Raw genomic sequence first — 57,671 nt, forward strand, 5'->3', positions numbered from 1 at the left:
GGCTCCTACGGACCGGCTCCGGCCCAGCGCGCCGCGAGGCTTCTGGAATTCGACATCCGTCACCCCTACGAGCCGCGCACCCAGCTCTTGGAGTTCGGCGATCTGGTCGGCAAGTCAAGCTCCAACAAGGCCTACACCTACGCGCTCAATGGCACCCCCGACGCCGCAAAGGAAGGCACGAACCTCCTTCGTCGTCCGCGCCTCTTGGCTCAGATTCTGCGCAAGATGCATCTGAAGAAGTGAGCGGCTGCGAAGCCTTGTTTTCGTTGCTAATCAGAGCTTTTCGAGGGGATACCGGCCAAATTGTGTGTCTTCTGGTGGTTTTGGTTTTTAGTCGGCCTGGTTGGGGTATCGGGTCGGGGTGTGGAACTCGTCCCAGTCGATGCCGGTGCCCCAGGTGGGTTCTCCGGTGGTGGCGAGCCTGCCTTCCGGGGAGCGCTGCCATGCCTGTTGGCTGAGCTGTTCGACCTGTTGGTCGGTGAGGCAGTGGCGGGCGAGCCATGCCGGGCTTTCGGGGTGTTCGGTGTGCATGTGGCACCACCAGCAGATGGCCTTGATCTCGCGGATGAGGGGCAGGCCGTTGTGCTCGCGGAGCATGTCGCGCAGTTGCCGGTTCCATGACTCGCACAGGTTGTTGTCCGGCGGGACCGGCTCGGCGCACTCCTCCTGCATGGTGATGAACGTGTCCATGACGTGTTCGGAGATGCGCCGCCGGATCATGGTGCGGGCGCGCGCCAGCCTCTGGTGGGCGTCGTTGAGGCTGCCGTCGGCGTATCTGCTCTTCTCGTCGAGGAAATCCTTGTAGTCCTGTTCCCACTGGTTGTAGCCCACGAGCCAGTCGCGCATCATCGCCTCGCTTTTGACGCGGCTGAGCCGTTGGGCCAGCTTGAGCAGCTCCTTGCCGGCCTGGAGCTTGGGCCGCTTGCCGGTGAGCGTGGTGATGTTCATGCAGATGTGGAACAGGCAGCGCTGCATTTTGGTGCCGGGCCAGACGGCGCGCATGGCCTTGCCGATGCCGTTGCCGCCGTCGCAGACCAGCACTTTGGGAGCCCGGATCTGGCGCATGAGCGCCGCCCACGCCCGGCCGTTCTCGCTGCGGGCGACGTGCCAGCCGGCCACATGGCCGCCGGCGATGGCGATCAGGACGACGGCCCGCCGGTGCAGCCAGATCCCGTCGGCGTGCACCACGTCGTACCGCTGTGCGGGCAGGGGCGTGGGCGGGTTCAGCGACCACATCGTCAGGTTGCGCCGGCGCTGCGTGCGGTCCGGCACCGCCGACTCCGCCTGCGACCGTTTGGAGAACAGCCAGTCCAGGCCCGCCTTCAGGTCGATGGCCCCGCGGTCGTGCCCCTGCGTGCGCGACGCGCCGCATCCCACGCACCTCCAACGGGCCCTGCCCGCGCTGGTCGTCCCGTTCCTTTTCATCTTCCCGCCGCACGCGGCGCACAAGGGTTCTCTCATGCCCCTTATGCAACCACGGCATCTCAAACACCGGCGAGCCCTTGCGCCGCAACGTCTCCGGCCCGATATCGGACACACATTCTGGCCGACCCCGAGATCGCCGCCCCCGTATCACAAACACCAGTCAGGCCATGCGGGACAACACCTCACACCCCAAAACAGACACACATTCTGGCCAGTATCCCCGAATTATGGTAAATCCTACTTAATGATTATGGTATTTTCTACTTAGTGATTATGGTAAAATTAAAAACAGATAATTTGTTTTTCCTATTTTAATTTATTTGGCTTGGAGGTAGTTGTCATGACGCCACGCCTTTTGGATTCTTTACTCAAAAAAATGGCAACATGGTTTCCGGTGGTTTCTGTTACTGGTCCAAGGCAAAGCGGGAAATCGACGTTGGTCAGGTCGGCGTTTTCCGACTATGAGTATGTGAATTTGGAAAATCCGCAAATGAGACAGGAAGCGGCAAACGATTCCGTCGGTTTCATTCGCAATCGGCAAGGTCACCTCATCGTCGATGAGGCACAATACGTTCCTGACCTTTTTTCGATGATTCAAGTCGTTTCCGATGAACGGAATGAGCCGGGGCAGTATGTTATATCCGGTTCTCAGAATTTCTTGATGTTGAAAAACATCAAGCAATCCCTCGCTGGCCGTGTCGGCATCACAAAACTGTTGCCGTTTTCCTACTCGGAAGCGATGAAGACGCAGATTTCGCCGAGCGTTGATGAATTCATGTTAAGAGGTGGTTTTCCTCGTCCGTATGACAATGGAATGCCGTTGGATATGTTTTTCTCGAGCTATATCGATACATATATTGAACGCGATGTCGCGGATTACTTGGACGTTCGCAACGTCGCGGCATTTCGCAAGTTCTTGGGTCTCTGCGCGCTCAATGCTGGTAGTCTCATCAATTACACCCATTTCGCCAATGAGTTAGATGTGTCAGTGGCGACTGTGAAAGGATGGCTTTCGATACTTGAATCGAGCTACATTACGTTCCCGCTGATGCCATTTCATTACAATGCCAGAAAGCGATTGACCAAGACACCGAAGATGTATTTCTATGACACAGGACTGTTGTGTTATTTGCTCAAAATCAATTCTCTGCAGGAGCTTTTGCTGAGCCCTGTGCTGGGAAGCGTATTTGAAAACTTGATTGTGTCGGAGACGGCGAAACGATACTTCAACCAAGGCAAAAATCCGGAACTATATTTCTACCGTGACGACAGTGATATAGAAGTCGATCTGCTCGATTTCACCGATTCTTCTCAGCCGGATCTGGTCGAAATCAAATCCGGTCAGACCTATCATGACCGTTTCGCCAAGCATGTCCGCAAGATTGCTGGTGATTTGGGAGTTTCACAGGATCATCAATGGGTCGTATCCCGCGTGGAATCCAGCTATACGTCCAACGGAGTGAACGTATGCACCGCAAAAGACTGGTTACTCAGATAATTGTTGTTCGATATAACTCTGAACTGAGCTAAATTGAATTCATGTCTGAGTTTACCGCCCGGCGCTGGCCTTCATCAGGGCGTCGGTGAGGTATTTGCCGCCGGCCATAACGTACGGGGCGTAACGGCGGCCGGGAGAGGGACCCATGCGGCCGGAGGGGCCGGAGATGGAGATGGCAGCGATGACCTGGCCGGAGGAGTTGCGAATCGGCGCGGAGACCGAGCAGACGCCTTCCTCGCGTTCGTTGACGGAATCGGCCCAGCCGCGGCGGCGGACGGTCGCCAGCGTGGAAGTCGTGAATTTGGCGTGGCGCAGGCCCTGATGCAGTCGCTCGGAATCCTCCCAGGCGACGAGGATCTGCGCGGCGCTGCCGGCCTGCATCGAAAGCATGGCGCCCACGGGAATGGAATCGTGCAGCCCGCTCGCGCGTTCGACGGCGGCGATGCACACGCGCTGGTCGCCCTGACGGCGATAGATTTGCGCGGATTCGCCGGTGCGGTCGAGAAGTGTTTGCAGGATTGGCCCGGCCGCGGTGAGCAGGCGGTCTTCGCCGGCGGCTGTGGCCAGTTCGGCGAACCGCGAGCCCAGAATGAAGCGTCCGTGCTGGTCGCGAAGCACGAAACGGTGACGTTCCAGCGCGATAGCCAGGCGATGTGCGGTCGGATGTGGCTGCAACTAATTGTCCTAAGTCACAAGGCATGCCCTTGGTCCACGAGATTAAAGGTCATCTGCAGGTAGACGAACACTCCTAACTCTGCATAGCTTGCAAGACACCGCATTGTTGACAAACAGATGGAGAAACTCAGCGAACGAGTTTGGGAAATTCACCTGAAGGCACGATATCTTATCGGAGTAACCCAGATTTTGGGACACTGACGTTGATTGGAATGAGTTTGACACCGCCATCAGATACCTCAACGCTGACTAGAGACAAGTTTTGGGGTTATAGGCCATTTCGTGGTGTTTTAGGATTGGTTTTCTAGTCGGTGGCGTCGGGGTATCTGGTGGCGGTGTGAAATTCGTTCCATTCGATGCCGGTGCCGATGTCGGGCTCGTCGCCGGTCCTCGCCTCTTCCCTGGCTGTTTCCTTCCTTGTCCTTTCGGCCTTGCGCCTCCTGTTCTCGAGGTAGGCGTCGAGCGTCGCCTTGAGGTCGGGGCTTGGGCTTCTGGTGTAGCATTTCCATTCGCTGGCGCGCATCATGTGCCCGCGGGGCATGCCGCGGTGGTCGCCGAGCATGCGCTTGATCGGGCTGTTGATGCCGCCCTCGAGGCGGTCGGTGTCGCGGGGCACCTCGCCGCCGGCCAGGAGCGCGGGGTCGGTGTAGGCGAACAGCGAGCCGTCGCGGAACAGGCGTTCGAGCCTCTTGTAGCAGCGGCGGAGCCGCTCGTGCGTCCACCACCACTTCCGTCCCGCCGCGTGTGCCGGGTCGTCCCTCGCCGTGGTGCGTTTGTTGACCATGTCCTTCCAACGCACGTACCAGGCGTTCAGGCCCTCGCCCCACCGGGCCGCCTTCCCGGCCGTATGCACCTTGAACAGCTGGTAGGACAGTTTCTTCAGTTCCTTGGCGGCCTGCGTCTTGGGCTGGTGGGTGAGGTCGCGGCCGGTGTCGCGGTGCACGTGCACTAGGCAGCGCTGCAGCCCATTCCCCGCATCCCGTCGCTCACCAGCACGTCGGGGGTGGGCACCCCGTAGAACAGAGCCCGGTATTCCGCAATCGACTCGTGCGCGCACCAGCGGATCCGCACGACCAGGCCCGTGGCCCCGTCCATCAGCACCAGCAGGCACCGGCCGTTGACATAGGTGCCGTCCGTCTCCAGGACATGGCTTTTCGTCTCGGGCATGGGGATCACCGGGTCGACCTCCCAGCACCAGGCCGTCTCGCGCCGGAACGAGCGCCCCTCCTCGGCCAGCGTATGGCCGCCGAGCAGACGGGCGACGAACGAGTCCAGCTCCCGGCGCAGCGCCGCGCGGCCCTTCCCGTTGCGCGGCACCCGGTTGACCGAGCATTCCGGGCAGCGCCACCGCTGCCGGCCCTCAGGGGTCCGTCCGTCCTTCTTCATCGGCCCGCCGCACGACGGGCACCGTTTCGCCTTCTTCGATCTCGTCCTCACACCGTTCAGGACTACCGGGAAAGCCCCCTAAAAACCCATGGGAAAAAATAACAGTACGAAACGCCTACTCCCACAAGGCCCAACCCCGGTTATAAACCAAATATTCTGGCCTATAACTTGAAAATTATTTTAGAAGTTGGTTTAGGCGGTGCTCCGAAGGATGGCTCTTGATTGCCGTAAGGGCTTACTATCTGGTAGGGAAGCACAGACTTACTTTCTTTTGGCGTATCAACTTGTTTTACTAAGATACGTCGTTTACAACGTAATTTGAGCTTATCTATAAAATGTATTGTTTTTCCTTGTTTTCTAAGATAGTCATCATAACGTTTAATCAGCAAAGAAATGGCTGTTTTTAAAGATTTTACATTCGCTCCCTTAGTGTAAAGAAACATGAGAGTGGTATTCCCATGATATAGATTAATAGAATCGAGAATTTCAAAAAAGGCTTGGTCATCTATCTCACCTAAAGAATGCCCGAAAACTTTTACATATTTAAATGTATTGTGTGCAAGAATGTTTGTCAATGACTGGTCTCGTCCTTGTTCAGCCTCCCGGAATTCTTTGGCAAATATTCTACGATTATCTGTTATCTTACAAATTTTCCAAGAGTCCTTGTCTTTGATTCTTTCGAAAGAGCTAATACCAAATATTGGTTTTTGAGGAGTTCCATGGATGTTCTGAACGTATTGGAATCTTCGCTCTGATTGATAAAAGGGGACAGTAAAATTAAAAGATGCAACGAGGTTATCTATATTGTCTGGATTGACATTGCCAGCAGTCTTTATTTCTTTAAATAAGGAATCGCAGCGATGGAAATATCTCACCTCTGCATCGTTATAATCTTCTCCACCATGATACAATTCCCGTTGGTTTTTTAAAGGTGCACATTTTACGATATATTCGCCGAAATCTTGTTCGAAAGTTTCCAACTCTTTCTTTAGGAAAGAGAACACATCATATTCTGTTCGGCATGTATGTGCTGCTAACGGATGATTCTGTTGCACATACTCTTGAAATCCTTTAATGAATGCGAGTTTCTCATCTTTGTGGCAATCTGAAACAGGGAATGAGAGATTCCTCAATTGATTAGCTAATGAGTCAAGATCGGTGAATTTGTCCCCTATCTGTATTAACCAGTCTTTCCACCAATCTAGTTCTGTTTTGATAAAGGTTTCCACATCACACCATGTTTTTAAGTTATCAGCATTGGAGCAATTCGCGAGGAACGCGATATCCCAAACAGTGGAAGAACCTTCCAAGTGTGAAAAAAGTCCAGAACCCCCCATTGATATGCTTTCAAGAACTGTTTTGGCTAATGATTTATCATCATCTAGGCAGCATTTTGGCTGAGAATGATGTTTGCTATAACGGTCATGAAAGAATTCGCCGTATTTTGAATGTAAGCCACACGCAATGTCGAAACCATTCCCCAGTACAAGCAGCTGTGCTGTCATTAGAAAACCTCAATCCTCACAATTAAGCACGTCATAATTATTTTGCTCTCATATTTAAGTATATGAAACTTTTATATAAAAAAACAAGGTAAAACCTGGATATGCTTACGATTGCAGGTTGTGCAAAACAAATCATGAATGGTTGGACAATCCTTGCAGTTTCAATATAGATATTGAAGAAAGGTATTCCCCAAATTTATATTTCTAGGCGGGGTGACTGAATTTGATTATCAGACATTTCCATCTAGCTTTACCGCCCGGCGCTGGCCTTCATCAGGGCGTCGGTGAGGTACTTGCCGCCGGCCATGACGTAGGGGGCGTAGCGACGGCCGGGGGAGGGACCCATGCGGCCGGAGGGGCCGGAGATGGAGATGGCGGCGATGACTTGGCCGGAGGAGTTGCGGATCGGCGCGGAGACGGAGCAGACGCCTTCCTCGCGTTCGTTGACCGAATCGGCCCAGCCGCGGCGACGGACGGTCGCCAGCGTGGAAGTCGTGAATTTGGCGTGGCGCAGGCCCTGGTGCAAGCGCTCGGAATCCTCCCAAGCAACAAGTATTTGTGCGGCGCTGCCGGCCTGCATCGAAAGCATGGCACCTACGGGGATGGAATCATGCAGCCCGCTGGCCCGCTCGACGGCGGCGATGCAGACACGTTGGTCACCTTGACGGCGATAGATTTGTGCGGATTCACCGGTGCGATCCAAAAGTGTCTGGAGGATTGGTCCGGCGGCCGTCAACAAGCGGTCCTCACCGGCGGCGGTGGCCAGTTCGGCGAAACGCGAACCCAGAATGAAGCGCCCGTGCTGGTCGCGTAATACAAAACGATGACGTTCCAGCGCGATAGCCAGGCGATGTGCGGTGGGGCGCGCAAGCCCTGTCGCCGCAACGAGTTGACCTAATGTGGAAGGCCCGCTTTCGAGGGCCTCGAGAATCTTGACCGTCTTATCGAGGACCCCGACCCCAGAATGAATCTCGTCATGAATAGGAGCATGATTCGAATTTTGGGCAGCATTGCCGGTTGCTTGGGGCGCGCGTGAGGCCCGCGCCGCTTGGGGATCCTTTGATAATGAGTCCATACATGAATATTATACAGTGGGGTCTATCATCTCATTCATCTCAGAATATGAACCAAAGATGTCCATATTGTTGACAAACGCCGATACTCGGAATTACACACAACCACAAAATCCGCGTGGTGAAATATTGACGGGGTAGCGGCTCCAAAACCAACGATAGGAGGTCGTATGGCAAGCACATTGGCTGAAAAAGTCTGGGCCGATCACCTGGTGTACCAGGGCAAAGACGGTGCCCCGGACCTGATCTATATCGACCTCATGCTCATGCACGAGGTCACCAGTCCGCAGGCGTTCGAGGGCTTGCGACTGGCTGGGCGCAAGCCGCGCCACACCGACCTGCTCATCGCCACCGAAGACCACAACACGCCCACGGTCGACATCGACAAGCCCAATCCGGACAAAACCTCCGCCAAGCAGCTGAGCACGTTGGAAAAGAACTGCAAGGAATTCGGTGTGCTGCTGCATCCGCTGGGTGACGCCGATCAGGGCATCGTCCACGCTTTCGCGCCGAACCTCGGTCTGACCCAGCCCGGCATGACCATCGTCTGCGGCGATTCCCACACCTCCACGCACGGCGCGTTCGGCGCGCTCGCGTTCGGCATCGGTACCTCCGAGGTCGAACACGTCATGGCCACGCAGACCTTGTCGCTCAAGCCTTTTAAGACCATGGCCGTCAATGTCGAGGGCGAACTGCCCAAGGGCGTCACCGCCAAGGACATCATTCTGGCCATTATCGCCAAGATCGGCATCGGCGGCGGGCAGGGCCACGTCATCGAATACCGTGGTTCCGCGATTCGCTCGCTTTCCATGGACGCGCGCATGACCATCTGCAACATGTCCATCGAGGCCGGTGCCCGCGCGGGCATGATCGCCCCAGACGAGACTACCTTCGAGTACTTGAAAGGCCGCCCATACGCTCCGACCGGCGAGATGTGGGACAAGGCCGTGGCGTATTGGAAGACGCTCAAGACCGACGACGACGCGAAGTTTGATAAGGAAGTCACCATCAACGCGGCGGACCTTTCGCCTTACGTCACTTGGGGCACCAACCCCGGCCAAGGCGCGCCGATTGACGCTGACGTTCCTGATCCGGCCGATATCGCCGATGCCGAGCAGCGCCAGGCCACGCAGTCCGCGCTGGAGTACATGGGCCTGAAGCCCGGAACGCCGATCAAGTCGATTCCGGTGGACACCGTCTTCATCGGCTCCTGCACCAACGGCCGCATCGAGGACCTACGCGCCGCCGCGTCGGTGATGAAGGGCCATCACAAGGCCGATTCCATCCACCGTGTGCTGGTCGTGCCGGCCTCGTCCCGCGCCCGTCTGCAGGCCGAGGATGAAGGACTTGACAAGATCTTCAAGGACTTCGGCGCGGAATGGCGCAACGCCGGCTGCTCGATGTGTCTTGGGATGAATCCGGACAAGCTCGTGCCAGGCGAACGTTCGGTTTCGACCTCGAACCGCAACTTCGAAGGTCGCCAGGGCAAGGGCGGGCGCACGCACCTGGCCTCGCCGCTGGTCGCCGCCGCCACCGCCATCCGCGGCACGATTTCCAGCCCAGCTGACCTGTGAGGATCTCGACGATTTATTCGTCCTTTATATTAATTATCGGATTTTAGATTTTAGAAGGTTTATCGATTATGGAGAAACTTACGCAGGTCACTGGCGTCGGCGTTCCGCTTCGGCGTTCGAACGTCGACACCGACCAGATTATTCCGGCCGTCTTTTTGAAGCGCGTCACCAAGACCGGCTTCGAGGACGCGCTGTTTTACGCGTGGCGACGCGACCCGGACTTCATCCTGAACAAGCCCGAGTATCAGAACAAGGGCAAGATTCTGGTCGCCGGCCCCGATTTCGGCATCGGCTCGTCGCGTGAGCATGCGGTGTGGGCGCTGCGCGACTACGGATTCCGAGTCATCATCAGCCCGCGTTTCGCGGACATCTTCTACGGCAACACCGCCAAGAACGGCGTGCTGGCCGCCATCATGCCGCAGGAAAGCGTCGAGCTGCTGTGGAAGCTTCTGGAAGAGGAGCCCGGCCGCGATATGACCGTCGATTTGAAGGAGCGCACCGTAACCTGCGGCGACATCACGCTGCCCTTCGAGGTCAACGATTACACGCGTTGGCGCCTGATGAACGGCTACGACGACATCGACCTGACGCTGCAGCACGAGGACGCCATCGCCAACTACGAGAAGATGCGCGCCCAGCGCTTCCCCTTCAAGCCCAAGACCCTCCCCGCCAAGCACGGCCCCGAAGAGCCGGTCAAGTCCGCGCGCCCTGTGGACGACAGCTCGTGGAGTGGGCCGTTAAAGGCGTAGTCTGTGTACTAATGTCTAAGTTCTGCGTGGCTTTGCGATTCTCGAGTGAGATCGCAAAGCATTGGGTTTGCTTCGTGGAAGCAACCAAAAAATTGCAAGACCCGGGCCGATTAAAGTATAGTTTTCATTGCCTGTTCGTAATTCTTGCGCGGTTCCGTCATTCCGACGAGGCCGCGCAAGTTTTTTTATTCGTCAACGTACCTATCGCAAAAAAAGCGAGACGGTAATAATAATGTCTGAATATGGCTCTAAACGGCCATTTTGCAACGTTTCATGAGCTGAAACTGTGCAAAATGGACAAGTCCGTTCGGCCTGGGGCGCATTTTCGGCCGTGCTTCACCGAGCCACCACAACCGCTGTGGCACACTATGTAGTAGTAAGCTCGCTTATTAGAGGGCCACGAAAGAGGTTGATTTTGGCAGATACTACACAAGACGTCCTGCACGTCGAAGGCGGCAAACCGCTCAACGGCACCATCAAGGTGCGCGGCGCCAAGAATTTCGTAAGCAAGGCCATGGTCGCGGCCCTGCTCGCTCCGGGCGTTTCCGTCTTGAAGAACGTCCCCGAGATCCGCGACGTCCACGTCGTTTCCGACTTGCTGCGCCTGCACGGCGCGACCGTCGATTGGGATGACGACAAGGGCACGTTGAGGATTGACGCTACCAACGTCCAGCTCGCCGACGTGGCTGATGTGGACACGCTTTCCGGGTCGTCACGCATCCCGATTCTGTTCTCGGGACCATTGCTGCACCGTTTGGGCGAGGCGTTCATCCCGCAGCTCGGCGGATGCAACATCGGCGGGCGCCCGATTGACTTCCATTTGGAGACTTTGCGCAAGCTTGGCGCCAACGTCGACAAGGAGCACCGCGACGGCATCCACATCACCGCTCCCAACGGCCTGCACGGCGCGAAGATTCACCTTCCGTATCCGTCTGTGGGCGCGACCGAGCAGACGCTTCTCGCCGCGGTTCAGGCCGAGGGCAAGACCGAGCTTTCCGGTGCCGCCACCGAGCCCGAGATCATGGACCTCGTTGCCGTCCTGCAGAAGATGGGCGCGATCATTTCCGTTGACGTCGACCGCACCTTCCGCATCGAAGGCGTCAAGACACTCAAAGGCTTTACACATACCGCGCTAACCGACCGCATCGAGGCCGCTTCCTGGGCTTCGGCCGCGCTCGCTACCCACGGCGACATCTTCGTCAAAGGTGCCACGCAGCCCGAGATGATGACCTTCCTCAACGTCTACCGCAAGATTGGCGGCGAGTTCGACGTCACCGACGAGGGCATCCGCTTCTGGCACCCAGGTGGGGACCTCAAGCCCGTGGCCATCGAGACCGATGTGCACCCTGGCTTCATGACCGACTGGCAGCAGCCGCTCGTCGTCGCGTTGACGCAGGCCAACGGCCTGTCGATCGTGCACGAGACAGTATACGAGAACCGTTTCGGCTTCACTAAGCCGCTGATCAAGATGGGCGCGACCATCCAGCTCTACCGCGAATGCCTCGGCAGCCTGCCGTGCCGTTTCCAGCAGCGTAACTACAAGCATTCCGCCGTCATCTTCGGGCCCACACCGCTCGAGGGGCGCGACATCGACGTGCCGGATTTGCGCGGCGGCTTCAGCCACCTCATCGCGGCGCTCGCGGCCAACGGTCCCTCGAACGTGCAGGGCATCAGCCTCATCGACCGCGGCTACGCCGACTTCCGCGGCAAGCTCGCAGCCCTCGGTGCCGATTTCGACTGAGACCTTGCGCGTTTTCTGACTATTCGCAATCTCCTTGCTGGGTAATTCCGGCGGGGAGGTTTTTCTTATTTTTTAGAGACGAAATCAGCTCGTTCCGTCGATAAAAATGTTGTGGAATTGTGATGTTTGACGGTGGTTTCCGGCAAGCGAATGACCTATCACAGGATGGTGGAATAGGCAAATCGGAAAGAGGCCGCGATGTTCGTATCCCCACGTTGTGCACTGAGTTATCCCCATGGTGTGGATAACTTTGTGCATTGTCCCCAGTGACACGCCGTAAATGTGGATAACTTATTTTCTCATCCACATGCAAAAGCCCGTGCGTGTCGTGACGGAACTTTGAAAAGCAAATGAACATCGTCGGTGTTCGCTTGTAGAGCTTTCGGAGGAAGAACGGACGGAACGCTGTTTTTTACGGGCGTTTGGTTAAGCTTGGCGGCATGGCAAACGGAAATTCTTGGGACTCAACGCGCTCGGGCGGCGACTTCAACTTGGGCACGTTCAACGGTGACACTTCGGCGAACAACGCGACGCTCTTCGACCGCGTGCCGCCACACGACGACGACGCGGAAATGGCCGTTTTGGGCGGCATGCTGATGAGCAAGGACGCCATCGGCGAGGTCTCGCAGATGATCGACGTCTCCGATTTCTACCAGCCCAAGCACCAGACCATCTACGAGGCGATCATCACGCTGTTCTCGGCCTCCGAGCCGGTGGACGCGGTGCTCGTCGCCAACGCGCTCTTGAAAGACGGCAACCTTGAGAAGGTGGGCGGCGCCGACTACCTGCACAGCCTCGTGGCCGCGGTGCCGACCGCCGCCAACGCGACGTATTACGCCGAGATCGTCCACCAGCGCGCCGTGCTGCGCAACGTCATCGCCGCCGGCACGAAAATCGCCCAGCTCGGCTATTCCGCCGAAGGCTCGCAGGCCGAGGACGTCGTGAATCTGGCCCAGTCCGAGGTCTACGAGATGAGCGTGGGCAAGGTGCGCCAGGATTACGCGGCCATCGGCCCGGTGGTCCACGACGCGCTCGACCAGCTCGACGCCCTGCAGAACGGGACCATCGAGAAGGGCGTGCCTACAGGTTTCAAAGGCATCGACGACGAGACCCAGGGCCTGCAGCCCGGCCAGATGATCGTCGTCGCCGGCCGCCCGGCGATGGGCAAGTCGACTCTGGGCGTGGATTTCGCGCGCTCGGCCGCGTTGCACAACAACCTCACCACCGTCATCTTCTCGCTTGAGATGAGCAAGATGGAGCTCGCCCAGCGCATCATCTCCGCCGAAACCGGCATTCCGCTGGTGGCCCTGCGCCGCGCGGACAACGACAGCCTCACCCCGGAACGTTGGAACACCCTGAACGACTTCTGGACGGCCATGCAGAACGCGCCGCTCTTCCTTGACGACAGCCCGAACATGAGCCTGATGGAGATCCGAGCGAAATGCCGCCGCCTGAAGCAGACCAATGACTTGAAGCTCGTCATCATCGACTACCTGCAGCTTATGAGTTCGGGCAAGCAGGAGGAGAGCCGCCAGCAGGAGGTCTCCGGCTTCTCGCGTGCGCTGAAGCTGCTGGCCAAGGAGCTCGAGGTGCCGGTGGTCGCGCTTTCCCAGTTGAACCGTGGACCCGAGATGCGCAATGATAAGAAGCCGCAGCTCGCCGATCTGCGTGAATCCGGCTCCATCGAGCAGGACGCCGACGTGGTCTTCCTGGTCCACCGCCCCGATTTCTACAACGAAGAGGATCGACCCGGCGAGGCCGACATCATCCTCGCCAAGCACCGCAACGGCAAGACCGGCACGTTCCCGCTCGCCTTCCGCGGCGACGTCTCGCGTTTCCAGGACATGCCGCAGGATTACAACCAGGGGGTCTAGCGTGAGCGAAGTACAAAAGCCGTGGAACGCGTTCGCCACGCCGACCATCGGCAAGGCGGTCCGCGGGATTTCGCGCCTGCTGCATCACGGCGGCAGCGCGTTCCCTGGCAAGGTGGTCGAGAACATCGATCCCGGGTTTTTGGCGCGGACGCTTGGGCAGTTGCGTTACGGGGTCGTGCTGGTTTCGGGCACCAACGGCAAGACCACGACCACCCGCATGATCGCCTCGATCTTGAAAGACCTCAACCTCAAGGTGTTCACCAACCCGACCGGTTCCAACTTCACGCGCGGCGTGGTCTCGGCGCTGCTCACCGAGGTCTCGGCTTCCGGCAAGCTGGACGCCGACATCGCGGTCCTGGAGCTGGACGAGGCCTACGCGGTGCATTTCGTGCATCAGGTCAAGCCACGTTACGCCTTGCTGTTGAATGTCATGCGTGACCAGCTTGACCGTTTCGGCGAGATCGACAACACCGCGCGGCTTTTGAGTCATGTTGCCGAAGCGACGACCGGTACGGTGGTCTTGAACCGTGAGGACCGACGGATCTCGGTGCTCGCCGATGTGGTGCCAAAGGGCACGCAAGTCCGGTATTTCGGGCTTTCCGACGAGTTGCGTAAGCTGTTTCCTTCAGACGATGACATGCACGCCGGCGATTTATCGGCCGCCGAAAAGGCCGCGGCGAAGGTGGAAGGCGTCAACACGGCGTTAGCCAGCGCCATCGCGACTCCAGCAATCCATACCGGTGCCGCGACTCCGCAAGCTGATGCAACAGCCTCGCACGACGTGTTCGACGCTGATGGCAACCGGATCATCCCCAAACTCGATGCGCGCGAGACGGTCTCCGCTTCCTTGGCCATGGCGGATTCGCTGGCGTCAAAGCGTCATGCGGATGTGGTGCTCAATCGGGTGGGCGACCATGAGGCCGAGTTCGTGATGGATGATGCCGAATTCGATACCAAGGTCCAGCTCGAGGGCGTTTACAACCTTTTCAACGCGGCTGCGGCGCTCGCCGTGGTTCGTGCGGTCACCGAGCGGATCGACAACGCCGACACCACCTTGCCGAGGGCTCGCGACGAACGGCTCATGCGGGCGCTTTCGCACGTCACCCCGGCATTCGGCCGCGGCGAGGTCATCACCGTCGGCAAGGCTCCCGTCGAGCTGCTCTTGGTCAAGAACCCCATGGGATTCAGGATGTCGCTGGCGAGCTTCGCGCCCGCAGGTCACGACACGATGATTGTCATCAATGACGAATATGCCGATGGGCGAGACATGAGCTGGCTGTGGGATGTCGATTTCACCTCGCTGCGCGGCACCGGCGTCAAGATGGTCTCGGGCGTGCGCGCGTGGGATATGGCCTTGCGCTTGGAATACGAAGGTGTCAAGGTCTCGCAGACCGACACGAACCTCGAGGAGGCCGTGCGTTCGTTTGTCACTGCTGATCCGGATACGCCGAAACACATCTATTGCACGTATACCGCGATGCTCAAGGTGCGCTCGGAACTTGGCAAATACGCCAAAGTCTCCGACGCCGGGGTGGGGAAGTGAGTGCCATGACCGAAAACCAGAACGATATGAGGTCTGCGGAAACGGCTGGAGTTGGCCTCGCTCTGAGAGGGGTGCAGCATGAATAGCGATATGAACACGGCATCCGCTAAATCTGCCGCGACATCGGATATGCCAAGGTCAAATCAGGGCGGTGTGGCTGGCGGTGCCCGTTCAATCGACGTCATGTCCATCTATCCCAAGGACATGAATATCTACGGCGACTGGGGCAATGTGCTCACCATCAAGCGCCGGCTCGCGCTATACGGCTATGAGCCTGTCATCCACGCCTACAACCAAGGTGACCCGTGGCCTGAGCATGTCGACATGATCCTAGGCGGCGGCGGTCAGGACAACGGGCAGAAGAAGATTTCCGAGGATTTCTTCAAGCGCGCGGACATCCTGCGGAAACTGGCCGAAGAAGACGTGCCGATGCTGATGATTTGCGGCATGTACCAGCTGTTCGGCGAGTATTTCGAGACCATCGACGGCACTAAGCTTGACGGCATCGGCATTTTCGGCGTCTACACCGAAGGCCGTGAGACCCGCATGATTGGCAATTTGCTGGAACATTCCGACCAGTTCGGTGACGTCATCGGCTACGAGAACCATTCCGGCCAGACTTTCCTGCGCGAAGGCGTCAAGCCGTTCGGCCGCGTGGACCACGAAGGCTGGGGCAACAACGGTGAGGACATGACGGAAGGCGCCATCGTCCACAACGTCATCGGCACTTACATGCACGGCCCGTTGCTGCCCAAGAACCCTGAGGTCTCAGACTTCCTCATCCGTGCCGCTGCTACCCATCGCTACGGCGAATTCCAGCCGCAACAGACGGCCGCGCAAAAGGCCGAACTTGCCCATATCGACGAGCTTGCCACCAACGCCCGCCGCGTGGCTGTGTCTCGCCCGAGGTGATGATCCGGGTTTCGCTTTGTGCTTTGCGGGCTGTTAATAGCCGTACCTTAGGCTAAATTAAGTAGTACAGGTATCACTACTAGCAAAAGAGGAATCATGGCTGATTACAAACTGGGTGACGGGTTGCGTACAGTGTTCTTGGCCGGCATCGGAGCGTTGGCGACGACCGCCGAAAAGGGGCAGGAGATCGTCAATGAACTGGTCAAGAAGGGCGAGCTGACGGTGGAGCAGGGCAAGGCCCTCAATACCGAGCTCAAGCACAAGGCGCATGAGGTCAAGGATGACATGAAGGCGCAGAGCGCCAAGGCCGAGGCCGAGGATGCGAAGCCCGCCGAGGATGATGCCGCAGCTGATAAGACCGAGGAAAGCGGCGACAAAGCCGAGTGATTTTGATGGCTTCGCCATGTTTTCCGCGCGTCGTGGCTATTTTTGCAGGCGCGGGATGGGTGGCAATGTGTCATACGTCGATTGTTGATTTCAGGTGACAATGGCCGATAAGGTTTCCAATGCCGCGCTGAAAGGCGACTATGCCCAAAATGAGGTGGAAGAAGTCGATGGCGACGCGCCGGAATCAGAAAACAAATCCTTGAGACTAGACATTGACGAACCTGCGTTGGAGGCGGGGGCTGCCGATACCGCTCAGGCGGCGAATGATGGTTCCATGGCGAATGATGGTTCTGTTGCGGAAACGGCCAATAACATTTCCAAAGACGAAAATGTTGGAACCGTCGGTAATGCCGAAAATACTGACAACACCGAAGGCTCTGCGAACAGTGACGACGCTGCCGGGGAAACCGACGAAATCAGCCTGTTCGGGCGCCGTCACGAGACGTTTGCGCAACGCTACCATCTGACCCGGCGCGGCAAGGCCAAGCGGCTCGGCCAGATTGTCAAGATCATGGGCCAGTTCGACATCACCAAAGGGCTCACGCCGCGCAAGATGCGGCTGATGCTCGAGGCGCTCGGCCCCACGTTCGTCAAGGTCGGGCAGATGCTCTCGATGCGTTCGGAGATCCTGCCGCAGCAATATTGCGACGAGCTGGCGAAGCTGCGCGCCGATGCCGACCCGATGCCTTACCAGACCGTCGTCGAGACCTTGGCGCAGGAATACGGTCGGCCCGTGGACGAGATTTTCGCCGACATCGACCCCAAGCCGCTGGGCTCCGCCTCGTTGGCCCAGGTGCACCGCGCGACGCTGGTCACCGGCGAGGACGTGGCCGTGAAGGTGCAGCGGCCCGGCGTGCGTCAGACGATGGCGCAGGACGTCTCCATCATGCGTTCAATCGCCAAGGCGGCCACAAAATTCATGGGTTCCAGCATGCAGGTGGTCGACCTCGGCGGTGTGGTCGAGGAACTCTGGGACACCTTCGAGGACGAGACGGACTTCCTGAAGGAGGCCCAGCATCTCGCGGAATTCAAGCGTTTCTGTGAGCCGTACCGTTATATGGACTGCCCCAAACCATATATGGACCTGTGCACGCAGCACGTCGTGGTGATGGATTACATCGACGGCATCTCGCTCAACCACACGGGCAAACTCATCGCGGAAGGCTATGACCTCAAGGAGATCGGCACCAAACTGGTCGACAATTACGCCGCCCAGATTCTCGACGACGGCTTCTTCCACGCCGATCCGCACCCGGGCAACGTCATCATTTCCGGCGGCAAGATTGTGCTGATCGACCTGGGGATGATTGGTCGTCTCGATCGCAAGACGCGCCAGGTGCTGCGGCAGATGATCTTCGCGGTCGGGGCCCAGGATTCGCCGGCGCTCGCCGATGGTCTGCTGCGTTTCGCCGACATCCAGCCGGACGCCGAGGACTATCCGAGGCTGTTGAGCGATTTGGACGTCATCGTCGAGGAATACGGCAAGGTCGATCTAGCCGACCTCAACATCGCCGAGTTCGCGATGGCGCTGACCAATCTCGCGCAACGGCACGGCATCGAGGTTCCTTCGACCATCACCACGATGAGCCGTGCGCTGGTCACGCTGGAAGGATTGCTCGACGAGTTCATCCCCGACGTCAACATGATCGAGATCATCACCAGCCATGTCTCCAGCAGCAAACGGTTGGACGAGGTCGCCAAGGACGAGGCCAAGGCGCTGGGCATCGAAGGCAACAAGGCCCTGCACGGCTCGCTCGACGCGCTCGCCGAAAGCAAGGTCGCCATGCGCATGCTGACCCGCGGCCAGCTGCGGATGAACATGGAGGTCGTCGGCAGCGAGGAACCGTTGAAACAGGTCTCCGACATGATCAATCGCCTGACGATGGCGCTGATCGTGGTCGGCCTGTTCGTCGGCTCGTCCATAGTGTATTACGCTGGCATGAAGCCCATCGTCTTCGGCATTCCCGTGGTCGGCTTCATGGGCTATGTCATCGCTTTCATCCTGAGCGTGTGGATCGTCTTTGATATCTACTTCAAGGGTCGCAAAGCCAAGAAAGCCGCCAAGGGCAAGTGACGCCTGTTGTTAACCGCTTCTTGGAGGCCATGTATAACGAGCGAATGTGCGGTATCGTTTAAAAGCAATTTGGATAGGTCTGCGCAAGCCAAGTCGCGTATGTTGCTTTACGGGTGAATTTCAAAAAGGTGCTCCTGAACGTAATCAGGAGCACCTTTTGATGATTTATTTGTAAGGAGTTAACTAGTCGATCAAACCATAGAGGCGATCGCCGGCGTCGCCAAGACCGGGAACGATATAGCCGTGCTCATTGAGGTGGTCATCGACGCCGCAGACCACGACCTTCAGGTTGATGCTGGGGTCGAGGGTCTCTTCGACGCGCTTCAGGCCTTCAGGGGCGGCGATGATGTTGATGGAGGTGATGTCCTTCGCGCCGCGCTCGATGAGGTAGTGGGTCGCCGCGATGGTGGTGCCGCCGGTGGCGAGCATCGGGTCGAGCAGGAAGACCTGGCGACCAGTCAAATCCTCAGGCAGGCGGTTCGCATACGTGATGATGTCGAGGGTGTCCTCGTCGCGGCGCATGCCGAGGAAACCGACTTCGGCGGTCGGCAGGAGCTTGGTCATGCCGTCGAGCATGCCGAGGCCGGCGCGCAGGATCGGCACCACCATCGGGCGCGGGGAGGCGAGATGCTTGCCGGTCATCTTGCAGATCGGGGTCTCGATCTCCTTGTCGACCACATCGAGGTTGCGCGTCGCCTCGTAGGCTTCGAGGGTGACGAGCTCGCTGACGAGCTGACGGAAGATGTTGGAGGGTGTGTTCTTATCCCGCAGAACGGTGAGCTTGTGTTCGACCAGCGGGTGATCCAAAACTTGAAGTTGCATACTTCTAGGATATGCCCAGCCGTGGTTTTTTGAAAATCGAAAATCGGGATACGTTAAGTGATTCACGATTTTTATGAAAGCAAAGTGAAACGCTGAACCGTGAAAGCGCCTGTCGGCGCGAACGCCGCTCGCAGCGGCAAAAAATGAAGCCCGGGGCTTAAGCACGGTCCAGCGCGTCTCCAAGTATAACGGGTCATCCTGCGTTTACACGCCGAGCGCGTAAAGTGCGGATTTTGGGCTGGATAGAGTCCGCGGATTACTTGAGTCTGTGCAACGCTACTCGAGTTTGCCTTGGCGCCAAAGACTGGCTCCATGGCGGAAATCCGCCGAAGTGGTCATCAGATTGCTGCCGGTGTGGAGCAGGCGTGCGGCGACGGTGCGGGGGTCGTTCGACGACGGGCCGGCCGAGCTCGCCGGGCCTTTGCCCTCGCGGTAGCGTTCATCCGCGTCGCTCAGGGCCGAGTTGTATCGGTTGGAGGCTGGGTCGTTGCGGTCGCTTTCGCCGTAATTGGTGTGGTTATTGGCGTTATGAGTGGCGTCCGCGTTGTTGCCGCCATTAGGATTTTCGGCCGCTTCCTGGTTTCCTAATCGGTCATTGCCGTCGGTCACTTGCGGAGTGCCGTTGCCATTTTTGCTATTGCTCTCATCATTGGTATCGGCGGCCGCGTCGGCGACTCGCTGCGCGGCCTCCGCTGCTTCGGCGGCTTCGACTTCGCGTTGGAGCTCGCGCATGTGTGCTTCGCGGCGGGCGGCTTGTGTGGCTTCCACTTTGCGTGCCTTGGAAGTCAGTATTTTCGCGCGAATGGCGAGACCTTTGGCGATGACGTCGATGAAAGCGGAGGCGCGTTCGAGCGCGATGGCGAAATCGCCGGTGAAAGCGCCGGAAAGAATGGAATCCGCAGTGCGCACGATGTCCTCGGCGTTGGGCGGGGTGTCGACGCCGGCGATGGCTGAGGCGGCGGTGTCCTCGGGCTCGGCGATGCGATAGAGGCTCGCCAGCGATTGCTGGTTTTTGCGCATCCACGTGCGCAACAGGTAAAGCCGCCAAAGGATGCCCGGCAGGGAATCGGGTTCCGAACGGCTCCACAGTTCCGCGATGATATCGACGCCTTCTCGGTCGACCAGCGTCAAGACGCGCTCAACGATTTGCGGGTCTTGCGTATGGTGCACGCGGTCAAGCATCGCCTGCGCCGAAGCGTGGCTCATCTCGTTTATCTCCTCGGGATCCATGCCGCCGGCCATCTTCTCAGTCAACGCCGGGTCGAGCTGGGCGGGGCGTGCCGGGCGCGAGGAACCGGTGCGTGCCGGAGCGAAGCCCGGATGGGCGGAATTGACGGAACCTGAACTGTAATGCACTGAGTTAGTAGACAAGTGGAGCCATTCTTTGGATGTCGATGATGCGCGGGCCTTCCGCGTCTTTCACGATGAACAATGCTACGGCATTGCCTGTAGGCATGTAAGGCGACTTCGCGATGAGCTGTTTGGACAGCGATTTGGAGGCGCACATCGCACGCAGGTGCTCGAAAATGCCGCCGATGACGGGCCGGTGCATGCAGATCGTGGTCGCGCGGCTGTATTGTTTTGGTGCGCTTTCCGGCGTGGCGGCTTTTATTTGGTCATCGTTGGCGGGGGCGTCGGTATTGCCGGTTTCGTCTTTTTGGCTGGGCGATTGTGCGTCATGCGTTGATACCGCCGAACCCATGGGTACTGTCGAATCCCGAACGTCCTTATCCGAACCGGCTTTCATTTCGGTGGAGCTTTCGGTCTTGCCGTCGCTTGTCGGTTCGTCGGCGGGATTGCCTTCGGTGGTGTTGTCGTCCGTCTGGTTGGCTGAATCACCGTTATCGCTGATCTTGACCACGGCTTTGGTACCGACCTGCACGGCGCTTTTCGCCGCGGACGTGCCGTCGGTCTCGGCGAACAAATCATCGATGATGTCCGAAACGCATCGCCACGTCGCATCGGGATCAGCCGCGAAGGCGTCTTCGGTAAGCGCAGGCAGCTGCTCAATCTCAAGTCCCGTGTGCCATGCGTACGGTTCCAGCGTCTCCATGCAACGTAGCCACGGGGACGAGGCGAGTTTTTGCGGGGCATAGCAACCGAGCTCTTGGTCGAGCGCGAAACTCGCGGCCGCACCGCGGGGAATGATGGGGCGGTTGGCGTCGGTGCCCTCCCAACGTTTGCGTGCCACGGCCTTGCTGTGGCGGACGATGATCAGCTTCTGCGCCTTGAGCGCGCCTTCCTGGATGCGGTCGACGAACTGGTCGAGGATATCGCGGTCGAGCGGGTGTGAAAGCAGTTTGCGGGCCTGGGGGATGGTCAGCCATCTCACCTCGTCGATCTCGCTGGCTTTCGCGGGTGCGATCGCGCCGATGGCCTGTTGGCGATGCTCCGCGATGTTCGGGGGAATCGGATGCGCCATCCAATAGACGACGTGCTTGGTGTAGATCGCCCCGGTTTTGGTTCCGGTCTTGGCGTGCTTCGAATTCTTGCCTTCGGCGTTGAGCGGGTATTCGACTTCTCCGATGCTGGGGCCAAGCGCCACGGGCACGCCGGTTTCCTCTTCCATCTCGCGTATCGCGGCGTGGCGGCTGGATTCATGCTCCTCGAGCTTGCCTTTCGGCCAACTCCAGTCGTCGTATTTTGGCCGGTGCACCAAGCAGACTTCCAGCTGCGTGATGATGGCGCGGAAATGGATTTCGGCCTGCGTCAGCGGTAACTTGTGCTTGTGCCGCTTGCGTTTGCTGGTGGTGTGCGAGGCACGGGCCTCGGCGAATTTGCTCGCTTTCGCGGCTCGTTCGTCCACGCCAGTGGCCTTGCCCGCAGTGATCCAGCGGTAGGGGATGCCCCCCGCCGCCTCAACGACGTGTGTTGGTTTCAGCTCGGAGGTCATCTACGCCCACTTCTGGTTGTTATTTGCGACCGCGCTGGTGGGTCTTGATCAGCAGTTCCTGGCAATCGACCAGAGGCTTGCCGTCCTTATCGTGCGAATGGCGGATGTAGGTGCCATCCGGCTGCATGTGCCATGACGAGGTGGTGTTGGCCATCTGCAGGTCGACATAATCGATCAGCGAAGCGACTTCCTCGGGATCGGTGATGCGCACCAGCGCCTCCACACGACGGTCGAGGTTGCGGTGCATCAGGTCGGCCGAGCCAATCCAGACTTCCGGCCCGGCGGCGGGGCCTTCGCCGATCTGAGGCCCTGCGGAGTTCGCGAAGGCGTAGATGCGGCTGTGTTCGAGGAAACGGCCGAGAATGGAATGCACGCGGATGTTCTCGCTCAGGCCCGGAACCCCGGGCTTCAGGCCGCAGATGCCACGCACGACGATGTCGATTTTCACGCCGGCCTGGCTGGCGCGGTAGAGGGCGTCGATGGTCTTCTCGTCGACGATGGAGTTGACCTTGATTTTGATCCAGGACTCATTGCCGGCGCGCGCCGCGTCCTCCTCGCGCCTGATGCGCTTGATGAGGCCACTGCGTGCGGTGCGTGGGGCGACCAGCAGCCGGTGGAAGCTGGAACGCGGCGCGTAGCCGGAGAGCTGGTTGAAGAGACGTGTCAGGTCCTGCCCGACTACCGGGTCGCAGGTCAGCAGGCCAAGATCGGTGTACTGGCGGGCGGTCTTGGGGTTGTAATTGCCGGTGCCAACGTGGCAGTAACGGCGCAGCCCTTCCGCCTCCTGGCGTACGACCAATGAAAGCTTGCAGTGGGTCTTCAGGCCCACGATGCCGTAGACGACATGGACGCCGGCGCGTTCGAGCTTGCGGGCCCATGCGATGTTGGCGTCCTCATCGAAGCGTGCCTTGATCTCGACCAATGCCAAGACCTGCTTGCCGGCGTGCGCGGCATCGACCAGCGCGTCGATGATCGGCGAATTGCTGGAGGTGCGGTAGAGCGTCTGCTTGATGGCCAGCACCTTCGGGTCGGCCGCGGCCTGCGCGAGGAAGGCCTGCACGGAAGTGGAGAACGAATCGTAGGGGTGGTGCAGCAGGATGTCGCGCTCGCGGATGGCGGCGAAGATGTCCTGCGCGCGGCTCGATTCGACCGTGGCGATCTGGCGGTTCGTGGTCGGGATGAACGGCTTGTTCTTGAGGTCCGGCCGATCAATGTCCTGCAACTCGAACATGAGCTTCATATCCAGAGGCGCGGGCAGGCGGTAGATCTCATCCTCGCTGACGCGCAGACGGCGGGCCAAAAGCTGGGAGAGGAACGGGCTGGTGGCATCGCTGATCTCAAGACGGATTGGCGGCCCGAAACGACGGCGCAACAGTTCCTTCTCCATGGCGTTCAGGAGGTTCTCGGCATCGTCCTCCTCGACGTCGATGTCCTCGTTACGGGTGACGCGGAACGAGCGCGCCTCCTTGATGATCATGCCGGGGAACAAGGATTCCAGATGCGCGATGATGAGGTTCTCCATGGTGATGAAGCCATAGCGTTCCTCGCGGCTTTCCTCGTCGGTCAGATCGTCGACGGGAACCAAGCGGTTCAGGTTGTCCGGAACCTTGACGCGGGCGAAATGAGTCTTGCCGCTGTTCGGGTTCTCCACCAGCACGGCCAGGTTCAGCGAGCCGCCGGAGATATAGGGGAACGGGTGCGCGGGATCGAAGGCGAGCGGGGTGAGCACGGGGAAGACCTGCTGGCGGTAATAACGCGAAAGGCGTTCCTGCTCGGCGCTGGTGAGCTTGTCCCAGCTCAACAGCACGATGTGCTCCTTCGCCAGCTCGGGAAGGATGTGCTTGATGGCCTCGTTGGCGTGCTCGGCCTGCAACTCATGCGCGGTCTCGCTGATCGAGCGCAGTTGCTGGCGTGGGCTCAGCCCGGAAGCCGACGTCACGGCGATGCCGGTGTCGATACGCCGCTTGAGGCCGGCGACGCGCACCATGAAGTACTCGTCGAGGTTCGAGGCGAAGATGCCTGCGAAATTGGCGCGTTCCAAGAGCGGGACTTCAGGGTCCTCCGCCATTTCGAGTACGCGCTTGTTGAATTTGAGCCAGCTCAGCTCGCGGTCGAAGTAACGGTCCGTGGGCAGCGGGAGCTCCTCCGGCAGCGCCTTGCGCTTGTCGGTTTTCTCGGTTTCGGCGATGTGCTCGGCGATTTGGCTGCGGAGCAGCGCCTTCGAGGGTGCGTCAAAAATCTGTGCCATACACCTACTCTAAGCATTGGTGCCGAGCTATGGAAGCCAGGAAACGCAATATTCACGATATTGTGGATAACTAATTTTCCGTACACCGTGATTCGCCCCGAATGTGCGTAAGTTTGCGCGCACCGCCCCGACACGCCTCAAATGTGGATAACCCCTAGCGTTCGACCACAGTACCCGTTTTTGCTTGCTTTTCAGCGCTGGCCCGTGTTTTGCTGGAAACCAGATACGTAATTCGACAGACAAGAGAGGTGAACGAAGTGAACTTGCAAAACATATCAAAAATGATACTATCAAAATTGATAACTGAATAGGTGACGTCATGGATGATTTTGAAGTTGAATTTTATGCGTTGCCTGATGGTACCGAGCCGATGTCGGAGTTTCTGAATTCATTACCGAAAAAAGTGAGGGTAAAGGCATCCAGAAGCATTGCTTTGTTGCGTCAATATGGCAATCGACTCAGAGAGCCTGAGTCCAAATATCTGGATGACGGGATTTTTGAGCTGAGGAGCAAGCAGTCGACCAATACCGTGCGTTCGTTTTACTTTTTCATCGAGGGACGAAAGATTATTATGACGCACGGGATTGTGAAGAAGCAAAACAAGACACCGCCGGCCGAGTTATTGAAAGCCAAGAAGTATAGAGATGACTGGTTGAGAAGGAAAGGATTGAAACATGGATGATTTGGATCGGTTCCTTGAAGAACAAATGCGTGATCCCGAGTTTGCCAAGGAGTATAAGCGGCTGGAGCCTGAGTACCAGCTGAAATCCGCTCTCATCGGCGCTCGTATCAAGGCCGAGATGACGCAGGAAGAGCTGGCAAAGCGTTGTGGGCTCAGGGCGTCGAATATTTCCCGGATTGAAAGTGGACGCTCCGTGCCGTCGGTAAGAACGCTTTGGAAAATCGCCAAAGGGCTGGGCCGTAAGCTCAAGATCGAGTTCGTGTGAGCCTGTTGCGAACGGCGCTGTTGCGTGGTTACGCTGCAGGGATAGCGAAAACACAGAAACGCACAATCGGTTTGTCGAATAGACCAAATTGTGACATTTCGTGTGCATTACGGGCGGGAAGAAAACGTTAGCTACCAATAGCGCACAAACGTCGTTTTCGGTTTGTATCCGCCGGCTGGATGGTACATAATATGAATTACAAGAACAACTGAATAGGCAGATCCACAAAAAGACAAGGTCTCGATGACTAATACGTTGAACGGGCCGATGATGAAGCTTACCGTTGCAACGATGGTGTTGTGAAGAAATCTGCTTTTAGTTTGGGCTTGTGGGAGACCCGCTTCGGCGGGTCTCCTTTTACGTTCGGCGGGTTTGTTGCGCTGCAGGTGGCTTGCGGAAGACGCTGCCGTTGGGTTGTAGAACAGAACCGGGTTATAGATCAGAATATTGGTTGATAACCCCTTGTCAATCGGACGATGATGTACTCTGCGAAGCCTGCATCCTGACAGTTAACTCCACTTCGAACTTTCTGGAGACTTGTGGAAATTCCGACCTGAGATGCGCGCGAGGGCACGCTGGTAGTCTGCGCCATCTAGACTTGGGCCTTATGACTGACGATTCCATCGAAGCGGCCAAACCAACCGATAGCTCTTCCAATCCCGAGCCACAGCGCCCGGCGCAACCGCGCGTCGCGGTGCCGGCACCCCCGCAGGTGCAACCGGCGATACCGGAGAAGAAGCCGGCGCAAGGGTCTGGTCAAACTCCGACGCAGAGCTCTGGGCAGACCCCTTCGCAGGATTTCCAACGTACCCAGGATTCTGCGCAAACACCGTCACGGGATTCTGGACATGTGACGACCCAAGATTCCAGGCAAGTCCAAAGGCCGGAACAGAGGTCGGCGCAAGATTTTCAGCAAGTGCAAGGTTCCGCGCAGGCGCTATCGCAGGATTCTGGGCAAATGACAGCGCAAGAGTCTGGGCAGCCTGAGCAGAGTACAGCGAACGGGCCTGAGGACGTGAGCTTTGTGGCGTTCGGCGGCGATGATGGGGCCTTTATGGCCAAAGTCCCGGAAGATGGTGCTTCCGCCGACGGAGTCGATTTCATTGGGTTCGGTGATATGCCTTCCGACGGTGCGGTGAGCAATGCCGACGCCAATGTCGATGCTGTCGCCGGTATCGCCACGGTCGCTGATCTCGATACGGAGTCGGGCGCCGGTTCGGTTGGAGAAGCGGACGAGGTCGAGAAAGGCCTGGCCCAGATCGACCCGCTGACCATCCACCCCAGGGTGTCCAGCTGCGTGCTGGCCCTGGTGCTCGCGCTGGTCTGCCTCGCGTCGGCCGCCGGAATCTACTGGTTCGGCGTGCACACGTTGAATGGCCAGAGTTTCGATGAGATCGTCTGGAACGGTTTCGCTGGCAGTATGCCGGGCTGGCTTGTCGCCATCTCCCGCATGCTGAGCAACCGATTGGTGATACCAATCATCAGCCTGGCGCTGGCGCTCATCGCGTTCGTCGTCGCCGCGGTGCGCAAGCGCTGGTGGCTGGTCGGCCAGATGGCCGTCTTCGGTGTGGTGGCTTACGGCGCTTCGTGGCTCAAGCGCCTCCTGCCGCGCCCGTTCCTGATGAACATCACGTCTTCACGCAGCAACACCGCCCCGTCGGGCCATACGTTGCTGGCCGTCGCCTGCGGTCTGGCTCTGCTCGTGGCCGTGCCCCGCGTCTGGCGCGCAGTGGTGGCGCTGGTCGAATCCGTTTATGTCATCCTCGTCGCGGCCTCGCTGGTGGTGGGCCATTGGCACAGGCCGTCCGACGTCCTAATGTCGTTGCTCATCGGCGGCGGCCTGGTAATGCTCACGCTCGTCTTCACCCGCAAATCCGGCATGGACAGCCCCGGCAGCCGCGTCTCGTCGGCGAGCATACAGATTGTCGGCAGCGTGATGATCACGTTCGGCGTCGTCTCCTGCATCTACGCCGCCTACCTGCTTTGGCAGATTTACCCCGGTCTCGCGATGAGCGCGGCCTGGGCGAAAAACGGCGCATGCACGCTGACCATGGCCGCCATCATCGGTGTGACTTGCCTGATGTTCGGCCTCACGCTCGCCTTGCGCCAGTTGACCGCCTCGCCCCTGACTCGCCTCGGCCTGGTCGGTGCGCCTCCCGCCCCGCCCGAGGAGTGATGACGGGTTCGGCGCCCACACTTCGCCGCCCCGAGGCACAATAGAGCCATGACTTCGAAAGGAAAACCGTCGCCGCGTTCGGCCGTGAAACCCTTGAGCGACGCGCAAGTGGAGCTTCTGGGCAAGCGTCACCATTTGGTCGATCCGACGCAATACCTCCCAACCGGGCCGCGCAAAGTGAACACCGCCGAGATCGAGGCGCAGAATCCGAAAGGGACCAAACGTCTGCTTGACGCCGTTTCCATGGTGCTCCGTGCGCACAGCAAGGTCTACGCATGGGGCCTCGAGCACGTTCCCGAAACCGGCCCGTTCATCACAGCCGCCACGCATGTGACGATGTATGACGTTTTCATTCCGATGGACGCGCTCTTCCACATGGGTCGTCGGCCGCGTTATATGGCCAAGGCCGAGATGGCGCACTGGCCGATCATCGGCAAGTGGTTCCAGCTGGTGGGCATGCAGCCTGTGCCGCGCCGCAGCGGAAAGGCCGTCGAGATCGAGAAGGAATCCATCGACATCCTCACTTCCGGCCGTCCGCTGACCGTCTGGCCGGAAGGCACGCTTTCGCGCGACCCGCTCAAATGGCCGATGAGCCTTAAAGACGGCGTTGGCATCATCGCCCTCGAGTCCTCGCGTCGGCTCGGTTACCAGATACCACTTTATTGCGCCGTTACGTGGGGCGCGGCGAGCATCAACCACTGGTGGCCTTGGCCGCGTAAGAACGTGGTGATGTGCTACGACGACGTGCTGGATTATGGCGATTTGCTCAAAGGCAGCGATTCGTGGGGCGTCGAGCCGCCGATGGAGCTGGTGACGGAATTGACGACACGCATCCGCGAGCGGATGGAGACGATCATGGCCGAGATCCGCGGCGAGCAGCCCCCGGCCGAGGGCTATTGGGATTTCCGGACGATGAGCCGCAAGCCGCGTAGGAAGGGATAGCTCTGCCACTACTATGGATGAGGTTGCGATGCGAAGGAGCAGATTATGAAGGTGACGGTACTCGGAGCGGGCGCGTGGGGCACGGCGTTCGGCCAGGTGCTCGCGGACGCGGGCAACGACGTGACGATGTGGGCGCGCGAGCCCGAGATCGTCGAGGGTATTCGCGACCACCACTTCAACGGCGTGCGGCTCCCCAGCGTCAAACGCCTTCCTGAAAATATGACCGCGACCGGCGACAAGGCCGAGGCGGTGAGGGATGCGCGGATCATCGTCGTCGCCATCGCGGCCCAGCACGCCCGTGAAGCACTGGAGCCGTTCGCGCCGCTGATTCCTGGTGACGCCATCGTCGTCTCGCTGATGAAGGGCATCGAGCGCGTCAGCGGCAAGCGCATGGACGAGGTGGTGCGCGAGGCGTTGAACGGCCTGCCTGCAGGGCGTTTCGTCGCGATTTCCGGGCCGAACCTGAGCAAGGAGGTCGCCGCCCGCGAGCCTAGCGCGACCGTGGTGGCCTGCGAGGACATCGACAACGCCAAAACCGTGGCGCAAGCCTGCCGGACCCCGTATTTCAAGGCGTTCGTCACCACCGATGTCATCGGCGTGGAGATGTGCGGGTCGCTCAAAAACGTGGTGGCGCTCGCGGTGGGCATGGCCCGCGGCGCGGGCTACGGCGAGAACACCGCCGCGATGATCGAGACGCGTGGCTTGGCCGAGCTTGCGGCGCTGGGCAAGGCCGCGCACGCCGAATCCAAGACATTCCTAGGCCTCGCTGGCGTGGGCGACCTGATCGCCACCTGTGGCTCGCCGCTGAGCCGCAACTACACCTTCGGCGCGAACCTCGGCCGCGGCATGAGCGTCGAGGAGGCCACCAAGGTGAGCAATGGCGTGGCCGAAGGCGTGCCGACCACCGAGGCCGTGGTACGCATGGGCGCCGAGCTGGGCGTCCAGACCCCGCTGGCCAGTGCGATGAACGACGTTTTGAAGCGCGGCCTCACCTGCGAGCAAATGCTCCACGAGCTGGTCAAGGGCGACGTCACAGAGGAATAGTGATACAAACAGCATTCCTGTTCGTGTGCTCTGCATCGGCTTTGTGAATGAGATGTGTGCCCATCGGAGTGTTGCTTTCGCACCGTGTACGCTTGGATTGCAGATTTGGTTTCGAGGCAAAGCGAGGGAATATGCGTAAGCGGCGCGTGGTGGTTCTGTATGGTGGCAAGGCTGATGAGCATTCGATTTCCTGCATTTCCACGGCGGGGGTGCTCAAGGCGATGGACACCGAGCGGTTCGAGCCGGTTCCCGTCGGCATCACCAAGGCCGGCGAATGGGTGATGGGCGGCACCGATCCGCGCGATTTCGATGTGGCGGATGGCGCGATGCCGACCGTCGCCGGGCCTGACGCGGACGACGCGGTCAAGCCCGTGGTGCTGGATATGTCGCGTGGCAACAATGGTTTCTATGCGCGGCAGAAGGATGGGACGCTCACCTCGCTGGGCTATGTGGACGCGGTGTTTCCCGTGCTGCACGGGCCGTATGGCGAGGACGGCACGGTGCAGGGCCTGCTGGAGATGATGGGTGTGCCGTATGTGGGCTGCGGCGTGTTCGCCTCGGCCGCGTGCATGGACAAGGCGTTCACCAAGGTCATTCTTTCGCAGGCGGGTATTCCCGTGGCGCCTGGAGTCACGGTCGATACGCGGGACTTTGCTGGATTGGGCGGTGTGGGCTCGTCGCAAGCCGAGCGCGATGCCGACGAAGCTTCCGTCTCTTCCGCCTTATCTTCCGCGTCGGCGTCGGCACGTGACGCGTTGAAATCCGTTCTTCCGACATTCCTCAAGGATTCGGATGATTCGACATCGATGCAAGAGGATCAATCGAAGTCCGTCGCTCCGGAATCCTCTGAAGATACGAATACTTCATCGTCAGTGGGCGCGGGCAATGAATCAAAGTCCGTTCCTCCGGCGTTCGTCGAGGGAGCCAAGGCGGTGATGAAGCGTATCAAGGCGGCGAAACTGCGCTACCCGCTGTTCGTCAAGCCTTCGCGGTCCGGGTCGAGTTTCGGCGTGACCAAGCTGGAACGCGTCGGGGACGCCGACGAGCTGGCCGCGGCGCTGTTCGAGGCGTCGCACCATGACTGGAAGGTGCTCGTGGAGCAGGGCATCGACGGACGCGAGATCGAGTGTGCCGTGCTGGCCCCGAAGGCGGAAGACGAGCCGAAGTCGGCGCTGCCCGGCGAGATCGTGCTTGACCACCGCGCCGAGGGCGACGACCAGTTCTACGATTTCGACAGCAAATACACCGATTCCGACGCCTCGCACGTTGAAGTGCCGGCGAGCCTGCCCGCCGAGACGCTCAAGCGGGCGCAGGACGTGGCGGTTCGGGCGTTCAAGGCCGTCGACGGGGCGGGGCTTTCGCGCGTCGACACCTTCGTCACCAGGCGCGGCGAGGTGATGGTCAACGAGATCAACACCATGCCCGGGTTCACGCCGATTTCGATGTATCCCAAGGCCTGGGAGGCCAGCGGGGTGAGCTATACGGAACTGATCACCCGTCTCATCGAGGGTGTGTTGCGCTAGGTTTGGATGATTCGATATTGGGGGATGTTGGTCCTTGATGATGGAATAAGGAATACATGCCTCCGCATTCTCAATGAATGTATTACGTATGGATGAACCGAAGGGACTTGCGCGCACATGAACGAAGATGATTTCTCCAAAGAACAAGCTCCTGATTCCGGCCAACCGGGGCAGCCGGAGCAGCAACCCCAATATTCCCAATACCAGCAGCCGTATCAGCCGCGGTATGCCCAGCCTCAGTATCAGCCGTACCAAGCCAATCAATATCAGCCGTATTCAGGTCAGCCGAACCAGCCGATGACCCAGCCTCAATACCAGACCTACCGATATCCGCAGTCGCAAGCTCAGCCGTATCAGTACCAACAGTCGTATCAGTACTCTCAATCGCAATATCCGCAGCCCCAGCCGTACCAGTACCAGCAGCCGCTATACGCACAACCCCAGCCCCAGCTGTATCGGTACCAGCAACCGCAGTATCCGCAACCGCAATTCCAGCTGCCGCTGTATCCCCAGCCGTCGCAGTATGCCCAGCCGCAATACATGCAACCGATGCCGCAACGCTATGCTTACGCACGACCGGTGTCGAACGGCTTCTGGTACCAGCCGGACCCGGCTCGCCAGGCCGCGTTCTCCCGCTGGCTCGGCAACGTGCGCAAGCATTTCTCGACCATCGGCTTCACCCTGACCATGGTCATTCTGGTGTGGAACGTGCTCGCCTTCGCTGTCGGCCAGGTGGTGTCGATGGTGGTCGACCCGAAGAAGCTGCCGACGTGGGCCGAATTGCTGGTGGGCAACGGCCCGCTGTATCTGGTCGCGATTCCGCTCTCGTTGCTGATATTCCGCACGGTGCCGAAAGTCAAACGCAAGACAAGCGATATGGGCGTGGGCATGTTCCTGACGCTGATGGCGATATCGTTCCCGATCTCCTATATCGGCAGCTGGATCGGCTCCTTCCTCTCCGCGCTGTTTTCCGCCGGCCATGCGCAAAGCAGCATCGACAATCTGATGCAGGGCCTCGACCCGCTGAGCCTGGTGCTTTTCACCGTCATCATCGGCCCGATCTTCGAGGAATGGCTCTTCCGCCGCCTGTTGATCGACCGCATCCAGCAATACGGCGAGAAAACCGCGATCCTGGTCTCCGCCTTCGCCTTCGGGCTGTTCCATGGCAACCTGTTCCAGTTCTTCTATGCCTTCGGTTTCGGCTTGCTGCTGGCCTACGTCTACGTGCGCACCGGCAAGCTGCGTTACACCATCGCCATGCACATGACGTTCAATTTCTTCGGCGGCTTTCTGCCTCAGGCGGTCTACCTGCCGATGAGCAAATCCACGATGAAGGCGGTCACTTCCGGCTCCAGCGCGGCCTACAGGAGCGTGTTCGCCTCCGGCCACGGCGCCGAGCTTATCCCGCTGCTGGCCTACGATCTTTTCATCGTGGTGATATTGATCGTCGGCGTCATCCTGGCCATCGTCAACCGCAAGAAGCTCGTCTTCTTCACCGCTCCCGAGGAACTGCCGCGGGGCGTGCGGGCGAGGACGGTGCTGGGCAATCCCGGGGCCATCACATTTGTGGTGGTATGTGCGTTGGTAATGGTCTTGGCGCTGTTCAATGTATGACGAAACGCTGCGTTGGCATGCTTTTCGTCGCAGGGAAAGGAAAACCGCACAAAAAGCACCGAAAAGAGCCTAAAAAGGTGCTTTTTGTGCGGTAACGTTCAGACGATGAAGTCTTCCTTGGCCAGCGTCCGCACCGCGCAATCGCGGACGCGCGCCTGGTCGATGCCGGGGGTGGCGAAGAGCAGCGCCTCGCCCTGAACGCCGTCGGCGGAGAAACCGGTGAAGTTGATTTGCGGCGGGTTCCTGCGGTCGGTGATGTCGGCCGTGGCGCTTTTGAGCACCGCGACGATCTGTTTCGCAGCGGTTTTCAGGTCGGTGCCGGATTTCACGGTGAAGGCGACCTTGACGCAGGCCTCGCCCTCGCGGGTGAGCCGTTCGAGCGCCGAGGTGTTGAGCACGGAATTGGGGATGATGAGCTGGTTGCCGTTGCGCTCGCGCACCACGGTCTGCCTCCAGGTGATGTCCTCGACGGTGCCGGTGACGCCTTGGATGCTGACCTGGTCGCCGGGATGGATGACATGGCCGATCATCAGCCCGAAGCCGGAGATGACGTTGGCGATGGTGTCCTTGAGACCCAGCGAGATGGCGACGCCTCCGACGCCGAGAGCGGTGACGATGGTGGTCGGATTGATGCCGAAAACCGGTTGGAGCACCATGGCCACCGCTATGGTCCAGATCGCGACCAGCGAGAGGTTGATGAAAATAGACGCGTTCGGAATACCGGAATGGTGAAGAAGTTTTTTAAGGCCGCGAGAAACCGCTTTTGCCCCCACAAAAGCGACGGCCAACACGACAACAAAGAAGATGATGCGACTGTCGTGCGCTTTAAGCCAGTCCAACAGTATTTCCATAAGGCTTTAGCTTACCCCCGTTAGCTCCGCCCCTCGGACCGGCGAATGGAATCAGGCAGCCGAATGGCTCATGTCTCCCACAAGCTGTGGACTGCCGTTGAAGCCATCGAGATGCTGGTGCTGCATGTTGTGCAGGTCCTCGAGCAATGCGTCGACCTCACGCTTGAAGTCCTGGTCGGTGCTTTCGGCTTGGGCGATGCTTCTGAGCAACGAGCTGTCGCCCTTCTCGAGCGCGCTGCGGAACATCTGCACCCAGAAGCCGGGCATGCTGTCGCCGGAAACGGACATGTAGAGCGTGCGGGCCACCACGGCGGCGTCCAGATTGCTCCACTGCTCGACCGTGGTCTCCTTGGAGAGCTTGGGCCACATGCCCGAGATCGCCAGCAGGCCGCCGACGGAGAACTCCAAGAGGACGTCCTGAGTGATGGTCATGTTGCGGTCGAGATGCTGCCAGGCGATGAATCCGTCGCGGATGGCGTCATGGACGGTGAAGATGAGGAACGGCGAGCTGTGTTCGCTGACAGTCAGCGACAGGCGGTCGAGATAGATACGGTTCGCTGGAACTCCGATGAGCTGCATGACGATACCGTTCCAAGCCTTCGACGGGTCGATGGTGAATTCGGGCAGGGCCCTGTTGATGTTTTCGACAGTGTGTTGGATTGCGGATTCGGCCAGGTTGTTGAGCTTGCAGTAATGGTAGTAGAAAGAGTTACGGTTGACGCCAGCGATGTTCACGATGTCGGTGACGGTGATCTTGGGATAATCGCGCTCCTCGAGCAACTTCCAGAACGCATTTTCCATGCGTGTCGTCGCCGGCAATTGATTTGAGTCTTGTCGGGGTCTAGACATTTTGATGCCTCCTGATATTTGAAGAAAATTCCTTGTAAAGAATTTCTGTACTGATTCTAAAGGATAGTGGTCGCTTAGAGGCGCAAAAACCCGAATATCGCGTAGAGAAAACACAAAGATTTAACAGTATAGACACAGGTGTGCATACTAAACCGGTCAAATCTGTGGCACCTGCGGCTCTCTTTACGCAATACATACTCATATTATAAACCTAAACGTGATGAAAATCACATATTTTTCAAACGTTGATTTTAATTTGATATGGACACGTAAGGAAGATAAATTAACAGTATGGATATGCAGGGTTTTCGGCTACTCGTTGGTGGGTTTGGCTCGTTACATCACCAGCGTAGCAGAGGCGTTGAACGTTATATACTGACGTTGCCTAATTATGACGCCGCCGAGGGTAGAAAAAGGATTGACTACATCGGCGATTCTTCGGGGTCGAACGTTGCTGTCGATGTTGACGATAGGCAACATGACCATTTATTGTCGCATTCGCCGATGATACGTCCTGCGGGACTCGCGGCGGACGTGCCGTCGCCGACATGGATGCTGCGCGAGGGGCACACCGTTTTCGCGGTGCTTGAGGATTCGGACGAGGTCGTTTCGTTGCGCATTGAGCCTGATGGGACGGGTGCGGATACCGGTGCGAAAAATGTGGCGGATGTGGCAAATAATGGCAACAATGATGGCGATGAAGATGCCGATAAGTCGTGGAATAGGCGGACTGGCAACGATACGGACGTCCAAAGCGACGGCAATGGGGTGAGGCTGACCGAGATTTCGCGCGTCAAGCTTCCTGCCTCTTCGGGGCCGACGCACGCCGCGATCGCCGTGGACCCGCAGCTTGGCCGTCATCTGATCACCGCGGATTACGCTGATGGCACGGTTTGCGTCTTGCCGATCGGCCCAGGCGATGTGTTGGGGCCGGTGGCGCAGGTGCTGCACGGCGACCAGGAGCATCACGGACCGTTGCCGGCGCAGGAAGGGCCGCATGCGCACTGGATCCTGCCGTTGGCCGATGGGCGGGTGCTTTCCACCGACCTCGGCGCCGACCGGATTTACGTGCATCATTGGGAGGGCGCGCGTCTGGTCCGCACCGGTTTCGTTTCGCTGGCACCTGGCACCGGGCCGCGCGACATGCATGTGCTGCCCGGGCCGTCCGGGGAGTTCGGGCCTGCCGACGATTGGCGCGTCGCCGTCGTCGACGAATGGGGCTGCACCGTGACGGTGCTTGAGCCTGTCGGGACGGATGACGAAGACGTTGAAGACGCTGGGAATGCTGGAAGTATTCGAACCGTCGGCGACGCTGACGTCCCGCATGGCAATACGAATGATGCCATAAATAATGATGCCATAAATAAGGACGGCGATAAAGGGCAGGCGGAGGAATTCTGGGTGGCTCAGACCGTCAGCCTCGGCGGTGACGAAGGCGAGCGTCCCGATCAGGCCGCTTCCCTGGCGTTCGTACCCGATGCCTTGCGTCCTACCGAAAATGCCGATGACCAGGATTCCAAGGTGTCGCTGTTCTCGCGTGGTTTCGTGTACGTCGGCCTGCGCGGCTCCGAACGCATCGTGATGTTGTATTGGGATGGCAACAAGCTGAGCCGTCTGGCCCCTGAGGCCGAACCGGGCTGGAAGGGCCGCGGCGTTTCCAGCTCAGGCCGGCGTCCGCGCCATATCGTGGCGATCGGCAACATGCTGGTGGCCGCCAACGAGGTCAGCGACAACCTGAGCTTGTTCCGCGTGGCCGCCGATGGCGAACCCGTCCACCTGTCCGATTGCACGGCCGGTTCGCCGACGGTGGTCCTGCCGCTGACGGGTGTCTAGAGGCTCGTTCGGATGGTGGGGCGTTGATCATCCGGCCTTGTCGAAGAAGCCTCGTAGTCGGCTGTCTTGCTCTTGGTCGGCACCGGTTGTATACTTGATAAGTTGTGTGTCGCTGTTGTGCGCCAAAACGCAGGATGACGGCATCAAGACTTGCAAGTCAAAAGTATAGGGAGTCCATTATGGCAGCTCGTTGCGCAGTGTGCGGCAAGGGACCGCAGACCGGTTACAGCGTTTCGCATTCACATATCCGCAATAAGCGCACCTTCAGCCCGAACCTCCAGCCGGTTCGCACCACTATCGACGGACAGAACGTTCGCGTTCGCGTGTGCGCCAAGTGCCTCAAGGCCGGCAAGGTTCAGCGCGTGGCCGCGTGAATCGCGAGTAGCGAATAGTTAATTTCCAAGCCTCCGTACGTCTTGCGGCGTCGGAGGTTTTTTCATGCCTGCGTGTCGGGAGTCGACAGCGGGGCGGTTGCATTGAAGCGCGTCTGTTGACGGGGTTGAAGGCTATCATATGAGCTATAGCGTTGGCTCATGTGAGATTTTGCCGGAATGCAGATTTGTTCGGGAAGCATCGTGGCTCGATGCCCCTGCGGACGGTTATTATGCGTTCTTCGATGTATCGTCCAGTGCGACCGGGACCGGCATCGTCGAACAGGGTGGCGGACGCTGTGACCGCGATTCATATCGCCTTGATGTTTTCAAAGAAAGGAAAACAACGATGAAACTCATCATTGATGATGCAGACACCCAGGCCATCAAACGGTTGGTCGAGTATTATCCGATTGATGGTGTGACCACCAATCCTTCGATTCTGGCGAAGGCCGGTCGGCCTCCCTTCGAGGTGTTGCACGAGATCCGTTCGATTATCGGGCCGGACCGCGAGCTGCACGCCCAGGTGGTGGCCAGGGACGCCAAGGGCATGGTGGCCGACGCGCACCGGATCGTCGAGGAGCTGGGTGACAACACGTTCCCCAAGATTCCCAGCGTTCCTGAGGGGTTCAAGGCGATGAAGCAATTGGCTTCCGAGGGCATCAACGTCACCGCGACCGCGATTTACACGCCGTTGCAGGCGTTCATCGCGGCGAAGGCCGGCGCGGTGTATGCGGCGCCGTACGTCAACCGCATCGACAATATGGGGTATGACGGGGTCGCCGTCGCGTGCAAGATCCATGACATTTTCAGAGCCAACAATCTGCGTTGCGAGGTCCTGGCCGCAAGCTTCAAGAACTCGGAGCAGGTGCTTGAGCTGGCTGTCCATGGCGTTGGCGCGGCGACGGTCGCTTCCTCGATCATTGATTCGTTGACGAAGAACGCGGCGATCGACGCGGCTGTGGACGATTTCGTGGCCGATTTCGAGGGCCTCGTCGGCCCCGGCAAGACCATGGCGAGTATTTGAGCCCGGTTCGATAGCCTTTTGTAAGGCCGAATCCGGGATCTGTATTTTATGCGGATTCGTGTTCCGGGTTCGTGATTATCGCTAAGCAGCGGCTCAGGCGCGCCTCTTTGGTGAGCGGAATAACCCATGTCCGTTTCATCAAAGAGGCGCCGTTTTTATGCTATGTCGAATATACTCTTTCAAATCTTGCTTTATCTTCGAACGTAAGTTATATTTATTTTGAACGTAATTTTCAATAATGAAAATTATGCTCTGACCATCGTTCGAAAGAGGCAAAGTTGGAATCCGCGATCGTTTTCAATGTGCAGAAGTTCAGTCTTAACGACGGCCCCGGCATACGGACCGTCGTCTTCCTGAAAGGATGCCCATTACGCTGTGGCTGGTGTTCCAATCCTGAAAGCCAAAGGAAGACCCCTGAAATCGAGTGGGACGAGCGGTCTTGCAAGGGTTGCGCCGCTTGTGATAATCTCGCCCAAAAAGTAGGTTTCATCAAAACCGGCTCGCGACGAGGGCCGGACGTGACGCGTTTGCAAATCGGGCAAGCGCAGGTCGACGCGGCATTGAGGGATTGCCCGGGCTTGTCCATAATCGGACAAAACCGCACGAGTGACGACGTGCTCGCCGAATGCCTTCAGGACGAGCCGTTTTATGAGGAAGGCGGTGGAGGGGTCACGCTTTCCGGCGGGGAACCGTTGGTTTGGGGCCATTTCTGCATCGAATTGCTCGACAAACTCAAGGACCATGGCATCGATACCAGCATCGAGACGACCGGTCACGTACCGGAGAAGGTTTTCAGGGCCGCGGTGAACCACCTCGACCATATCTTCATGGATATGAAACAATATGATACGAATCTTCATAAGAAAGGCACGGGTGTCGGCAACGAGCTGATTCTTAAGAACATGGCATACGCCGTCTCGACTGGCAAGGATCTTCTCATTCGTACGCCCGTCATCCCTGGATTCAACGACTCGCTCGATGACGCCAAGGGCATGGCCCGTAAACTCAAGGAAATGGGTGTGAAGAGAGTTCAGCTTCTGCCGTTCCACAATTTCGGCGAATCGAAATACGAATTGTTGGGGCGTCAAGACTATGCCTTCAAAGGCGTTCCCAATACGCATCCGGAGGATATCGAGGATTTCAGACAGGTGTACCTCGATGAGGGTGTGGAGGCCTTTTTGTGAGCATGCGTTTCTTCGATGTCTTCTAGCGGTGTATGCTCAGCGTCTCAACCATCGATGGCCGACGAGGATGGTGGTTTGGTAAGAGGATTTGCTTCCGTTTGAAATCGTTTTGCTTGTCGTTGCGGGGCTCCGGTGTTAGGCTGGAAATATAGGCACAAGCGTGAACCTGATGATGGAAGGCGTTTAGACATGGGAACGAGGACGAACCGCATTCTTGAGCTGCTTACCGAACATAAACGCATAGAGGTCACTGCGCTTGCCGACGATCTCGGGGTATCCGAGGTGACCATGCGCAAGGATTTGAGCGAGCTAGAAAAGCGCGGCATCATCGATCGCGAGCATGGTTTCGCGGTGTTGAAAAGCGCCGACAACATGGAAAGCCGTCTGGCATACCATTACGAGGAAAAGCTGAAAATCGCCAAGCGCGCGGCCGAGTGCGTCCATGACGGGGATACCGTCATGATCGAAAACGGCAGCACTTGCGCTTTGTTGGCCGCCGAGCTGGTCTCCACGAAAAACGACCTCACCATCATCACCAACAGCGCGTTCGTCGCCGGATACGTGCGGGGCAAATCCCAATGCCAGATTATTCTTTTGGGTGGCATCTACCAACAGACGGCACAGGTCATGGTCGGGCCAATGGTCGAACGTTGCCTGAAAGGGATGTATGTCGACATTCTTTTCGCTGGTACCGATGGGTACAGCGAGGAGACGGGATTCGCCAACCGGGATTCCCTGCGCGCTGAAACCGTCCGCGATATGGCGCAACACGCGGGCCGCGTGGTCGTCGTCACCGAAAGCAGCAAGTTCTCGCGACGCGGCACCGTCCCGCTTGAATTCGGCGACAAGGACGTGGCCACTTTCACCGACGACGGTCTTTCCGATCCGGCCAGGAAAATGTTGGATCGGCATGGCGTCGATATTGTCACGGTCTGATATTTCGCTGTAGGAAAATTTTGATTTCGATGTTGGCGCGAAGCCGCTGATTCCCTGTCGATTTTTCAATCGTACCCAAAATGGGTATTGGACAGGCGTTGATGTCAAAAGTGTTGAACGATGATTTTTTAATCGCTCCAAGGTATTTGCAGCAAGTCGTTCATCGTTGTCTTTTTAAGAGCAATCGTTTTATGGACATGAACAAAGCCCGTCTCTTAAAGAAGTAGAATCGAAAGTAATTTATTTACGAACAAAAGATAAATCAGTTACGAAATTGACAAATATACTTCCTTTCGTTATTCTGAAGCTGAGTAAGTGATGTAGCTTACATTTATGAAAGGAAAGTACGATGAGTGATTCACATTTTGGAAAGCTCACTGACAGGATGAACTCTTTCCGTGATCAGCTGTTGGATACGGTTCCGCAGATCGACGTCGATCGCGCGATGATCACCACCAAGGTCTACCAAGAGCAGCAGGACCAGCCCCTGGCCATCAAGCGTGCGATCATGCTCAAGGAAATCCTCGAGCAGATGCCGATTTTCATCGAGCCTGAGACGGTCATCGCCGGAAATCAGGCTTCGAAGAACCGTTCGGCGCCGATCTTCCCCGAATACGCGATGGATTGGGTCATCGACGAGCTCGACCAGTTCGAGAAGCGCGACGGCGATGTCTTCACTATCACCGAGGAGAACAAGGAGAAACTGCGCTCCATCTACCCGTTCTGGAAGCACAACACGCTCCAGGACCGCGGGCTTGCGGCGTTCCCTCCCCATTCCAAACTGTTCTATGATCTCGGCATCATCAAGTCCGAAGGCAACATCACTTCCGGCGACGCCCATTGCGCGGTGAACTACGCAGGGTTGCTGAAGCTCGGATTGAAGGATTACGCCCGTCGCGCCCAGGAGAAGCTTGATGCGCTGGATCTGACGGATTACCGCAACATCCACAAAAGCTATTTCTATCGGGCGATTCTCATCGTCGTCGACGCGGTCAAGGAATTCGCCGGTCGATATGCGACATTGGCCCGCCAACAGGCGGATGAGTGTGCGCAAAAAGGAGACGAGCGCCGTGCCGCCGAACTTCGCGGAATGGCCGAAGCCCTCGACCACGTTCCGTACGAGCCGGCGCGCACCTTGCGTGAGGCGGTGCAGTCGGTGTGGCTGGTCCATCTCACCTTGCAGCTCGAGTCCAACGGCCATTCGCTTTCCTACGGCCGCATGGACCAATATCTCTGGCCATACTATGAAAACGATCTGAAAACCGGCCGGATCACGGCGGACGAGGCCGATGAGCTGATGTGCAATCTGTGGCTCAAGACCTTCACCATCAACAAGGTCCGCCCGTGGAGCCACACCCAGTTCTCCGCGGGTTCGCCGCTCTATCAGAACGTGACGGTCGGCGGGCAGAAACTGGTGAACGGGGAGCCGCGGGACGCCACCAACCCCATGAGCTGGCTCATCCTGAAGTCCGTGGCCCAGTGCCATTTGACACAGCCGAACCTCACTGTCCGGTATCACGAGAACCTTCCCGACGATTTCATGAACGAGTGCATCGAAGTGGTGCGCTGCGGTTTCGGCATGCCGGCGTTCAACGACGACGAGGCCATCATCCCCAGCTTCATCGAGAAGGGCGTGGCCCGCGAGGACGCCTACAATTACTCGGCCATCGGCTGTGTGGAGACGGCGGTGCCCGGCAAATGGGGCTATCGCTGCACCGGCATGAGCTTCCTCAACTTCCCGAAGGCGTTGCTGATCGCCATGAACAACGGCGTCGACCCGCAAAGCGGCAAGAAGCTTGTCGAAGGCACTGGCCATTTCAAGGACTTCACGAGTTTCGACCAGGTCATGAATTGCTGGGACAAGGTCATCCGCGAGATGTGCAGGCAATGCGTCATCATCGACGCGACTTGCGATATGGTGCTTGAGCAAGACACGGCTGACATCCTCTGCTCCTGCCTGACCGACGATTGCATCGAGCGTGGTTTGAACATGAAGGAAGGCGGGGCCGTCTACGACTTCATCTCCGATTTGCAGGTGGGCATCGCCAACCTCGCTGATTCGCTGGCTGCCATGAAGAAGGTGGTCTTCGAAGAGAAGAAGGTCACCCCCGAAGAGCTTTGGGACGCCATGCAGGCCAATTGGCAGGGTGAGAAGAACCAGCATATCCGCGAACTGATGAAGGCCGCTCCAAAGTATGGCAACGATGACGATTACGTGGATTCGCTTGTTCGTCAGGCCTACGACATCTACATCGATGAGATGAAGAAGTACCACAACACCAGGTACGGTCGTGGCCCGATCGGTGGAACCTATTACGCCGGCACCAGCTCGATCTCGGCGAATGTGCCGCAGGGCGCGGGCACCTTGGCCACACCCGATGGCCGCGCTGCGGGCGAGCCCCTCGCCGAGGGTTGCAGCCCCTCGCATTCCGCGGATCAGCACGGACCGACCGCAGTGTTCAAGTCGGTCTCCAAGCTGCCTACGGATGACATCACCGGCGGCGTGCTGCTCAACCAGAAGATGACTCCGCAGGTGCTTTCGAAGGTCGAGAACCGTCAGAAGCTCGCTTTGCTGACCCGGGCGTTCTTCGACAAGCTGCACGGTTACCACGTGCAATACAACGTCGTCTCCCGCGAGACCTTGCTGGATGCGCAGGTCCATCCGGAAAAGCATCGTGACCTGATCGTTCGCGTCGCCGGCTATAGCGCCTTCTTCGTCGTGCTGTCCAAGGCAACCCAGGACGACATCATCGAACGGACCGAACAGACGCTGTGATTCGCAAGCCACGGTTATCAAGATGTTGGTAATGAAAGGAAACAACGATGAAACTCATCATTGATGATGCGGATACCGAAGCGATCAAACGATTGGTCGAATACTATCCGATTGATGGAGTGACGACCAATCCCTCGATTCTGGCGAAGGCCGGGCGACCGCCTTTTGAGGTGCTGCACGAGATTCGCTCGATTATCGGGCCGGACCGTGAGCTGCACGCCCAGGTGGTGGCCAGGGACGCCAAGGGCATGGTCGCCGACGCGCATCGGATCGTCGAGGAGCTGGGTGACAACACGTTCCCCAAGGTCCCCAGCGTCCCCGAGGGGTTCAAGGCGATGAAGCAGCTGTCGTCCGAAGGCATCAACGTCACCGCGACCGCGATCTACACGCCGTTGCAGGCGTTCATCGCGGCGAAGGCCGGCGCGGTGTACGCGGCTCCGTACGTCAACCGCATCGACAACATGGGCTATAACGGCATCGCTGTCGCCTGCGAGATCCACGACATTTTCAGAGCCAACAATCTGCACTGTGAGGTCCTGGCCGCAAGCTTCAAGAACTCGCAACAGGTTCTTGAATTGGCGCTTCATGGTGTGGGTGCCTCCACAGTGGCCTCTTCCGTCATTGATTCGTTGACGAAGAACGCGGCGATTGATGCGGCCGTGGACGATTTCGTGGCCGATTTCGAGGGCCTCGTCGGCTCCGGAAAGACCATGGCGACCGTATAGTTCAGAGTGGTTCGATGGCATTTGAGCAGTGATTTGTATCATCGTGGTCATCGATTCATCGGGTTTTGCCAGTGGGTTTCAGTGCTTCATCGCTCTGAAATCCACCGGTGAGACCGTCGCCATAAACAAAACACGATGATTCATCAACAATAATTCAAGCGTGGAAGCTGTGTCGCTTTCGCGTTATCGAGAAGAAAATTCGATTTTCAATGGAATTCATGGTCGTATTATGGCCTTGAACGCCCAGTATGAATATCGCAAGGATGCATTATGAAAATTTTAGCCATTGATATTGGTGGAACGAATATCAAATACGCATATATGCTGGAAGATAGTTCGATTACCTCACGTGGGTCGATTCCCACCCCGCAGACGGGCCGTGACGAATTGATAGCCGCGCTCACACAGCTGTTCAAGCAGGAACCGGGCGTGCAAGGCATAGCCATTTCGATGCCTGGCATCATCGACGCGGACGAGGGATACTGCGCGATGGGCGGCGCGTTGCGCTACAACGATGATTTCTATCTTCGCCATGAGTTGTTCAGCCATTGCCCGGTGCGGATTGTCATGGACAATGACGCGAAATGCGCCGCCACGGCGGAAGCCACCGTTGGCGCATTGAAAGATGTCAGCGACGGGTTCGTTCTCCTGTTCGGCACGATGATCGGCGGCGGGATCATCAAGAACCACGTGCTTCACCGCGGTCCGCATTTCTCGGCAGGCGAGGTGAGCTACATCATCACCTCCCGCGACGAAGGGCCGACCCATGAAGGGGTGTGGGGCAACCAATGCGGGACCCCTGCCTTGTGCGCAAACTATGCGCACGTCAAGGGCGTCGATCCGGATTCCATCGATGGCGTGAAGTTCTTCGAAGCCGTCAATTCCGGCGAGGCCGAGGCGTTGGATTGCCTGGACCATTATGCGCATGACATCGCGGTCCAGATATTCAATATCCAGAACATCGTCGATCCGGAACGTTTCGCCATCGGCGGCGGCATCTCGGCCCAGCCCGCGTTCATCGAGGCCATTCGCTCCAATCTGCAGAAGCTGTATGCGACCTGCCCCTATTTCGTCTCCCAGGCCGATGTGGTCAGCTGCAAATTCCAGAACGACGCGAATCTCGTTGGCGCGCTTCAATGCTACCTGCGTGGCGTCGATGAACGCGAGTATTTCGTCAACAAGGAGGATGTCGACGGGTCTATTGCGAAGGCCGAACCGCAATCCGACGAAGAGAACGAAAAGGCGCCTGAAGGCAAGGTGCTGGTCAACAACTTCACGAAGGAGTGAACGATATGGCCAAGAAAAAAAGTCTGCTGAATGTCGTCATCGACGGTATTTCCGGCATCTTCCTTCCCATTGTGAACCTGCTTTCGGCAGCCGGCATCATGAAAGGCGTGCTGATCATCCTGACCAGTTGCAAGGTGCTGGATGCCTCGGGTAATACATATCTGGTGCTTGACGCGATGGCCTCTTGCGTGTTCACTTTCCTTCCCGTCATGCTCGCCTATACTTCCGCCAAGCAATTCAAGACCAACCCATATATCGCTGTCGTCATCGCCTGTCTGCTGATGTATCCGGCACTTGTGAAAGTGCAGGAAAAGGGCACCACCCTTTCGTTCTTCGGCATACCGATGCTGGGCGTCAAATACGCTTCGAGCGTGCTGCCGATTATTCTCGCGATTGGTTTGCTGAGATTCGTGCAGCAATGGCTTGACAAGGTCCTGCCGGAAGTGATCCGCGGATTCCTCACCCCGCTGATTTGTGTGCTGTTCGTCGGTTCGGTGACGTTGCTGCTGTTCGGGCCGTTCGGCAAGGTGGTCGGCGACGGGCTCGCCGCAGGATACGAATGGGTGTATGCGCTTTCGCCGATTGTGGCCGGCTTGTTGTTGGGCGCGGCCGTGCAGCCGATGGTCATCTTCGGATTCCACTGGAGCCTGATCCTCATCGGCATGAACAACCTTGCGGTTTCCGGGCATGATACGGTGCTCGCCCTGATGGGGCCTCCGGTGTTCGCGCAAGCCGGCGCTGCCTTGGCCGTGATGCTCAAGAGCCATAACGCGCCCTTCAAGACGACCTGCATTTCCGCCAGTATCTCGGCATTGTTCGGCATTACGGAACCGGCGATGTTCGGCGTGAACCTTCCGCGTAAGATGCCGCTCGCCGCTGTGTGCATCGGTGGTGGCGTCGGCGGTGCGATAGCCGGATATTCCGGGGTCCAGGCCCATGCTTTCGCGCTGCCCAGCATCGCGACATTGCCGGTGTTCTTCGGCCATGGCTTCGTGACCTATGTCATCTCTTGCGTGGTCGCCATGGTGGTCGCGTTCGTGCTGACGCTCGTGTTCAAGTTCCCCGTAGATGGCTTGGAAGACGAAAAGGACGAAGTCCGTTCCGAGGAAGATCGCGAACTGATTGGCGAAAGCGCTGAAAGCCCTGAAAGTGTCGCGGGTGAAGGCGCCTCGAACTCCGAAGTGGGTCTTGCCGCCGACGAAATCGCAACAGCCAACGCGTAGCGAAACACAGCTATGTGAAAACGCATGGTAATTTCCAAACCTCCGTACATCGTATGATGGCGGAGGTTTTTCGCGCCTTGAGGGTTTTGGTTTGCTTTTTAATGCGGCGATGCGATGACCGTTGTCCAGCGAGTTGCTAATAATTAGGTCTCGCTTTGGGAATTGAGGGGTTCCTGTTTTGAAAAGTGGGCGCGTTCCTGCGCCACCCTTGCACAAAGGAAGCGCGCTTGAAGGCGCGATGCACGAATGTCCCGCGCGACCGTAAAACGGCGATAAGACGTGGGAATGAAATGGAGAAGAACAAACATGGGCTCTGCCATGTCTAGGTCAACTGCGCCCGAAAACGGGACGTCACGGCAAAACGGGAGCGCGAAAGCGTCGGAAAGCAGAAGAAACAGCGCTTCGACGTCCGTCAGGAAGCGGGAAGCGCTACTGTCGCCCACAGGCGGTTTGACGCAATCGGCGCAGAAAGTCGCCACGGTGAAGCCGCTTACGGCGGATGAGCTGTCATCGCAAAGCGGTGCGGAAACGTCATCGTCCGCGCAAGGTGACATGAAGGAACGTTCGCATGTTGAGAATGCCTCTTCCGCAACGGCTTCGCACGGGCCGATGAAAGCGCGTGTGGACGTCAAGCATCCGAACCTCACCATGCTCGGGCTTTATCTGGGTGCGTTCCTCGGAATGTTGAGCGAGACGGCCATGAACATCGCGCTGCCAGATTTAATGACGAGCTTCCACATCGGCTCCGGCACCGCGCAGTGGATGGTGGTGGGCTACATGCTCGTCATCGGCATCGTACTGCCGTTCACCAGCCTGCTGCTGAAATGGATTCCATCCAAGCCGCTGCTGCTGTTCGCGCTGGCCATGTTCTTCGTGGGCTCGTTGATTTCCGGTTTTGCGCCGGGCACTTCGTTCGGCGTATTGCTCGCCGGCCGCATGATCCAAGGCATTTCGACCGGCCTGGTGCTGCCGATGATGTTCTCGGTCATTCTTGAGGTCTTCCCCTTGAACAAGATTGGCGCCGCTATGGGCATGGCCGGCCTCGTCGTGATGTTCGCTCCGGCCATCGGCCCGACCCTCGCCGGCGCCCTGATTGGCGCGTTCTCCTGGCGTGCGATTTTCTTCTTCTTCGCCGCTGTTGCGCTGGTCGCGCTGGTCTGCGCCTCGATCTGGATGGTCAACGCCTACAAGCTCACCAAACCCAGCATCGACGCGCTTTCCTGCATCACCTCGATCGTCGGTTTCGGTGGGTTTGTGCTCGGCGTGAGCCTGATCAGCGATTTCGGATTCTCGCTGCCGGTCATCGTGATTTTGTTGGTCGGCATCGCCGCCATCGCCACCTACAGCTATCGTCAGCTGCACATGGACAACCCGGTCATCGACCTGCACGCGCTGGGAATCCGCCAGTTCACCGTCGGTGCGCTGATTGTGATGATGAACTTTGGTATTACACTTGCGACGATGTATTTGATGCCGCAGGAGTTGCAGAACGGTCTCGGCGTGAAGGTCGCGCTCACCGGCCTGGTGATGCTGCCCGGTGGCGTGGCCAACGCGGTGGTCTCCATGTTCGCCGGACGTTTGTATGACATCGTCGGTGCGAAGTGGCTCGTGCGCGGCGGATTGGTACTTTCCATGATCGGCGTCGTCCTGCTGATGTTGGCAGGCCCGTCGACATCCGTGGCATACATCATCTGCGCGCATGTCATCTTGATGATCGGCATCCCGATGGCCATGAGCCCGGCCCAGTCCTCGGCGCTCGCCTCGCTGCCGCAGCACCTTTCGACTGACGGTTCCACCATCTTGAACACGATGCAGCAGGTCGTCGGCGCGGTCATCACCGCGGTCGCCACCATCCTGCTTGGTGCGGGCCAGGCGGCCTCCCATTCCGGCGGCAAGGCGATGGCCTTTGTCACCGGCTCGCGCTGGGGCTTCACCTTCGCGCTTGTTTTGGCCATTATTGCTTTCGTCATTTCCTTCGGCCTCTCCAAGCAGACCTCGACGGAAGACGCGTCCAAGCGCTGATCGCGCGATTGGGGTGGTTCCCGGGTGTTTTGCCGGGACGGTCCCGCACAAGTCGGTAGATAGGTTTTTAAGATTGGCTTAAAATGGCCATTCCTGAAATTCTATTTGCCGACTTGTGCGGGATTTTGCGTTCGCAGGCCTTCAATAGAATGGAACCATGAGCAATACCGTCACTTTGACCACCCCGATTTCCGCGCTGATTGCCAACAAACGGCGGGTCAGTGCGTTGAAGGGGCTTGGGATGGTGACGGTCGGCGACGCCCTCACCTACTATCCGTTCCGCGTCACCGAGCCCGTCCCGTTGCGGGCGATCCGTGAGGCGAAGGTCGGCATGCCAATGGCGTTTGCGGCGGTGGTGCGCTTTGCGCGGGTCATCCCCATGGGTGGCCGACGTGGGTTCAGGCTGGAAGCCGTCGTCGACGATGCCGCGTTCGCCGCGAGTCGTCAGGTTCCGGCTTCAAGCTGCAGGCTGGTCTTTTTCTCGCATAAAAAGCAATATATGGACTGGATGGGCGGCCGGTTGCATGAGGGCGCCGACGTGGTGCTGGCTGGCACTCCGACGGAATTTAACGGTCAGTTGCAGTTCACCCATCCCGAAGTGCTTACGGTCATGCCGCAAGGCGCAAACGTATTCAGCAATCCGGCGTCGGGTTCCATCCATGCCGGCGAGCTTTCTTTAGGTGGTATTCCCAACCGGGCCAATGCACAGCCGAACATGCAAAATGGCGTATCCGCGGCTGCTGGAGTTTCCGTCTCGAGTCCACAACAGACTCAGAGTGCTCAGGCCGCCAATGCCTTGAGGTTCGACGCTTCGACCGCCTACGAGGCGCTCCGGCACGTCTGCCGCCCACGTCCGGTCTACCATGCAACCTCGCGCATCTCGACCGAACACATCCACGAATCCATCGTCGCGATGCTCGATGCGTTGCGAGCCAGTGGTGAAGCGGCGTTGAGGAAACGCGTCAACGCGGATAATGGTTCTGTTGCGGAAGATGGCGGATTGTCGGAAAGTGATGGCGGGAATAATGATATCGGCAATAACACCGCTGCTGTCGCTGATGCCAATAACGCCGTTGATAATAAGGCGAACGCGTTGGCCTTGCGCGCCGCAATTGACGACGTGCTACCGGAAGATGTCATCGAATCCAAACACCTCATGCACCGGGCCGACGCGTTCGCGGCCATCCATGATCCGCAATCCACCAAGGCGTTTTATGCCGCGTTGGCGACGTTGCGCTATGAAGAGGCGTTCATCTCACAGATTTCGGTGCTGCAGGAGCGTGAGGACGCCCGTAAGGCCGAGACGTTTGAGTGTGCGGATTCCGGGCTGCGAGACAGGTTCATCGCCTCGTTGCCGTTTAGCCTTACCAAAGGCCAGCAAGACGTCATCGGCACCATTTGCGAAGACATGGGCCGAAGTTACCCGATGCAGCGGTTGTTGCAGGGCGAGGTCGGTTCCGGCAAGACCGTGGTGGCGCTCGCGGCCATGCTGCAGGCCGTGGGTTCCGGCAACCAGGCCGTTTTGGTCGCCCCCACGCAGGTGCTTGCCGAGCAGCATTTTGAGACCATCAGTGGCATGGTCGCCAAGATTGCCGAAAACGAATCTTCAACTATTCCGGTGACGTTGTTGACCGGTGGAATGAAACTGGCGGCTCGGCGCAGGGCGCTCGCGACGGCGGCCAGCGGCGAACCGGGCATCATCATCGCCACACACGCGGCGTTCTCGAAGATGTTCCAAGCGCCGAACCTGGCATTGGTGGTCATCGACGAGCAGCATCGTTTCGGCGTTGAACAGCGCGAGATCCTGCGCGCGAAAGGCGAGAAGACGCCGCATTTGCTGGTGATGACCGCGACGCCGATTCCGCGCACCGCCGCGATGACGTGGTTTGGCGACCTTGACATTTCCTGGCTCACCGAGTTGCCTGGTGGGCGCAAGCCGATCCGCACGTTCATCGTGCCCGAGGCCGACGGCAATATGATGGCGCAGATGTTCGTCCATATTCGCCGACGCATCGACGCGGGGGAGCGGGCGTATGTGGTCTGCCCGAGGATCGACGCGGACGAGGCCGATGCCGAGGTGGTGGCCGCGGCCGGCGGCAAGGCTGGAGGAGTTTCTGCAAGCGGAAGTTCCAGCGGACGTGGTCGAAGGAAGTCCTCAACGGCCGGCATGGGCAGTGACGATATCGAAAGCGGGTTTGTTGAAGTCGACGATTTTGACGACGAGAACGACGACGGCACACCGCGCGAGCCCAAGCCGCCGCTGCACGCCGTCGATGAGATAGCGCAGCGCCTTTCGTCGTTGCCGCAGTTCGCGGGCATCAAGTTCGCGACGCTGACCGGCCGTGACGATGATGAGACCAAACGCAAGGTGATGGCCGACTTCGAATCCGGTAAGACGCCGATTCTGGTGGCGACCACCGTCATCGAGGTCGGCGTGGATGTGCCGCAAGCAAGTTGCATTACTATTTTTGATGCCGACCGTTATGGTCTTTCCCAGCTGCACCAGCTGCGCGGCCGCGTCGGTCGTGGTGGCACTGATTCCTGGGCGTTCCTCGTTTCGCGCGCCGAGCCGGGCAGCATCGCTGAGCAGCGTTTGAAAGTCATCGAAGGCTCCCTCGATGGTGCCGAAATCGCGCAGGCCGACCTCGAGCTGCGCGGTGCCGGCGACGTTTTGGGCGACGCCCAGTCCGGCGGCAAATCCGGCCTGAAGCTGTTGCGCGTGGTCAAGGACGCCAAGATCATCGCCGATGCCCGCGAGCGGGCCGAAGCCCTGCTCAAGCGCGACCCGACGCTTGCCGACCAACCCCAGCTTGCCGGTGCCGTGCTGGACTTCACACGAGGCGGCGAGTCCGAGATTCTCAGCAACTAGTGGCTGAAGTTGACTGGCTGCTCATGAAGCCGTACGTGTATGAAACGTAGCATCGTCTATGTGGTGTCATTTATCTGTTATTTGCCACTTTTATGTGTTTGTGCGAGTCGACTGTCGAAAAAGTGACAGATAGGCGTGCTAAATGTCATCTTTTGCATAGAGCGTTCCTGCAAACACATAAAAAGTGACATTTGGCTTTGCTAGTTGCGATTTTTGCGGGATGTGGAGTTTGCTGTGAGCCACATTGGTTTCGGTGTCGAATGTCCAGTTGCTGATGGGATGTACCATGACGAATATGCGTGTGATTGCGGGACGATTCAAGGGATTCGAGCTGGCGAAGGCCAAGCCCGGCACCAGGCCAACGACGGATCGGACGAAAGAGGCGATCTTTTCCAAGCTTGAAGCTTGGGGCGTGCTGGAAGACGCTCGCGTGCTTGATTTGTTCGCGGGAACCGGTGCGTTGGGCATCGAGGCACTTTCGCGTGGTGCCGACGAGCTGGTCGCCGTCGAATCGGCGGGCCCGGCTGCCGCGTTGATTGACAAGGAATTGAGCAATCTCAAGCGCAACCGTTCCTGGGATTCGCGCACGATGAAGGCCCGAGTGATGCGCAAGCGAGCTGAGCGCATCGCCGCTGGTTATGATGGCCCGGCTTTTGACGTGATTTTCGCCGATCCCCCTTATGCGCTCACCACCGAGGAATGCAGCCAGCTCATCGCCGATTTGGTCGCGTCTCCAGCCGCAGATGAGCAGACGGTCCTAGTATTCGAGCGCTCAACGCGTTCCGACCCGCTTATCATCCCCAAAGGCTGGCAAATCTCCGACCAACGCCGCTACGGCGAAACCGAGGTCTACTACATCGACCACGCCTAAATGAGCGCTAGTAAGCAGTTCGTCGCTGATTTGCCTGGTAGAATGATTGAATATTTGTATAGCATAGCTATCTATGAGTGTTATTTATAAGTAACATTGAGCCGTGAAACAAGGGTTATGTTATTTATAAATAACATTTTTGTCGGATATGTTGATAATTAGCTTATTCGATTATTTGAAATGCCCAAAAAGTCAGTTTTGATAAACAACGTATCAGTCGGACAACTTGCGGGGATGGGCGCCGGAGACCTCCCAGCCTAGCGACATCAGGGTTTTGCGGTCGGCCTTGTCTAGGGACTTGCAGTCGAGTTTGCGGATGAGGTCGGGGCGGAGGCGGTCGGTATGGGAGATGGCCTCGTCGCGGCGGAAATGGTCAACCTTGCCGTGGTCGCCGCTGGTCAGCACGTCGGGAACGCCCATGCCGCGCCAGACGGCCGGTTTCGTGTATTGGTAGTGCTCCAGAAGCGCGTTTTGGCCGGTGTAGGATTCCTCCACGATAGAGTCGGGGTTGCCCATGAATCCGGGTATCAGGCGGGTGATGGCCTCGAGCATCACCGAGACAGCCACTTCGCCGCCGTTCAGAACGTAATCGCCGATGGAGTACTCGCGCATATCAATGCCTTGCGCGCGATAATAGCGGGGGATACGCGCGTCGTAGCCTTCGTAGCGTCCGCAGCCGAAAATGAGGTGACTGGCATGGGAAAGTTCGGTCGCGTCGCGTTGGGTAAACAGTGGTGCCGAAGGATTCGGGAAAATCAATACCGGCTTTGCGGCTGCTTGGCTAGCGATTACAGAAGTAGTCGTTCTGTTATCCGAATCGTTCTGAATATCGACGGAAGTGTCATCGGGAGTTCGTGAAGATGATGCTGCACTTTCTGCCATTATATTATCCGCAGTTAGATTCGGCTGACCGGATGAAGAGAGGTTGGGTTCGGAAGGTGATTGAGAATTATTGATAGTCGCTAAAAGTTCTTGGGCATTGTCTTCATCGTTGATTTCGACGGGTTCCAAACCAAGCAGATCGTCCAAGCATTCGGCCCAGACCTCGGGCTTCATCACCATGCCGGCTCCGCCGCCGACCGGCGTATCGTCGACCGAATGGTGCACATCGTGGGTCCAATCGCGCAGATCGTGCGTCTTCACGTCGAGCAGCCCATGCTCGATGGCCTTGCCGAAGAGGCCGACGTTGAGGGCTTCAAAATACTCGGGGAATACGGACACGATATCTATCTTCATGTCTTCAACCATATCGTGACCCCACCCATCTGGATAGATGGAACTCCAGTTGGGTGATGCTTACCTACTAAATGGCATCCGGGGCATGCGGCTTCTTCCAAGATCAGAAATATTACCAAATAAAAGGGTGCAGGTACCAGACGAATGATCGCTGATACCTACACCTTATGTGAAGGTTGATGAGCTAGCTTTACAAGCCGGGAATCAGGCCAACCGGTGGATTCAGAGTGAGATAGTTTTTATCTAGATCGATATCCGGCACGAGCTCGTCGACGAATGGGACAAGTGCCGTTTTGATGACTTTATCGGTATCTTTTTTGCCCGATTTGTTTTTGGAACCCTTGGAAACATTGGGTTTGCTAGTGTTCTCAGAATCGTCGGAATCGCCACTGCGATTTTCTGTCTTAGCAGAAGGCGCAGGAATAAAACTGCCGTCTTTTTGCTCGACAACCGGCGTGGCCAGGCGAATCTTCAGCAGCGATTGCGCTGGGCTGTCGATGACGTCCACGACCTTGCCGATGACTTGGCCGGCTTTGGTAGCGTCAATTCCGTTAGCAGGATTATCGGCGACGCGTGCCTCAAGTCCAATCAAATCCTTGGGATACCAAGCGTCCTCTTCGGCCATCTCCTCAGGATCGTCAGCCTCAACGTAAAGCTCCAAGCCGTTCAATGCCTCGGAGGCGTCACGATTGTCAACGCCCTTGAAATGCAAAATCCAACGGTCCTTGAACGTACGGGAACGGGCAATAGTGTAGGTATGCGAGCCGTCTTTGGTATACAAAACCGAACCAGGAGCGAACCGCAGTTCTGGCTCGTCGGTGAACGTGCGGACGGTGACCTCGCCCTTGAGCCCCTGCGCACGCCCGATACGACAGACCCTCAACAGTTCACGCTGCTGAGGGTCTGCCTGCTGCGAAATGGTTTCGTCGCGATTCACTTGCGAACATCCATGATGTCGACACGCACCTTGTGGTCGGACAACGCCTGCACCACGGTACGAATCGCATTGGCGGTGCGGCCGGAGCGGCCGATCACGCGCCCGATGTCTTCAGGGTTCACACGCACCCGCAACAGTTCGCCGCGGGCGTTCTCGTGGGACTTCACCGACACATCATCGGGAAAGTCGACGATATTGGAAATGAGGTGTTCCACAGCTTGCGCGAGCATGATTACTCAGCCTTCTCGGTCTCGGTGGTCTCAGCGGCTTCGGCCTTGGCCTCAACGGCCTCGGCTTCATCTGCCTTGGCCTCATCGGCCTTGGCGGCTTCCGCTGCCTTCTCGGCTTCGGCCTTCGCCTTGGCTTCGGACTGCTTGGCCTTGAGCTTCTGGGCGTCGGCCTCAGCGGCTTCGACGCGGGCAGCGGCATCCGGGCCGTCTTCAGCGGTCTTCAGCGTGCCCTCGGCACCCGGCAGACCCTTGAACTTCTGCCAGTCGCCGGTGATCTTCAAAAGATTACGCACCGGGTCGCTCGGCTGTGCGCCGACACCAAGCCAGTACTGAGCACGATCGGAATCGATCTTGATCATCGAAGGCTGTTGGTTCGGATCGTACAGGCCAATCTCCTCGATCGACTTGCCGTCGCGCTTCTTGCGCTCATCCATGACGACAATGCGGTAGAAGGCATAGAACTTCTTGCCCATGCGCTTCAGACGAATCTTGGTAGCCATTGTGGCTCTCCTTGTTGGTTCATTGCGGTTTCGAGCCCGTATGTGGGGCATACTTGCGCGAATCCGCGTTGTTCCTCACGGCCTGCGGGATTGAGAGGGCCCCGCACCCGTGAATAACTTTTCTACTATAACTCGCCCGCTGGATAGGGATGGTGATGCCGGTTCGAAAGTCGGCGGAACTATATCCTGCCAACAATTTTCAGGCATGCTTTACTAGGTTATGGGATAGATGGGCGGGCGAATAGAGGTAATGAACGGCACAAAAAATGGTGGAACCAAGCCGAAACTTGATTCCACCACAGAAGTTATTGATGTATTACTTTTGAGATTCCGGCGACGCATAACCAGCCGTTAGCTTAGGCTGACGCGATTCGCTCACCGGGACCGCGACTTGCGGGATTCGCCGCGTTCAGACGTTCGCGGGGACCTCGAAGGTGGCGAGGATCTTGTCGAACTCCTCGTTGACCTCCTGGAGCGTCACCTCCTGCTCCACGCCATCGCTCGCGGCCTCGAGCAGCTTGTCCGCCGCCCATTCCTTGACGGGTCTTTCCTCCAGAGCTGCAGCTCGCTTCATAAGCGTGAGCTGGTCTTTGCTGACGGAGATATTGAATTGAATGCCTGCATTTTGTGTGTCGTTCATAATATGTCCTTCTTTGCATTCGACATTGAATTCGTACTTTTAGTATCCGTTCAAGTCGTCTACATAGCAACCAAATGGACAGCATATGGACACTCTTTTGGAATGTCAATAGACAGACACGATATGCCTAGTTTTATTCGTTGCGAGTGAACGATTCGGCGCGGCCCGTCGTCCTTGAAAGCCCTGTATTCCTTGGTTTTCGCGGTCATAAATCAAAAGGAAACCGTAATGTCATTTTCGTCTCATGCTTTTGTTTTTACTCTGAGCAAACACGCCTGAGCTACCTGTGATCGATTCGGGCGAGCAGCGCGAGATGGTCGCTGCCCGGGATGGTGAGGGTCCGCACGCCCGAGACGGAAAGACCGGAAGTCACCAGGATATGGTCGAGCTCGAGGCGGGGCCAGGCGAGCCATTCCGGGAAGCTGACGGCGGCGCCATGGGAAACGTCCAACCCCGCGTCCTGGAATCCGGCTTCGAGCAGGTTGCGGAAGCTGGGATGGTCGACGTTCGAGTTGAGATCGCCCATGATGACGGCTTCGGGCTCCGATGCCGTCCCCGTCGCCGTGGCGCTTTCGGAAGCATGCCTGACGAGCGACCCCAAGTTGATGACGCCGCGTGACCATTCCCGGCAGCCGCGCATGGGGGATTTGGTGTGAGCGCTGTAGGCTGCCACTCCGTTTGTCGCGCAACACGGCACGTCGGCGGCGCAAATGTCGACGGTGTCGCCGTTTTGCTCGTCGGGCTTGAATCGCGACCAGATGCCGTTGAAGCCACCGTTGTCGGTTTTCTTCGGTTCGCCGAGCTGGCAGGAGGGGAGCAGCGTGCCCATTCCGGCCTTGTCGAGCGCGGCGACCAGGTTTTCGGAGAGTTCCTGCAGGGCCAATATGGATACGTCATTGCCGCGTACGGCGTCGATGATGGCCTGTGCGTCGGCAAGGCCGTAACGGCAGTTCAGGGTCATTACGGTATAAGAATCATCGTTATTTTGGATTCTCGGGTTTTGCTCTGTCTGTCGCGCCTGGTCCTGTTTGGCTGGGTTGTAATACCTTTTCCTGTACCAAGGCGAGGCGAATATGCCGGTGAGTATGGTCAATATCGCGGCAAAAATCGTGATGATCCAATGACGGTAAAACAGCGCCACCGTCAAAATGGCCACCGACGGAATCCAGAGAAAACGGACGAACGCGATGAGATACGGCAGCAAGCCATGCCCATCCGCGCCCGCAGGCAGGAAACGCAACACCCACCACAAGGCGATGACGCCCAGCAATATTGACAGAGTCAGAGCCATGAGACCTGTTGCGGTTCAGCCGAGCAGGCCAGCCAAGCCGCCACCGAAGTTCGGCGGAAGGTTCGGAGTGCCGTTCTCGTCGGTGCCGGCCGCGTCCATGGCCTGCTGCAAGCCTTCAGGAAGGGCGGGGTTCTGCGGCTTCTTGGCGAAGGCCGAACCGCTGGAGTTCTTCTTGCCGGCGAGCTTGGCGCGCAACGCCTTTTCCTCGGCCTCGCGCTTCATCGGATTGCCCGACTTGGACTTGCCCTTCTTCTTGCCTTTTTTGCCTTTCTTACCGCCGCCGTAGCCGCCGCCCATGGCTGGGCCGCCCATGCCGGGGATGCCGCCGCCGACCTTGTTGGTCATGCGTTTCATCATCTTGGCCGCCTGCTCAAAGCGTTGCAGCAGGCCGTTGACCGCGGAAACCGTGTTGCCGGAGCCGTAGGCGATGCGGGCACGACGGGAGCCGTCGATGATGGAAGGGTCGCGGCGTTCGGCCGGGGTCATCGAATGGATGATGGCTTCGGTGCGATCGATTTCGTGCTCGTCGAGGGCTTCGAGCTCCTTGCGGTGTGCGGCCATGCCGGGAATCATGCCCAGGAGGCTTTTCATCGAGCCGAGTTTGCGCACCTGCTCGAGCTGCTCCATGAAGTCGTCAAGGCCGTAGGTGCCCTGCGCCATCTTCTTGGCGGACTCCATGGCTTCCTGCTCGTCGAACTCCTTCTGCGCCTGCTCGATGAGGGTCAAAATATCGCCCATGTCGAGGATGCGGGAGGCCATGCGGTCGGGATGGAAGACCTCGAAGTCCTTCAAACCCTCGCCGTTGGAGACGAAGAGGATTGGCTTACCGGTGACGGATGCGACGGAAAGCGCGGCACCGCCTCGGGCGTCGCCATCGAGCTTGGAAAGCACTACGCCGGTAAAGTCCACGCCCTTGTTGAACGCCTCGGCGGTCTGCACCGCGTCCTGGCCGATCATCGCGTCGATGACGAAGAGGATTTCGTTGGGGTGAACGGCATCGCGGATGTCGCGGGCCTGCTTCATCAGCTCCTCGTCGACGCCCAGACGGCCTGCGGTATCGATGATGACCGTGTCATACAGTTTGTCTTTGGCGTACTGGATGGAGTCGCGCGCGACTTTGACCGGGTCGCCGCTGGTCTGGCCGGGAGCCGCGACGGCCTCGCCGCCGTCGGACTGAACGCCCTTTTCCGGCGCGTAAACCGGCACGTCCGCGCGCTCGCCGACCACCTGCAGCTGGGTGACGGCGTTCGGACGCTGCAAATCGGCCGCGACCAGCAGTGGGGTGTGGCCGGCGTCCTTGAGCCAATAGCCAAGCTTGCCTGCCAGCGTGGTCTTACCTGCGCCTTGAAGGCCAGCCAACATGATGATGGTTGGCGGGTTCTTGGCGA

General features: G+C 58.3%; 44 protein-coding genes and 3 pseudogenes (2 of these 47 running past the window's edge). 29 read left to right on the top strand and 18 right to left on the bottom strand.

Annotated features, from left to right (window positions below; all coding sequences use genetic code 11):
* Positions 1-243 carry the 3' portion of a metallophosphoesterase gene (locus OZX73_RS01465; protein ID WP_277149980.1) on the top strand. It extends 1,098 nt beyond the left edge of the window, so 243 of the gene's 1,341 nt are visible here — the last part of the coding sequence; the start codon falls outside the window, past its left edge; its stop codon occupies positions 241-243.
* Positions 244-330: 87 nt separating this feature from the next.
* On the opposite strand, the gene OZX73_RS01470 is transcribed toward OZX73_RS01465, so the two are convergent.
* A complete protein-coding gene (locus tag OZX73_RS01470; RefSeq protein ID WP_277147995.1) occupies positions 331-1,461 on the bottom strand; it encodes an IS1249 family transposase in 1,131 nt (376 codons plus the stop codon).
* A 304-nt stretch (positions 1,462-1,765) separates the two neighbouring features.
* Here OZX73_RS01470 and OZX73_RS01475 point away from each other — a divergent pair, with 304 nt between their 5' ends.
* Complete coding sequence (locus OZX73_RS01475) at positions 1,766-2,923, top strand: ATP-binding protein (protein WP_277149982.1); 1,158 nt, start codon at positions 1,766-1,768, stop codon at positions 2,921-2,923.
* Positions 2,924-2,974: 51 nt separating this feature from the next.
* On the opposite strand, the pseudogene OZX73_RS01480 reads toward OZX73_RS01475, so the two are convergent.
* From OZX73_RS01480 to OZX73_RS01495, 4 genes and pseudogenes are all read right to left on the bottom strand, one after another.
* Positions 2,975-3,611 (bottom strand): annotated as a pseudogene (locus OZX73_RS01480) (IclR family transcriptional regulator); the annotation flags it as partial.
* Positions 3,612-3,902: 291 nt separating this feature from the next.
* Positions 3,903-5,035, bottom strand: a pseudogene (locus tag OZX73_RS01485) (IS1249 family transposase).
* Between the two features lie 110 nt (positions 5,036-5,145).
* Positions 5,146-6,489 (bottom strand): AbiH family protein, encoded by a 1,344-nt coding sequence (locus OZX73_RS01490; protein ID WP_277149984.1) that lies wholly within the window; start codon positions 6,487-6,489, stop codon positions 5,146-5,148.
* 250 nt (positions 6,490-6,739) lie between these two features.
* Entirely contained in the window at positions 6,740-7,564 is an 825-nt protein-coding gene (locus OZX73_RS01495) for an IclR family transcriptional regulator (RefSeq protein ID WP_277142577.1), read from the bottom strand.
* A 168-nt stretch (positions 7,565-7,732) separates the two neighbouring features.
* Here OZX73_RS01495 and leuC point away from each other — a divergent pair, with 168 nt between their 5' ends.
* The 8 genes from leuC (at position 7,733) to OZX73_RS01535 (ending at position 18,416) form a co-directional block, all read left to right on the top strand.
* Complete coding sequence (leuC, locus tag OZX73_RS01500) at positions 7,733-9,136, top strand: 3-isopropylmalate dehydratase large subunit (protein WP_277149985.1); 1,404 nt, start codon at positions 7,733-7,735, stop codon at positions 9,134-9,136.
* A 68-nt stretch (positions 9,137-9,204) separates the two neighbouring features.
* The gene (gene leuD / locus OZX73_RS01505; RefSeq protein ID WP_277149987.1) at positions 9,205-9,885 is read left to right on the top strand and encodes a 3-isopropylmalate dehydratase small subunit; all 681 of its coding nucleotides are present in this window, start codon (positions 9,205-9,207) and stop codon (positions 9,883-9,885) included.
* Between the two features lie 415 nt (positions 9,886-10,300).
* Complete coding sequence (murA, locus tag OZX73_RS01510; RefSeq protein WP_277149990.1) at positions 10,301-11,626, top strand: UDP-N-acetylglucosamine 1-carboxyvinyltransferase; 1,326 nt, start codon at positions 10,301-10,303, stop codon at positions 11,624-11,626.
* Between the two features lie 440 nt (positions 11,627-12,066).
* Positions 12,067-13,500, top strand: coding sequence for a replicative DNA helicase (gene dnaB, locus OZX73_RS01515; protein ID WP_277149991.1), 1,434 nt, complete (start codon positions 12,067-12,069; stop codon positions 13,498-13,500).
* Positions 13,481-15,043 carry a Mur ligase family protein gene (locus OZX73_RS01520; protein WP_277150875.1) on the top strand — a complete coding sequence of 521 codons (1,563 nt, stop codon included), beginning with the start codon at positions 13,481-13,483 and terminating at the stop codon, positions 15,041-15,043. Before dnaB ends, OZX73_RS01520 begins: the two co-directional genes overlap by 20 nt.
* A 129-nt stretch (positions 15,044-15,172) precedes the next feature.
* Positions 15,173-15,955 (top strand): glutamine amidotransferase, encoded by a 783-nt coding sequence (locus OZX73_RS01525; protein WP_277150876.1) that lies wholly within the window; start codon positions 15,173-15,175, stop codon positions 15,953-15,955.
* Between the two features lie 96 nt (positions 15,956-16,051).
* Positions 16,052-16,342, top strand: a complete 291-nt coding sequence (locus OZX73_RS01530; protein ID WP_277149993.1) for a phasin family protein — start codon at positions 16,052-16,054, stop codon at positions 16,340-16,342.
* Positions 16,343-16,616: 274 nt separating this feature from the next.
* Positions 16,617-18,416, top strand: coding sequence for an AarF/UbiB family protein (locus OZX73_RS01535; protein ID WP_277150877.1), 1,800 nt, complete (start codon positions 16,617-16,619; stop codon positions 18,414-18,416).
* A gap of 183 nt (positions 18,417-18,599) precedes the next feature.
* On the opposite strand, the gene upp is transcribed toward OZX73_RS01535, so the two are convergent.
* The 4 genes and pseudogenes from upp to OZX73_RS01555 form a co-directional block, all read right to left on the bottom strand.
* Positions 18,600-19,238, bottom strand: a complete 639-nt coding sequence (upp, locus tag OZX73_RS01540; protein ID WP_277149995.1) for a uracil phosphoribosyltransferase — start codon at positions 19,236-19,238, stop codon at positions 18,600-18,602.
* Positions 19,239-20,015: 777 nt separating this feature from the next.
* Positions 20,016-20,594: pseudogene (locus OZX73_RS01545) on the bottom strand (hypothetical protein); the annotation flags it as partial.
* Between the two features lie 4 nt (positions 20,595-20,598).
* Positions 20,599-22,131, bottom strand: coding sequence for an NUDIX domain-containing protein (locus tag OZX73_RS01550; RefSeq protein ID WP_277149997.1), 1,533 nt, complete (start codon positions 22,129-22,131; stop codon positions 20,599-20,601).
* A gap of 19 nt (positions 22,132-22,150) precedes the next feature.
* Positions 22,151-24,379, bottom strand: coding sequence for an RNA degradosome polyphosphate kinase (locus OZX73_RS01555; protein ID WP_277149999.1), 2,229 nt, complete (start codon positions 24,377-24,379; stop codon positions 22,151-22,153).
* A 319-nt stretch (positions 24,380-24,698) separates the two neighbouring features.
* Here OZX73_RS01555 and OZX73_RS01560 point away from each other — a divergent pair, with 319 nt between their 5' ends.
* From OZX73_RS01560 to OZX73_RS01590, 7 genes are all read left to right on the top strand, one after another.
* The gene (locus tag OZX73_RS01560; RefSeq protein ID WP_277150001.1) at positions 24,699-25,061 is read left to right on the top strand and encodes a type II toxin-antitoxin system RelE/ParE family toxin; all 363 of its coding nucleotides are present in this window, start codon (positions 24,699-24,701) and stop codon (positions 25,059-25,061) included.
* Entirely contained in the window at positions 25,054-25,326 is a 273-nt protein-coding gene (locus tag OZX73_RS01565; protein ID WP_277150003.1) for a helix-turn-helix transcriptional regulator, read from the top strand. Before OZX73_RS01560 ends, OZX73_RS01565 begins: the two co-directional genes overlap by 8 nt.
* A 607-nt stretch (positions 25,327-25,933) precedes the next feature.
* A complete protein-coding gene (locus OZX73_RS01570) occupies positions 25,934-27,502 on the top strand; it encodes a phosphatase PAP2 family protein (RefSeq protein ID WP_277150005.1) in 1,569 nt (522 codons plus the stop codon).
* Positions 27,503-27,550: 48 nt separating this feature from the next.
* Positions 27,551-28,444 carry a lysophospholipid acyltransferase family protein gene (locus OZX73_RS01575; RefSeq protein ID WP_277150007.1) on the top strand — a complete coding sequence of 298 codons (894 nt, stop codon included), beginning with the start codon at positions 27,551-27,553 and terminating at the stop codon, positions 28,442-28,444.
* Between the two features lie 45 nt (positions 28,445-28,489).
* Positions 28,490-29,488 carry an NAD(P)H-dependent glycerol-3-phosphate dehydrogenase gene (locus tag OZX73_RS01580; RefSeq protein ID WP_277150009.1) on the top strand — a complete coding sequence of 333 codons (999 nt, stop codon included), beginning with the start codon at positions 28,490-28,492 and terminating at the stop codon, positions 29,486-29,488.
* A 131-nt stretch (positions 29,489-29,619) separates the two neighbouring features.
* The gene (locus OZX73_RS01585) at positions 29,620-31,011 is read left to right on the top strand and encodes a D-alanine--D-alanine ligase family protein (RefSeq protein WP_277150011.1); all 1,392 of its coding nucleotides are present in this window, start codon (positions 29,620-29,622) and stop codon (positions 31,009-31,011) included.
* A 117-nt stretch (positions 31,012-31,128) separates the two neighbouring features.
* Entirely contained in the window at positions 31,129-32,625 is a 1,497-nt protein-coding gene (locus OZX73_RS01590) for a CPBP family glutamic-type intramembrane protease (RefSeq protein WP_277150013.1), read from the top strand.
* 98 nt (positions 32,626-32,723) lie between these two features.
* Here the strand turns inward: OZX73_RS01590 and OZX73_RS01595 are convergent, their stop codons facing one another.
* Together OZX73_RS01595 and OZX73_RS01600 are read right to left on the bottom strand one after the other, a co-directional pair.
* On the bottom strand, positions 32,724-33,476 hold the full coding sequence (locus OZX73_RS01595; protein ID WP_348519459.1) for a mechanosensitive ion channel domain-containing protein: 753 nt from the start codon (positions 33,474-33,476) through the stop codon (positions 32,724-32,726).
* Between the two features lie 51 nt (positions 33,477-33,527).
* Complete coding sequence (locus OZX73_RS01600; protein ID WP_277150018.1) at positions 33,528-34,325, bottom strand: TetR/AcrR family transcriptional regulator; 798 nt, start codon at positions 34,323-34,325, stop codon at positions 33,528-33,530.
* A gap of 504 nt (positions 34,326-34,829) precedes the next feature.
* Here OZX73_RS01600 and OZX73_RS01605 point away from each other — a divergent pair.
* The 12 genes from OZX73_RS01605 (at position 34,830) to rsmD (ending at position 51,449) form a co-directional block, all read left to right on the top strand.
* Positions 34,830-36,158: a beta-propeller fold lactonase family protein gene (locus tag OZX73_RS01605; protein WP_277150020.1), complete on the top strand. Its 1,329-nt coding sequence runs from the start codon at positions 34,830-34,832 to the stop codon at positions 36,156-36,158.
* A gap of 179 nt (positions 36,159-36,337) precedes the next feature.
* Positions 36,338-36,532, top strand: coding sequence for a 50S ribosomal protein L28 (gene rpmB, locus OZX73_RS01610; RefSeq protein ID WP_277150022.1), 195 nt, complete (start codon positions 36,338-36,340; stop codon positions 36,530-36,532).
* A 346-nt stretch (positions 36,533-36,878) separates the two neighbouring features.
* A complete protein-coding gene (locus tag OZX73_RS01615; RefSeq protein WP_277150024.1) occupies positions 36,879-37,556 on the top strand; it encodes a transaldolase family protein in 678 nt (225 codons plus the stop codon).
* 302 nt (positions 37,557-37,858) lie between these two features.
* Positions 37,859-38,740: a glycyl-radical enzyme activating protein gene (locus tag OZX73_RS01620; protein ID WP_277150878.1), complete on the top strand. Its 882-nt coding sequence runs from the start codon at positions 37,859-37,861 to the stop codon at positions 38,738-38,740.
* A gap of 189 nt (positions 38,741-38,929) precedes the next feature.
* Positions 38,930-39,676, top strand: a complete 747-nt coding sequence (locus OZX73_RS01625) for a DeoR/GlpR family DNA-binding transcription regulator (RefSeq protein WP_277150026.1) — start codon at positions 38,930-38,932, stop codon at positions 39,674-39,676.
* A gap of 349 nt (positions 39,677-40,025) precedes the next feature.
* Positions 40,026-42,452, top strand: coding sequence for a glycyl radical protein (locus tag OZX73_RS01630; RefSeq protein WP_277150029.1), 2,427 nt, complete (start codon positions 40,026-40,028; stop codon positions 42,450-42,452).
* A gap of 47 nt (positions 42,453-42,499) precedes the next feature.
* Positions 42,500-43,177, top strand: a complete 678-nt coding sequence (locus OZX73_RS01635) for a transaldolase family protein (RefSeq protein WP_277150031.1) — start codon at positions 42,500-42,502, stop codon at positions 43,175-43,177.
* A 270-nt stretch (positions 43,178-43,447) separates the two neighbouring features.
* A complete protein-coding gene (locus tag OZX73_RS01640; protein WP_277150033.1) occupies positions 43,448-44,464 on the top strand; it encodes an ROK family protein in 1,017 nt (338 codons plus the stop codon).
* Between the two features lie 5 nt (positions 44,465-44,469).
* On the top strand, positions 44,470-45,687 hold the full coding sequence (locus OZX73_RS01645; protein WP_277150035.1) for a PTS transporter subunit EIIC: 1,218 nt from the start codon (positions 44,470-44,472) through the stop codon (positions 45,685-45,687).
* Between the two features lie 450 nt (positions 45,688-46,137).
* Positions 46,138-47,709: an MDR family MFS transporter gene (locus tag OZX73_RS01650; protein WP_277150037.1), complete on the top strand. Its 1,572-nt coding sequence runs from the start codon at positions 46,138-46,140 to the stop codon at positions 47,707-47,709.
* Between the two features lie 157 nt (positions 47,710-47,866).
* Positions 47,867-50,578 carry an ATP-dependent DNA helicase RecG gene (locus tag OZX73_RS01655; protein ID WP_277150039.1) on the top strand — a complete coding sequence of 904 codons (2,712 nt, stop codon included), beginning with the start codon at positions 47,867-47,869 and terminating at the stop codon, positions 50,576-50,578.
* A 295-nt stretch (positions 50,579-50,873) separates the two neighbouring features.
* On the top strand, positions 50,874-51,449 hold the full coding sequence (gene rsmD / locus OZX73_RS01660) for a 16S rRNA (guanine(966)-N(2))-methyltransferase RsmD (RefSeq protein ID WP_277150041.1): 576 nt from the start codon (positions 50,874-50,876) through the stop codon (positions 51,447-51,449).
* 213 nt (positions 51,450-51,662) lie between these two features.
* On the opposite strand, the gene OZX73_RS01665 is transcribed toward rsmD, so the two are convergent.
* The 7 genes from OZX73_RS01665 to ffh form a co-directional block, all read right to left on the bottom strand.
* Entirely contained in the window at positions 51,663-52,685 is a 1,023-nt protein-coding gene (locus OZX73_RS01665) for a tRNA (guanine(37)-N(1))-methyltransferase (protein ID WP_277150043.1), read from the bottom strand.
* A 190-nt stretch (positions 52,686-52,875) separates the two neighbouring features.
* Positions 52,876-53,604, bottom strand: coding sequence for a ribosome maturation factor RimM (gene rimM, locus OZX73_RS01670; RefSeq protein WP_277150879.1), 729 nt, complete (start codon positions 53,602-53,604; stop codon positions 52,876-52,878).
* A 14-nt stretch (positions 53,605-53,618) separates the two neighbouring features.
* On the bottom strand, positions 53,619-53,852 hold the full coding sequence (locus OZX73_RS01675; protein WP_277142488.1) for an RNA-binding protein: 234 nt from the start codon (positions 53,850-53,852) through the stop codon (positions 53,619-53,621).
* A gap of 2 nt (positions 53,853-53,854) precedes the next feature.
* On the bottom strand, positions 53,855-54,352 hold the full coding sequence (gene rpsP / locus OZX73_RS01680; RefSeq protein WP_277150045.1) for a 30S ribosomal protein S16: 498 nt from the start codon (positions 54,350-54,352) through the stop codon (positions 53,855-53,857).
* Between the two features lie 409 nt (positions 54,353-54,761).
* Entirely contained in the window at positions 54,762-54,992 is a 231-nt protein-coding gene (locus OZX73_RS01685; RefSeq protein ID WP_277150047.1) for a DUF1778 domain-containing protein, read from the bottom strand.
* A gap of 280 nt (positions 54,993-55,272) precedes the next feature.
* The gene (locus OZX73_RS01690; RefSeq protein WP_277150049.1) at positions 55,273-56,283 is read right to left on the bottom strand and encodes an endonuclease/exonuclease/phosphatase family protein; all 1,011 of its coding nucleotides are present in this window, start codon (positions 56,281-56,283) and stop codon (positions 55,273-55,275) included.
* 15 nt (positions 56,284-56,298) lie between these two features.
* A protein-coding gene (gene ffh, locus OZX73_RS01695; RefSeq protein ID WP_277150052.1) for a signal recognition particle protein crosses the window boundary here: on the bottom strand, positions 56,299-57,671 show its 3' portion. Its footprint extends 292 nt past the window's final position; the window shows 1,373 of its 1,665 coding nt (coding positions 293-1,665); its start codon lies beyond the right edge, outside the window — the gene reads right to left on this strand; its stop codon occupies positions 56,299-56,301.

Origin of the sequence: Bifidobacterium sp. ESL0775 (genome assembly GCF_029395475.1) — a bacterium.
Lineage (GTDB): Bacteria > Actinomycetota > Actinomycetes > Actinomycetales > Bifidobacteriaceae > Bifidobacterium.

Bases quoted from the DNA above. Each gene is read 5' to 3' on its own strand.
- dnaB (WP_277149991.1), top strand. From the start codon at position 12,067: ATGGCAAACGGAAATTCTTGGGACTCAACGCGCTCGGGCGGCGACTTC.
- OZX73_RS01535 (WP_277150877.1), top strand. From the start codon at position 16,617: ATGGCGAATGATGGTTCTGTTGCGGAAACGGCCAATAACATTTCCAAA.
- OZX73_RS01615 (WP_277150024.1), top strand. From the start codon at position 36,879: ATGAAACTCATCATTGATGATGCAGACACCCAGGCCATCAAACGGTTG.
- OZX73_RS01580 (WP_277150009.1), top strand. From the start codon at position 28,490: ATGAAGGTGACGGTACTCGGAGCGGGCGCGTGGGGCACGGCGTTCGGC.
- OZX73_RS01630 (WP_277150029.1), top strand. From the start codon at position 40,026: ATGAGTGATTCACATTTTGGAAAGCTCACTGACAGGATGAACTCTTTC.
- OZX73_RS01655 (WP_277150039.1), top strand. From the start codon at position 47,867: ATGAGCAATACCGTCACTTTGACCACCCCGATTTCCGCGCTGATTGCC.
- upp (WP_277149995.1), bottom strand. From the start codon at position 19,238: ATGCAACTTCAAGTTTTGGATCACCCGCTGGTCGAACACAAGCTCACC.
- OZX73_RS01605 (WP_277150020.1), top strand. From the start codon at position 34,830: ATGATACGTCCTGCGGGACTCGCGGCGGACGTGCCGTCGCCGACATGG.
- OZX73_RS01495 (WP_277142577.1), bottom strand. From the start codon at position 7,564: ATGGACTCATTATCAAAGGATCCCCAAGCGGCGCGGGCCTCACGCGCG.
- OZX73_RS01530 (WP_277149993.1), top strand. From the start codon at position 16,052: ATGGCTGATTACAAACTGGGTGACGGGTTGCGTACAGTGTTCTTGGCC.
- OZX73_RS01475 (WP_277149982.1), top strand. From the start codon at position 1,766: ATGACGCCACGCCTTTTGGATTCTTTACTCAAAAAAATGGCAACATGG.
- OZX73_RS01470 (WP_277147995.1), bottom strand. From the start codon at position 1,461: ATGAGAGAACCCTTGTGCGCCGCGTGCGGCGGGAAGATGAAAAGGAAC.
- OZX73_RS01490 (WP_277149984.1), bottom strand. From the start codon at position 6,489: ATGACAGCACAGCTGCTTGTACTGGGGAATGGTTTCGACATTGCGTGT.
- OZX73_RS01555 (WP_277149999.1), bottom strand. From the start codon at position 24,379: ATGGCACAGATTTTTGACGCACCCTCGAAGGCGCTGCTCCGCAGCCAA.
- rsmD (WP_277150041.1), top strand. From the start codon at position 50,874: ATGCGTGTGATTGCGGGACGATTCAAGGGATTCGAGCTGGCGAAGGCC.
- OZX73_RS01585 (WP_277150011.1), top strand. From the start codon at position 29,620: ATGCGTAAGCGGCGCGTGGTGGTTCTGTATGGTGGCAAGGCTGATGAG.
- leuC (WP_277149985.1), top strand. From the start codon at position 7,733: ATGGCAAGCACATTGGCTGAAAAAGTCTGGGCCGATCACCTGGTGTAC.
- OZX73_RS01590 (WP_277150013.1), top strand. From the start codon at position 31,129: ATGAACGAAGATGATTTCTCCAAAGAACAAGCTCCTGATTCCGGCCAA.
- OZX73_RS01575 (WP_277150007.1), top strand. From the start codon at position 27,551: ATGACTTCGAAAGGAAAACCGTCGCCGCGTTCGGCCGTGAAACCCTTG.
- OZX73_RS01690 (WP_277150049.1), bottom strand. From the start codon at position 56,283: ATGGCTCTGACTCTGTCAATATTGCTGGGCGTCATCGCCTTGTGGTGG.
- OZX73_RS01570 (WP_277150005.1), top strand. From the start codon at position 25,934: ATGACTGACGATTCCATCGAAGCGGCCAAACCAACCGATAGCTCTTCC.
- OZX73_RS01665 (WP_277150043.1), bottom strand. From the start codon at position 52,685: ATGAAGATAGATATCGTGTCCGTATTCCCCGAGTATTTTGAAGCCCTC.
- OZX73_RS01565 (WP_277150003.1), top strand. From the start codon at position 25,054: ATGGATGATTTGGATCGGTTCCTTGAAGAACAAATGCGTGATCCCGAG.
- OZX73_RS01635 (WP_277150031.1), top strand. From the start codon at position 42,500: ATGAAACTCATCATTGATGATGCGGATACCGAAGCGATCAAACGATTG.
- OZX73_RS01685 (WP_277150047.1), bottom strand. From the start codon at position 54,992: ATGAACGACACACAAAATGCAGGCATTCAATTCAATATCTCCGTCAGC.
- OZX73_RS01675 (WP_277142488.1), bottom strand. From the start codon at position 53,852: ATGCTCGCGCAAGCTGTGGAACACCTCATTTCCAATATCGTCGACTTT.
- rpsP (WP_277150045.1), bottom strand. From the start codon at position 54,352: ATGGCTACCAAGATTCGTCTGAAGCGCATGGGCAAGAAGTTCTATGCC.
- leuD (WP_277149987.1), top strand. From the start codon at position 9,205: ATGGAGAAACTTACGCAGGTCACTGGCGTCGGCGTTCCGCTTCGGCGT.
- OZX73_RS01560 (WP_277150001.1), top strand. From the start codon at position 24,699: ATGGATGATTTTGAAGTTGAATTTTATGCGTTGCCTGATGGTACCGAG.
- OZX73_RS01640 (WP_277150033.1), top strand. From the start codon at position 43,448: ATGAAAATTTTAGCCATTGATATTGGTGGAACGAATATCAAATACGCA.
- OZX73_RS01525 (WP_277150876.1), top strand. From the start codon at position 15,173: ATGCCAAGGTCAAATCAGGGCGGTGTGGCTGGCGGTGCCCGTTCAATC.
- rpmB (WP_277150022.1), top strand. From the start codon at position 36,338: ATGGCAGCTCGTTGCGCAGTGTGCGGCAAGGGACCGCAGACCGGTTAC.
- OZX73_RS01550 (WP_277149997.1), bottom strand. From the start codon at position 22,131: ATGACCTCCGAGCTGAAACCAACACACGTCGTTGAGGCGGCGGGGGGC.
- OZX73_RS01645 (WP_277150035.1), top strand. From the start codon at position 44,470: ATGGCCAAGAAAAAAAGTCTGCTGAATGTCGTCATCGACGGTATTTCC.
- OZX73_RS01595 (WP_348519459.1), bottom strand. From the start codon at position 33,476: ATGGAAATACTGTTGGACTGGCTTAAAGCGCACGACAGTCGCATCATC.
- OZX73_RS01625 (WP_277150026.1), top strand. From the start codon at position 38,930: ATGGGAACGAGGACGAACCGCATTCTTGAGCTGCTTACCGAACATAAA.
- OZX73_RS01600 (WP_277150018.1), bottom strand. From the start codon at position 34,325: ATGTCTAGACCCCGACAAGACTCAAATCAATTGCCGGCGACGACACGC.